This is a genomic window from Mycobacterium sp., assembly GCF_035640695.1.
In the GTDB taxonomy this organism is placed as follows: domain Bacteria; phylum Actinomycetota; class Actinomycetes; order Mycobacteriales; family Mycobacteriaceae; genus Mycobacterium.
In genome coordinates this window covers 1-41,769 of sequence record NZ_DASQVQ010000185.1, presented here as the reverse complement: position 1 = coordinate 41,769, position 41,769 = coordinate 1, and the positions used below count along the sequence as shown (strand labels likewise).

The following is a 41,769-nucleotide window of genomic DNA, read 5'->3' as shown; positions in this document are numbered from 1 at the left end:
AATTTCGACGAGGTCATCGCCACCCGAGACCAACTGGTCGCGGAAACCGGTGTCCGGTTGGTGGTCGCGTCGGTGCAGGACGACATCGACGCCGGCCGTGTCGTCGACAACGGTTCGTCGCGCAACTCGCTGCAGACCGTCACGTTGCTGCGCGGTATTCGTGAGAACAGCTTCGACGCGGCCTTCGGCGGCGCGCGTCGTGACGAGGAGAAGGCCCGAGCCAAGGAGCGGGTGTTCAGCTTCCGCGACGAGTTCGGTCAGTGGGACCCGAAAGCCCAACGGCCAGAACTGTGGAACCTCTATAACGGCCGGCATCGCAAGGGCGAGCATATCCGCGTGTTTCCGCTGTCGAACTGGACCGAGTACGACATCTGGTCCTACATCGGCGCCGAGAACATCACCCTCCCGGCGATCTACTACGCCCACCGCAGGACGGTGTTCGAGCGCGACGGCATGCTGCTGGCGGTGCACCGGTTCATGCAACCGAGGGACGGCGAGAAGGTCTTCGAGACAAGCGTGCGGTTCCGCACGGTCGGCGATGTCACATGCACGGGCTGCGTCGAATCAACGGCGGCCGCGGTCGACGAGATCATCGCCGAGACCGCGTTGTCCCGGCTCACCGAACGGGGGGCCACCCGGGCCGACGACCGCATTTCCGACGCGGGGATGGAAGACCGCAAGCGGGAGGGCTACTTCTGATGGCCACGCTGTTGCGCATCGCTACCGCGGGATCCGTCGATGACGGCAAGTCCACCCTGATCGGTCGATTGCTGTTCGACTCCAAAGCAGTGATGGAGGATCAGTTGGCCGCCGTTGAGCGCACCTCGAAGGAGCGCGGAAACGACTACACCGACCTCGCTTTGGTCACCGACGGCCTGCGATCCGAACGAGAGCAGGGCATCACGATCGACGTCGCCTACCGCTACTTCGCAACGCCGAAGCGAAAATTCATCATCGCCGACACCCCCGGCCACATTCAGTACACCCGCAACATGGTGACCGGCACCTCGACAGCGCAATTGGCGATCGTGCTCGTCGACGCGCGCCACGGTCTGCTGGAACAATCCCGTCGGCACGCGTTCCTCGCGTCACTGCTCGGCGTGCAGCACATCGTCCTGGCGGTCAACAAGATGGACCTGATCGACTGGGATCAGGAAAGATTCGACAACATCCGTGACGACTTCTACGAGTTTGCCGCACGGCTGGATGTCCACGACGTCACGACGATTCCGATGTCGGCGCTCAACGGCGACAATGTCGTCACCAAATCCGACAAGGCCCCGTGGTATGAGGGCCCGGCGCTGCTGTCTCATTTGGAAGAGCTTTACATCGCGGGCGACCGCAACCTGGTCGACGTGCGCTTCCCGGTCCAGTACGTGATCCGGCCACAGACCCGCGAACACCGCGACCACCGCAGTTACGCCGGCACCGTCGCCAGCGGCGTGATGCGGCCCGGCGACGAGGTGATCGTGCTGCCCAGCGGAAAGACCACCCGCGTCGCCGCGATCGCAGGTCCGAACGGTCCCGTGTCGGAAGCCTTTCCGCCGATGGCAGTATCGATACGCCTGGCCGACGCCCTCGACATCTCCCGCGGCGACCTGGTCGCGCGGATCAACAATCAGCCGCGCGTGACTCGAGAATTCGACGCAACGGTGTGCTGGATGGCCGACGATTCGGCGCTGGAGCCGGGTCGCGACTACATCATCAAGCAGACCACCAAGACCACCCGCGCGCGGGTCACTGCACTGGATTATCGGCTCGACGTCAACACCCTGCACCGCGACCAGCGCGCAACGGCGCTGAAACTCAACGAACTTGGGCGCATCACGCTACGCACCCAATCGCCGTTGATGGTCGACGAGTACACCCGCAACGCCAGCACCGGGTCGTTCATTCTCATCGACCCGACCACCAACGGAACCGTCGCGGCCGGGATGGTGTTGCGCGACATGTCGGCGCGCGATGCCGCCGCCCGCGCGTCGAGCCCGAACACCGTCAAGCACCGGTCGCTGGTCGCCGCCGCGGACCGGTTGTCACACGGCGCCACCATCTGGTTCACCGGACTGTCGGGCTCGGGCAAGTCGTCGGTGGCGATGCTCGCCGAGCGCAAGCTGCTGGAGTCGGGCAGACCCGCCTACGTTCTCGACGGCGACAACCTGCGGCACGGACTCAACGCCGACCTCGGATTCAGCATGGCCGACCGCGCCGAAAACCTGCGCAGGCTCGCCCATGTCGCGAAGCTGCTCGCCGACTGCGGACAGATCGTGCTGGTTCCCGCCATCAGCCCGCTCGCCAAGCATCGCGAATTCGCCCGCCAGGTACACGAGGAAGCGGGCGTGCCGTTCTACGAGGTGTTCTGTGACACGCCGCTCGAGGACTGCGAAAAGCGCGACCCGAAAGGGCTGTACGCAAAGGCACGCGCCGGTGACATCAAGGACTTCACCGGTATCGACAGCCCGTATGAGCCGCCGAACCAGCCGGATCTGCGGTTGGACCACTGCCGCACGCAAGAAGAACTCGCCGAGCAGATCGTCGACCTGTTGGCGTCGCGCCGATGACCGACCACGCGTTGGCCGCCACGCTGGCGACGAAGGCCGGCCGGCTTCTGCTCGAAGTGCGCAATGAGGTAGCCGACGCCACCGCCGGCGAACGGAAAGCGGCGGGCGACAAGCGATCACACGACTTCCTGATGAAAGCGTTGGCCGAGCTCCGTCCAGCGGACGCGGTGCTTTCCGAGGAGGGTGTCGACGACCCTGTCCGGCTGTCGGCCGCCCGGGTCTGGATCGTCGACCCGTTGGACGGGACTCGCGAGTTCTCCGAGCCGGGCCGCGACGATTGGGCCGTGCACGTCGCGCTATGGCAATCCGGCGAACTGGCCGCCGGTGCCGTCGCCCTCCCGGCCCAAGGCGTTACACTCGCAACCCCGCGTCTCCCGCCACCGCCGCCCGCTCCACCCTTACCGCGGATCGTGGTGTCCCGCACTAGGCCGCCGGCGATCGCACTCGAAGTTTGCGACCAGCTAAGCGGCACGCTGGTCGAGATGGGTTCGGCAGGCGCGAAGGTGGCGTCGATCGTGCAAGGCATCTCCGACGTCTACCTCCACGCCGGAGGCCAATACGAGTGGGACAACGCGGCGCCGGTCGCGGTGGCCCGGGCGGCGGGCCTGCACGCGTCCCGCATCGACGGCTCGCCGCTGGAGTACAACCGGCCAGACCCGCTGGTGCCAGATCTACTGGTCTGCCGACCCGAACTGGCAGACCCGGTCCTCGCCGTCACCGGCTGACGGTCGCGAATTAGCTCCCCCTCGATGGCAGAATTCGCAGCATGCGGATGTCGGCCAAGGCGGAGTACGCCGTCAGGGCCATGGTCGAGTTGGCGTCCGTCGATGAGGGCAACCTGGTCAAGACCGACGACCTGGCAAAGGCGCAGGGAATTCCGCCGCAGTTTCTCGTCGATATCCTGTCTGACCTGCGCACGGACCGGCTCGTCCGAAGCCGCCGGGGCCGCGAGGGCGGTTACGAGTTGGGCCGGCCGGCGGCCGAGATCAGCATCGCCGACGTGCTGCGGTCCATCGACGGTCCGCTCGCCAGCGTCCACGACACCGGACTAGGCGATTTGCCGTATTCCGGCGCCACCGCCGCCCTGACCGATGTGTGGCGGGCGCTGCGGGCCAGCATGCGCTCGGTTCTCGAGGAGACAACGCTCGCCGACGTTGCGGCCGGTGAGCTGCCGGGTCATGTGGGTCGGCTTTCCGATGACTATCTGGAACAGGAACGCAAGCGCGGCCACCGCCCGGTCCATTAGGCGCGGCGTGATTGGCTCAGGCGGATCTTTCGAACGCGTCCAGTACCGCACGTGGAATTCGTCCCCTTGCCGCCACCTGATATCCGTTGCGATTCGCCCACTCGCGGATGGCGGCGCTCTGGGCGCGATCGGGATGTTCCCGGGTCCGGCTTGCCGAAAGCGGATACCTGGTCTTGCGCCCACCCACGCGGCGGCTCGCCTTTACCCACGGCTGGAGTTGCTCGCGCAACTTCTTCGCATTCTTAGCCGATAGGTCGATTTCGTAGCTGACGCCGTCGAGGGAGAAATTCAGCGTCTCTTCGGCGGGCGAGCTGTCGCCGAGATCGTCGACCAAGGTCACCGTCACTTTTCTCACCATGTGCCTACCGGCCCTTTCGCATTCTCGCCCGTCCGTTCACTGCCTTGCATGGCGGATGGAGGCAAGCCTGGGACAACAAACTAAATTACTCCATCGGGGGCATATTACATACCAATGTGCTGGATTTGAACGGCTTCGACGACTTTGAGTATTGCGTCGATCGCGGAGTCACCAGACCCGAGATACGGCGCCATCCAGCCCGAAAAACCGCTGGTTGATTGCCGCGCAGTGATTTATCCGTCCGAATGCGGGAATGCAGCCGGTATGAACGTGCTCGTGCCGGAAACCGGCGGCGCGGCCCAGCTCGACGCCGCGGTCGCCGCCCGGTCACGCGTTCGCTCCGGCGAGCACACCGGCCCGACGAGCGGCCTGGCACCCGGCTTCGCTCAGGCCAACCTCGTCGTACTCCCGGCCAACGATGCCCTCGACTTCCTGCGCTTCTGCGTGCGCAACCCGAAGCCGTGCCCGGTCTTGGAGGTCACCGACACCGGGTCGGCGGAACCCGCCACGCTTGCGCCGGGCGCCGACCTGCGGACTGATCTGCCGCGGTATCGGGTGTTCCACGACGGCGAGCTGATCGACGAGCCGACGGAAGTATCGGGTTACTGGCGAGATGATCTGGTCGGCATGCTGCTCGGGTGCTCGTTTACATTCGAGTGGGCCCTCGCGTCCGCGGGCCTACCCCTTGCGCACCAGGCCCAGGGCGTCAATGTCCCGATGTACGTGACGAATCACCGATGCGCGAGCGCCGGACGATTTGCGGGCCCGTTGGTCGTGTCCATGCGACCGTTCATGCCGGCCGATGTCCCTCGCACGGTCGCGATCTCGGCCCGTTTTCCGTTGATGCACGGCGCACCGGTGCATGTCGGAGACCCCGCACCGCTTGGCATCGCGGACCTCGACGCACCCGACTTTGGTGAGCCGGTGCAGATCCCGGCGGGACACGTGCCGGTCTTCTGGGCGTGCGGAGTGACACCACAGGCCGTCGCGCTCCAGACACGCCCGGAGCTTGCGATCTTCCACGCGCCCGGGCACATGTTCATCACCGATCGACCACACGCAGATTTCGACATCAAGGAGAGCAATGCGTTCCAATGACGCCGCGGAGCCCGCCGCCATCCGCAAGGCCGTGGCCGGTGCAGCAATCGGAAACGCGGTCGAATGGTTCGATTTCGCGATCTATGGCTTGCTGGCCACATACATCGCCAAGAAGTTCTTTCCGTCCGGCGACGAGACGGCGGCGCTGCTGAACACATTCGCCGTATTCGCCGCCGCGTTTTTCATGCGCCCGTTGGGTGGGCTGTTCTTCGGACCGCTCGGAGACCGGATCGGGCGCCAACGCGTGCTGGCGGTGGTGATCTTGCTGATGTCCGCCTCGACGCTGGCCATCGGCCTGCTGCCGAGCTTCGATGCGATCGGCGTGGCCGCTCCGCTGCTGCTGTTGTTTCTGCGTTGCCTGCAAGGCTTTTCGGCCGGCGGTGAGTACGGAGGCGGGGCATGCTTCTTGGCCGAGTATGCGCCCGACAAGCACCGCGGCTTCATCGTCGCGTTCCTGGTCTGGTCGGTGGTGATCGGCTTCCTGCTGGGGTCGGTGACGGTGACCGTGCTGCACGCGGTGCTTCCCGCGAATGCCATGAACGCCTACGGCTGGCGCGTCCCGTTCTTGATGGCCGGGGCGCTCGGGGTCGTCGGGCTCTACATCCGGCTGCGCTTGGATGACACGCCCGAGTTCAAGCAGTTGCGCGAAACCCACGCCTTGGCCGAATCGCCGCTCAGGGAAGCGATCACGACCGCGTGGCGGCCCATCCTGCAGGTGGCCGGCCTGGTGATCATCCACAACGTCGGCTTCTACGTCGTGTTCACATACCTACCGACCTACTTCACCGAGACCCTGAAGTTCACCAAGACGAACGCGTTCGTCTCGATCACGGTGGCCAGCATCGTGGCGCTGCTTCTGATCCCGCCGCTGGGCGCGCTGTCGGACCGGATCGGCCGACGGCCGTTGCTCATCGCTGGCTCGGTTGGCTTTGCAGTATTCGCCTATCCTCTTTTCCTGCTGCTGAATTCGGGGTCTCTAATCGCGGCGATCGCCGCGCACGCCGGGCTCGCCGCGATCGAGGCGGTGTTTGTCTCGGCGTCACTCGCGGCGGGCGCGGAGCTGTTCGCCACTCGAGTCCGTTCCAGCGGCTTTTCGGTCGGCTACAACGCGTCCGTCGCCATCTTCGGTGGAACCACGCCCTACGTCGCGACATGGCTCGTGCACCGCACCGGCAGCAACCTCTCCCCCGCGTATTACATGATCGCTGCGTCGGTCATGACGCTCATAACGATCCTGACCATGCGCGAGACCGCGGCGCGCCCACTGCCGCAGACCACCCGTCTCACCGACTCTTCTCCGATAGCTGGACCGACTCGATGATCGCCCGCACAGTGCGCCGGCAACGCCCGCACTCGGCGCCGGCACCGCACACCTTCGCGACCTTTTTTGTCGTCGAGGCGCCAGCGGCCACCGCGTCGGCGACTTCTTGACTGGTCACACCTCTGCACAGGCACACGAACATCAGAAGAGCCCCGTCAAAAGTCTTCGTCGATGTGCATCATGTGCCAAAACTTGCCGACAAACGGCGGCGGATAGGCGCCCACCCCTGCACCGGCCATCCATTCGGCGGCCACATCTGGATCCTCAACCCAATGCCGCGCCTCGTCTTCGCTGTCGATGTCCTGGAGGATGAACACCTCACTCGCATCGTCGAACGCCCGGTAGATCCATACGCGCCGAATACCCGCTGCCTTGAATCGGTCGACCGCCTGCCGAACCCGGGCGACGAGGGCGGTCACATCGTTGATCGACGCCATTGCGCCCACGACGATGCCGGGTGGCGCTGCCTCCGAAGACGCTGTCAGATCCAGCTTTTCCACTATCTCACCGGCGAACACACCCGGGATGTCCTGCACGCCAACCGCATCGAACCAGTCGAAGAAGACCCGCGATCGCAGCAGATCAACGATCGGTTCGGGGTTGCGAATGGCCATGGTTACCAGCACCCGCCCGCGGTCCCACGTCGACGCGTACACCAGCACGTGGTGCGCCCCGATGTCGGCGAGCTCCTGCTTGCGGCTCTGCAGTAGCGGCCACACGCTTCGGGGATCGGGCACACGGTAGTCGGAAGCGAGTATGAGCGTGCGCGCGCGGGACTCGGCCATGCCCTAACCGCTGGCCGGCAGCGGTTTGGCTACCACCATCGTCCCTCCGTGTCAGAAAGCGGTGCCAGAGCCCCTCAGCGCCGTGCGGACATGGTCGCGTAGCTCGTCGTGATCCGGCAAGTCCCCGCCGCGAATGATGGTGTCGTCGCGACCCACGATGAACAGAAAGCCATCAGCTCTTCGAGTTGGACGGCATGATGGTCGACATGCCCGTACTGCGGCATGCAGAACAGATCATCGGCGCCAGCGGTCAACCCCAGCAGAAGGCCACATCATGACGGCCACCACGGTTCGGTCGCCACAATGGCAGCGGTTTGCCGCGACCGCGGCCCGAAGCTGTGGTGCGCCGGCCGGCGACTACGCCGAGCTGTGGCAGTGGTCGGTCCGCCAGCCGGCACGGTTCTGGCGCGCGGTGTGGGAGTTCTTCGACGTACAAAGCCGCAGCGGCTCGCTCGCCGGCGGGGACGACGCCGTCCTCGCCGATGCGTCGATGCCTGGGGCGCGATGGTTTCCCGGCGTGCAGCTGAACTACGTCGACCAGGTCCTGCGGCATGCGCACCAAACGGGACCCGCGGTCATCGGCGTCGACGAGTCGGGCGCGCGGACCGAGATCAGTTGGGCGGACCTGCCCGGACAGATAGGCGCGGTCATGGCGGCCCTGCGCCGCTTGGGCGTGCGGCGCGGCGACACCGTCGCCGCATACCTTCCCGACGTCGCGGAGGCGGCGGTGGCGTTCCTGGCCACCGCAGCGCTCGGCGCGGTCTGGTCGGCGTGCGGTCAGGACTACGCGCCGGAAGGTGCGGGCTCACGTCTCTGCCAGCTCAGCCCGAAGGTCTTGTTCACCTCCGACGGCAGTCGGCATAACGGGCGGTGGATCGACAAGCGCGCACACGCGGCCGAGTTGCGGTCGCTGCTGCCTGATGACCCGTCGATCATCCTCATTGGTGGCGGCGAGAGCAGCGCTGCGCTGCGTTTTGAGGATCTGGTTGCCGAGCCGCAAGAGCCCGAAGTCGAGGCAGTTCCGTTCGATCACCCGCTGTGGGTGCTGTTCAGTTCCGGCACCACCGGCCGGCCCAAGGGCATCGTTCACGGCCACGGCGGGGTGGTGCTCGAGCACCTGAAAGCGGCCGGTTTGCACGCGAACTTGGGCACCGATGACGTCTTCTTCTGGCAGACCGCCTTGAGCTGGATGATGTGGAACTTCCGGCTGGCCGGACTCCTCTGCGGATCAACGGTCGTGTGCTACAGCGGCCATCCGCTGTACCCGGATGCAGGCCGTCTCTGGCGACTGCTGGCCGACGAGCAGGTGACATATTTCGGCACCAGCCCGGGGCAATTGCTTGCGTCGCGCAAGGCCGGGCTCACGCCGGGATCCACGCATGATCTGAGCCGACTGCACACAGTCGGCAGCACCGGATCGCCTTTGGCGGCAGATTTATTCACCTGGGTCGGCTCCCACGTTGGCACAGATGTGACCGTGTCGTCGATCAGCGGCGGGACCGACGTCGTCACGGCTTTCGCAGGTGGAACACCCGGGGTGCCGGTTGTCCCCGGCGAACTTGCCACGATCTATCTCGGCGCGGCGGTGGAATGCTGGTCACCCGACCGGCACTCGCTGACCAACGAGGTCGGCGAGTTGGTCATCACGGTGCCGATGCCGTCGATGCCGATCGGGTTCTGGCACGACGAGGACGGATCCCGTTATCGCAGCGCATATTTCGCACACGAATGGACCGACGGCCCGGCGCCGGGGGTGTGGCGCCACGGCGATTGGGTCACGGTTACCGACCGGGGCTCGCTCATCATTCATGGCCGCAGCGACGCCACGCTGAATCGACACGGCATCCGGATGGGCTCAGCCGAGATCTATGAAGTCGTCGAGGCCATGGACGAGATCGGCGAGGCGTTCATCGTCGGCGTCGACGGACCCGATGGCAGCTACTGGATGCCGTTGTTTGTCGCGATGGCCTCGGGCCATCGGTTGAACGATGACCTTATCGACAAGATCCGCAACAAAATTCGCTCGACACTATCGCCCAGGCACGTGCCCGACGAGGTCATCGACGCGCCGGCCATCCCGCACACCCGCACCGGCAAGAAGCTGGAGGTGCCGATTACCGGTATCCTCGCCGGCCGCACCGACGTGGCCATCGACCCGCGCGCGCTCGACAACCCTGACCTGATCGAGTGGTATCGCGAACGAGGCCGACTGCACCGCTGGTGAGGACGCGACCGGCCACCCCGGGTTCGCCATCTCACCCGCGCACCAAAGCCGCGGATTCAAGCAGCTCGTCAAGGGCAACGTTGAAGTCATCGGCCAATCGCCACACGTCGGGCACCAGATCAGGGCAGGAGATGACACCCACGTTCAATTTTCCGTTCAGCGACATCACCGTGATATTCAGACCGCAGCCGTGGAACAACGGGCCGAGGGGATACAACGCGTCCACTTTGCAGCCCATGAAATACAGCGTTGTTTGCGGGCCCGGCACATTCGAGATGATCAAACTGTGCACCGGTTTCCCGGTGAGCGGTGTGCTGGCCACAAGCCGCAAAACGGTGCCGAAGACCGCCCGGGCGGCGACTTGCGTCCAGTCCTGCAGCAGCGTGGGACTGATGGCCGAGCTGTGATTCTTGGCGGCGGCGTTCGCCCGGGCAATCGCCCGTAGTCGTTCCGCGGGGTCGCCGATGTGGGTCTCGAGTCGGCAGAACATGCCCGACAGCTGGTTGTGACCCGGGCGATCGGACTGGTCGTGCACCGACACCGGCACCATCGCCACCAGCGATCTGGCGGGCAGCTCGTCGTGATCGAGCAAGAACCACCGCAGCACCGCGGCGCATAACGCCATCACGACGTCGTTGACCGTGACCTTGAAGCGGTTCTTCACCGTCTTGATGGCGTCGAGGTCCAGCTCGGCCAGCGCGATGTTGCGGTCGGCGGTGATCGATGCGTTGAATCGGGTGGCCGGGGCCGCGAATGGTGCAGCCATCGTCACGCCGCTACCGGCCCGCCGCAGCGTTTTCGCGATCGTTGCGACCGTCGTCGGAAGCACATTGGCCAGTTTCAGCGGGCGGGCGGCGAACCTCACCAGGCCACTCGCCGAGATCTCAAACGGGCCGGCCGTCCCGGGGCCCTCCACACGATCCGGCGGCGGCGGTGCCGGTTCGACGCTGCACAGTTGCGACAGCAGGTTTGCACCGGTGACTCCGTCCACCGCAGCGTGATGAATCTTGGTCATCACCGCCAATAGACCTCCCGCGTGCGGGTCGGTATTGGCAATGCCCTCGATCACCCACATCTCCCACAGCGGCCGGCTGCGGTCGAGCGGCGCGGACGCGATGTGCCCGCAGATGTCGGCCAATTCGGTGCGTCCTCCCGGCGACGGCACGCCGATGCGGTACAGATGCCGATCGAGGTCGAACGCATCGTCTTCGACCCACACCGGATGGTCCAGGTTGAGCTGGCTGTCGGCCAGTTTCGCCCGGAATTGCGGTATGGCCGCGAGCCGCCGCGCCAGCTCGTCGCGAAACCGATCGAAGGTGTAGCCACCGGGCATCGTTGAGGTGTCCAGTTCGATTATCGAGCACACATGCAGGGGCTGGGTGGGGCTCTCGATGTAGAGGAAACTCGCGTCGAGTCCACTGAGCCGTTCCATGCGCCGATGCTAGGCGCGATGACGCCGTGTCAAGCCCAATCGGCCCGAACCGCAACAAGTTGCGTGAATCTTTCACGCTGCGATTATCGGGCTCACCGGGGCACGCGCTTAGTTGGACGCGTATTCGACCATCGGCTCAGTTTCCGCGACCGAACCCCTCGCAATGGTCAAGTTGTCGGGCCGTATCACATACCGGGTGCCGTCGGCCGGGTTGGTCACGTCCCACCCGCCCGGCGAGCGCACCGCGTCGGCCAGTTCGATGCTTGCGCCGTCACTGAGGCGCACGCCTCGGTAGTAGAGATTCCCGGATCCGCCTCGGCAGACCACCAGCACCGACTTGGTGGTGCGAGCGACGGCCGCGGCAGTGCTTGCAGCGTCACAGCGGGCGTTGGGATAGTCCAGGAACCCCCGCGCGTCGGCGCCGGACACGCCGTTGGCGGGCTGTGACGCGGGCGGCGACGACGTTGTCGTCGAGGGTCGCGGCGATGTCCCGGCTGTAGTGGGTTCACTGGTCGTTTGGGTCATACTCGGGCTCGGCGGCACCGCCACGCTCGCCGGCGGCGCGTTAGTTCGGTCTGGCCCGAAGGCCAGCCACAGCGCCGCGGCGAGCGCGAGGATGAGCAACGCCACAGCCGCGCCGGCCAGCACCAACTGTCCGGGCCCGAAACCACGCCGCTGCTGCACAGGTGTTGGGGGCCGACGGGCAGGCCCGAGGTACGGGGTGTAGCCCGTTGCGGTCGGGTTGGGCCACTGCGCCGGAAACTGGCGGGTGCTCGCCGGCTGTGGGTGGTGAGCAGCGGTTGCGGACGTCGACTGGTCCAACGCCGCTGTCGAGCGTGCCGCACCGGCAAGCTCTCCGGCGGAGGAAAAACGGTCTCGGGGTTCTTTAGCCATGCCACGGGCGATGACCCCGTCGAACGCGGGGTTCAGTCCCGGTCGCGCTGCGCTGGGCCGCGGCGGTGCAGCGAGGAGGTGAGCGCTGATCAGCTGGCTCACTTCCCCCGCTGGGAACGGCGGCCGGCCGGTAAGGCATTCGTAGAGCACACACGCCAGGGAGTAGACATCGGCCTGCGGGCCCACCCGTGCGTTGGCGAACCGTTCCGGGGCCATGTAAACGCACGATCCGATCGCCGCACCCGCACTGGTAAGTCCGCTATCCCCACCCAGGTGTGCGATGCCGAAGTCGACGAGGTAGACGAACCCACTCGGAGTAAGCAGCACGTTCTCCGGCTTGACGTCACGGTGCACGAGGCCGTCGGCATGTGCGGCGTCCAGCGCGGCGGCTACCTGTGCGACTATCGAGGCGGCGCGCGCCGGGTCAAGGGGCCCGCTTTCCGCCAACACCGTTTTCAGGTTGGCACCCTCAACTAGCCGCATGTCGATATAGAGGACACCGCCGATGTCGCCCCAGTCATGCACCGGGATGACGTGCGGCTCCTGCAGGCGCGCAGCGACCCGAGACTCGCGTCGAAATCGTTCTTGAAAATCCGCGTCGGCCGCCAGCTCCGTGCGGAGCAGCTTGAGCGCAACCATCCGGTCCCTGACGGTGTCGTAGGCCCGATACACCTCGCCCATCCCGCCGATGCCGATGAGCGAACGCAGTTCGTAGGGGCCGAACATGGTGCCGACGCGCGAACCCGCGCGCGATGAGACCATTCGGATACTCCCAGTCCCCGACCCGATACGTGTGCTACCGCCCATTGTCCGGCGGCGATTCTTCGCGGTGGTTTCCGGTAACGCGCTACCGGAAACCTTCGGTGACGCACCGACCGCACCAATCCACACGGTACAACGTAAGTATTTCGGGCGAATCCCACCGATGGCCGAGAATGCAGCCAATCTGCAAGCGCCGCACAGCCACACCTCGCCGCTTCGTCGCTGCAGTGCCATCGCGGCCGAGGTCGGATACCCGGTCGACACCATGCACCGCCACTACACGTCCAAATAGGCCGGCGCTGTGACATCGGCCGGGCAAATCCGCGGCGCGGGCGTCGACATGACTCGAACGGAGCAGTATCGTTTCGCTATCCCCCCGATACAGGGTGGCTGGCCGACTTCCCGTTCTTGGCAACTAGGTCTTCAGTGTCAATGTCGAGTTGCATGTTAGAGATGGTGACCGATCGGGCACCGTCTGGGCGGAAGTCTATTTGTACGTCGTGGCTCCCCCCGCGCGGCTGTGCGGCACGGGGGCTTCGAGAGAGTGGTTCCACCATGAATGAGCTTGAACAATTGACCCGCGATGTGCGTGGGTTCGCCGCCGAGGTACGAAGGCTGGGTTACTCGTCTGTGGCTAGCGGGCATGAGAACCAGTTCCTTGAGTTGTCCGAGCGTATGGCCCGACACGCCGACGCCGTCGATCGGGCCCAGTAACCGACGTTAACGCCAACCGCGGGCCGCGCTCTCGCGTGGCAATTGCGTGTCACCCGACGCCAGGAAGGTAGCCAGCTAAACATGGTAACCCGTGTTTACCTGGACAGACACCTTCCGGGCACGTGTGCGGGCGGAGGGATTCGAACCCTCACGCTCTCTCGAGCACCGGCACCTAAAGCCGGCGCGTATTCCTGTTTCGCCACGCCCGCCGCGTCGTGATCGTACCGCCTCGCTCGCCCGGCTCGATGCGTTCGTCGGGCCGAAGGACCGCGCGGTACCGTTGAACGGTGTCCACTACGCGGCGTAGGAGGCCAGCGCTCATCGCGCTGGTATTCGTCGCATCGCTTGCCTGCCTAGCCCTGGCCTGGTGGCAGTGGCAACGCTTCGAGTCCGCGACGGGCACCGGCCAGAACCTCGGCTACGCCCTGCAATGGCCGCTTTTCGCGGTGTTCGTGGTTTACGCGTACCGCAAATTCGTCCGCTATGAAGAAGAGCCGCCGCCCATTCACAAGCCCGACGAGGTCACCGAGATTCCCGCCGGCCTGCTGCCCGAGCGCCCCAAGCCGCCCGCTGATCAAGCCGACGACCCGGCGCTCACCGCGTACAACGCCTATCTCGCCAAGCTCGCCGAGGACAACAAACACGATCGAAGGACATCCGCATGAGCTCAGAGACGAGCAGCTCAGAGGCCAGCACGGAGACGACGGACAAGAACAGCATCCGCATCGCACTGCTTGGGTACCGAGTGATGGCCTGGGCGACCGGCATCTGGCTGATCGCATTGTGCTACGAGCTCGTCCTCCACTATGTCGTGCAAGTGGAAAATCCGCCCAGCTGGATCGGCGTCGTCCACGGCTGGGTGTACTTCGTCTACCTGCTGGCCACGTTGCATCTTGCCGTGAAGGCGCGCTGGCCGCTCTTGACTTCGATCGGGACACTGCTCGCCGGCACGATTCCATTGCTCGGCATCATCGTCGAGCACTTCCGCACCAAGGACGTCAAGCAGAAATTCAACCTCTAGCGCCGACTGTGCGGATTCGTACGTCCGCGCGGCGTGTCGCGTACGAAACCGCACAGTCGACGCCTCTAGGCGCACGCCAGCGTTCGCAGCGCCGGCAGCAGCAGAGCCAGCGCGCGACCCCGATGCGACACCGCATCCTTTTCGGCCGGGCCGAGCTGTGCCGCGCTGCGGGTCTCCCCTTCCGGGACGAACACCGGGTCGTAGCCAAACCCGCCGTCGCCGTGGGGTTCCCGCGCAATCCGCCCTGGCCAGCGGCCGCGCACCACCACCTCGCCCGAAGCCGAAACCAATGCGCTTGCCGATACGAACGCCGCGCCGCGCCGCGCGTCGGGCACGTCGCGCAGCTGTTCCAATAGCAGCGCATTGTTCTCCGCGTCGTGGCCGTGCACGCCGGCCCACCGGGCCGACAACACACCGGGCATGCCGTTCAGCGCGTCGACCTCGAGGCCGGAATCGTCCGCCACAGCAGGCAGTCCGGTCGCCGCGAATGCGTCGCGGGCCTTCGCCAGCGCATTCTCCTCGAACGTCGCACCGGTTTCGGGGGCCTCGTCGAAGGGCTCCACCTCATCCAGCGACACCAACTTGATCCCCGAAAGCCCGGCGGCGTCGAGCACCCGACGCATCTCGGCCAACTTCCTGAGGTTACGGCTGGCCACGAGCAGACGCGTCAACTCAGCTTCCGAACGCCTTCTTCGGCGCCGGCCGCTCCGGCAGCACTCCCGGATACGGCAGCTCCAGCGCCGCGCGCTGGATCTCGAACAGCTTCTCCGTCGCGCCCAGCGCCGCGTCGAGCAGTTTGTCCAGCGTCGACCGTGGGAACGTGGCGCCCTCACCCGTGCCCTGAATTTCCACCAGCGTGCCGGTGTCGGTGGCAACCACATTCATATCCACCTCGGCGCGGGCGTCCTCCTCGTACGGCAGGTCGACGCGGACTCGCCCGTCGACCACGCCGACGCTGACCGCGGCGATCATGCACGACAGCGGCCGCGGATCGTTCAACTGACCCGCGGCGGCCAGGTATGTCACCGCGTCGGCCAGCGCGACGTACGCACCGGTGATCGCCGCGGTGCGAGTGCCGCCGTCGGCCTGCAGCACGTCGCAGTCGATGGCGATCGTGTTCTCGCCCAGCGCGGCCAGGTCGACGCAGGCCCGCAGCGAGCGGCCCACCAGCCGGCTGATCTCCTGCGTTCGCCCGCCGAGGCGGCCCTTGACCGATTCTCGGTCCGAGCGCTCATGCGTCGAAGCCGGCAGCATCGCGTACTCGGCGGTGAGCCAGCCCTCCCCGCTTCCCTTGCGCCATCGCGGCACACCCTCGATCACACTGGCCGTGCACATCACCCGGGTCTGACCGAACTCGATCAGCACCGACCCCGCGGGATGCACGGTGAACCCGCGGCTGATCGTCACCGGGCGCAGCTCGTCGTCGAGCCGCCCGTCTTCTCGACTGGACACGCCGACCACCCTACGGGTGCCTACCGACCGACTGTCAGCGTCTCCTGGGCGACCACCGCGCGCACCGGCCCGTGGAACTCGGCCTTGGCCTCGGTGATGACATCCTCGCGCGACGTCCACGGCGGGATGTGGGTCAACAGCAGCTCACGCACACCGGCGCGGGCCGCGATCTGGCCCGCCTCGGTCCCGGACAGGTGCAGGTGCTCGGGACGTTCGGCCGGAGCATGGGTCCACGATGCCTCGCACAGGAACGCGTCGGCGTCGCGCGCCAGCTCCACGAGCGAATCGCAGAGGCCGGTGTCGCCGCTGTAGACCAGCACCGCGCCGGACCGGTCGGTGATCCGCAAGCCGTAAGCCTCCGTCGGGTGCGCCACCAACCGAGGCAGCACCGTCAGCGAGCCGAACCGCACCTCCTGCCCGTCGGCCCAGTGCCGCACGTCGAAGATGTCGGAGAAGTCGTCGATCTCGCCGCCGTACGGCGATGACGCCTGCGCGAGCCGCGACCACGTGTCGCTGGGCCCGTACATCAATGCCTTGCTGGTGGGCGCGGACGGGTGGTAGCGGCGCCAGACGAACAACCCCGGCAAATCGAGGCAATGGTCGGCGTGCAGATGGCTCAGCAACACATGCACCGAGCTGGGATCCGCGTGCCGTTGCAATGCGCCGAGCACGCCTCCGCCGAAGTCGATGACCAACGGCGGAGCGTCAGGAGCCATTACCAGATATCCCGACGCCGGCGAATCCGGTCCGGTAACGCTGCCCGAGCAGCCAAGGACAGTGATCCGCACGCTCACAAGCTTGCCATGCCCTTTGTTCTCTTGACGAAAACATGGCTGCAATAGGCGACCAGTATCATTCCAGCGCGCCAACGTGACGCCGGACAGGTCGCACGCCGTCCAGCGCGGGCCCGAGAAATCGCGCGGCCAGCCGTTTGAATGCGTCCGGGTCGCCGGTCGCTTCAAACAACCGACTAGCCGGCGGGGCGTCATGCGGGCGCAGCAGGTCGAGCTCGGTGAGCACCCTGACCAGCTCCTTGGCCGTCTCCTCGGCGCTCGACACCAGCGCCACCGATTCGCCCATCGCGAGCTGGATCAATCCGGACAACAGTGGATAGTGGGTGCAACCCAGCACCAGCGTGTCGACGCCGGCGCGCTGCAACGGCTCGAGGTAGCCCTCGGCCAGTCCGAGTACCTGACGGCCGCTGGTAATGCCCCGTTCGACGAAGTCGACGAACCGCGGGCACGCGACGCCGATGACCTCGGTATCCCGGGCGGCGGCAAACGCGTCCTGGTAGGCGCCCGACGAAATCGTCGCCTCGGTGCCGATCACGCCGATGCGGCCGTTGCGCGTAGTCGCGACCGCACGGCGCACCGCGGGCAGGATCACCTCCACCACCGGCACCGGGGCATAGCGTTCCCGCGCGTCACGAAGGCACGCCGACGACGCGCTGTTGCAGGCGATGACCAGCGCCTTGACGCCGCGGGTGACGAGGTCGTCGCCGATCGCCAGCGCGTGCGCGCGAATTTCGGGAATGGTCAGCGGCCCGTAGGGGCCGTTGCCGGTGTCGCCGACGTAGACGATGTCCTCGTCCGGCAATTGGTCGATGATCGCGCGCGCGACGGTCAAGCCGCCCACACCGGAATCGAAAATCCCGACCGGCACCAATGGGGACCTCACCGGGTCATCGGTGGCGTTGTCGCCCTGCCACGGCGCAACGCGCGGGCCTTGCGTTCCGGACTGGACAGCAGGTAGGCGGCCAGCACGCCTGCGATACCCCCGCACAAGTGACCCTGCCACGAGATGCCGGTACAGCCCTGTACGGGCACCGCACCCCAGAGGATGCCGCCGTAAATGAACAGCACGATCAGCCCGATGATGATCTCCCACAAGTTGCGGGTGAACCACCCGAACACCAGCAGGAAGGTCAGCCAGCCGAAGATCAGACCCGACGCGCCGATGATGTTGGAGTTGACGCCGCAGGTGGATCCGACCTCGCCGATCAGCCAGGTGCCGAAACCGCCGAGGATCCAGATGATCGCGGTGGCAAAGATGAACCGTGACAGCCCGGCCAACGTCATCAGGAAGCCCAGCACCAGCGCGGGACCGGTGTTGGCGATCAGGTGCTGCCAGCTTGCATGCAGCAAGGGCGCGAAGACGATGCCCCATAACCCGTCGGCCTCCAGCGGCCGGATGCCGTTCTCATCGAGGCGGTCGCCGCTGAGCTGATTGACGACCTCGATGATGTACAGCAGCGCGACGAAGCTGACGATCGTGATGCCGCCGGTGACCCACACCGGCCGCTTCTTTCGCGGCGGCGTGGCCGGATAACCGACCGGCTGAATCATGCGCGACCCGCCTCGGCTTCTCGCCTAGCCGTCATGCCCATAGCTGCCCTTCCAGCGCGTCCTCGGCTTCGTCCAGGCTACCGGCGTAAGCACCGGTCGACAGATACTTCCATCCGGCATCGGCCACCACGAACGCGATGTCGGCCCGCTGCCCCGCCTCGACGGCCTTGGCCGCCACGCCCAGTGCGGCGTGCAGAACCGCGCCGGTCGAGATGCCGGCGAAGATGCCCTCGGCGGCGACCAGTTCGCGGGTGCGTTTGATCGCCTCGAACGACCCGACCGAAAAGCGTGTGGTCAGCACGTCCGGGTCGTAAAGCTCGGGGATGAAGCCCTCATCGATGTTGCGCAGTGCGTAGACCCCTTCGCCGTACCTGGGTTCGGCCGCGACGATCTGTACGTCGGGCACATGCTCGCGCAGGTACCGGCCGGTGCCCATCAGTGTGCCGGTGGTCCCAAGCCCGGCGACGAAGTGGGTGATCTCCGGCAGGTCGGCCAGCAGCTCCGGGCCGGTGCCGTAGTAGTGCGACTCAGTGTTGGCCGGGTTGCCGTATTGGTAGAGCATCACCCACGACGGGTTCTGCTCGGCCAATTCCTTGGCGTGCGCGACCGCAGTGTTGGATCCACCCTCGGCCGGCGAGTAGATGATCCGCGCACCGTAGAGCTCCAGCAGCTGCCGCCGTTCGATCGAGGTGTTCTCCGGCATCACGCAGATCAGCGCGTACCCCTTCAGCAGCGCGGCCATTGCCAGCGAGATGCCGGTGTTGCCGCTCGTCGGCTCGAGGATCGTGTCGCCCGGCTTGAGGACGCCTTTGCGCTCGGCGTCCTCGATCATCCTGATTGCGGGGCGGTCCTTGATCGAGCCGGTCGGGTTGCGGTCCTCGAGCTTGGCCCACAACCGCACGTGCGGCCCGTCATCCCAGCGGGGTGACAGCCGATGCAGCGCGACCAGCGGCGTGTTGCCGAGGGCCTCCAGCAGTGAGTCGTATCGCGTCAATCTCTAGCCGCCCGCGACGGCCGGCAGGATCGTCACCGAGTCGCCGTCGGCGATCTGGGTGGCCAGCCCGCCGGAGAACCGCACGTCCTCGTCGTTGACGTAGATATTGACGAAACGGTGCAGCTTGCCGTTATCGATGAGGCGCTCGGAGATGCCGGAGTAGTTCGAGTCGAGGTCGCTGATGACCGCCTCGAGCGTGTCGCCCGCCGCAGTGACTCGCTTCTCGCCTCCCGTGTGGGTGCGCAGGATCGTCGGTATCGAGACGCTGACCGTCATGGGTTGACCCTTTCTGCAACGTTTTCGTAGGTGTCGACAACGGTCACCGGCTCCTCGGTGACCTCGCCGTCGACGATGCGGTAACTGCGCAGCTCGTGAGTGTCCGCGTCGCGGGTGGACACCAGCACGTAGTGCGCGTCCGGCTCGGACGCATACGAGACGTCGGTGCGGCTCGGATACGCCTCGGTCGCGGTGTGCGAGTGGTAGATGACGACCGGTACCTCGTCGGCCTCGTCCATCTGGCGCCACACCTTGAGCTGCTCCATCGAATCGAAGCGATAGAACGTCGGCGAACGTTCCGCATTGGTCAGTGCGATGTGCCGCTCGGGCCGGTCGGAGCCTTCCGGTCCGGCGATCACCCCGCACGCCTCGTCGGGGTGATCGGCGCGCGCGTGCGCGACCATGGCGTCGACCAAGTCGGCGCGAATCACCAGCACAGCGTCGCCCCCTTCATGTGAATGCCCCGGGCAACACGTCACGATAGGCGGGTATTCCGTGGGCCGCACTGGCCGCCATCACCGCGATGACCACCGCGCGGGCAAGGCAATCGGCGGCCGCCGCGCCGACCATGGCCGCCAGCCCGGCCTCCTCCGACATGGCCGCGGGTAATCGGCTGCTCGGCGGTGCCTCCACCGCGCCGGTGGCCAACGCGAACACGGTGTCGCCGTCCATCGGGCTGTGCGACGGCCGGATCGCGCGGGCCAGTCCGTCGGCCGCCATGATGCCGACGCGCCGGCATGACGACGGGTTGAGCGCGGCGTCGGTGGCCACGACGCCGATCGTGCTGTTGAACGCCTGCGCGAAACGATCTCGTTCGGCCACCAACGCGGCAAACGCGTCGATCTGAGCCCGCGGCGGGCGAGCAAGCCCGAGTTCGGCGGCCACGAAGTTAGTCCAGGGCAGACCCGTGGCCGGGTCGATGACGTCGCCGACGCAGTTGACCACGACCAGCGCCCCGACCGTCACCCCGGAGCCCAGCACCATCGACGTTGTTCCGATGCCGCCCTTCAGCACTCCTGCGCGGGCGCCGGTGCCCGCACCCACGCATCCACTTCCGACGTCCCTGCTCGCGTTATTGCTTGCGGAGTAACCGAATTCGGCATTCGGCCGCAAATCCCATCCTCCGACGGCCAGATCGAAAATCACGGCAGCCGGCACGATCGGCACCACCTGATCGCCGACGTCGTTCATCATCACGCCGCGACGGTGTTCCTCCAGCCAGCGCATCACCCCGTCGGCGGCTGCAAGGCCATACGCGCTACCGCCGGTCAGCAGCACCGCATCGACATAGCGCACGGTGTTGGCCGGGTCGAGAAGATCGGTCTCGCGGGTGCCAGGAGCACCCCCGCGGACTTCGACCGCACCGACCGTACCCGCCGGCGTCAGCACGACCGTGCTGCCGGTGGCCCAGCCCGTGCCGTGCGCGGCGTCAACGTCCAACCGATGGTGGTGCCCGACGAGGATGCCGCCGACGTCGGTAATGGAACCGCTTGAGGTCAACACTCGCCTCGTTCGCGGGGCGGCATCAGCGCCGCCCCATCAATGCGATTACCAGATACTCCTGCAGCACCGTCAGCCACTGGTAAACGTCGAGGTGCCCGGCCATCGGGTGCTCGGCGGGCAGTTGCTCCGGGCCGTCGGGCCCGATACCGAGCATGGTGCCCAGCGCGAGCCGGACGTCGTTGACCGCGGCTATCCAGGCGTTGGCGTCATCTTCGGTCAGCTCGAAGCGTCCGCCGGCGGGCAGGGTGCGCAACAGCCGTTGACCGGCTTGGCGCTTCGCCTCGATGATGTCGGGCTCGTGCAGGCTGCGCAGCGCGCCGTTGAGGCTTTCGGCCACCGCCGAACCGGCTGGGTGGGTGCGCGTCGAACGGTAGAAATCTGGCAACAGCCGCGCCATCGTGGCATCCTCGGGCCGCCGCGGGTTACCAGTTTTGATCCCCGTAATGTCGGTGAGTTCGTCTGCGGGGGCAGATGATTCGCGGTCGTCGAGCATCGCGATCATCGAGGAGACCAGGCTCTGCAGCAGAGATGCCTCATGGGCGGCCAGAGACGACCGAAAACGTAGGCCGTCGGCGGTGTCGACCCGTTTCCATTTACGCACCAGTGCGTCCGTTCCGAATCGCGTCGGTTAGCGGTCCTGCTGCAGCGTGGCCCACAACCCGGCCGCGTGCAGCTTGGATACGTCGGTCTCCATCGACTCACGGGTGCCCGCCGAGACCACGGCCTTGCCGTCGTTGTGCACCTGCAGCATCAGCTTGGTGGCGTGCGGCTCGCTGTACCCGAACAGTTTCTGGAACACATACGTCACGTATGTCATCAGATTGACCGGGTCGTCCCAGACGATGGTGACCCATGGTGCCTGCGCAGAATCAACCGGAGCGACGTCTTGCTGCTGGCGAGTCCCCGGCCGGGTCCGCGCTGGCGTAACCATGGCCCAAGGATAGCCGCGTGGTCCGACACGGTCACCGGCCTATCCCAAAATGGCCGAGCGCACAGCCGAGTTGTGGGCTCAGACGTCACCCCAACTCGATACGGTTGCCTTGTGCACTCCGTCGCGCTGCTGACCGACAAATACGAGCTGACCATGCTCGCCGCGGCACTGCGCGACGGCGCCGCAGAGCGTCGCACCACGTTCGAGGTTTTCGCTCGCCGATTACCCAACGGGCGCCGCTATGGTGTCGTCGGCGGTACCGGCCGGTTGTTCGAAGCGTTGCCGCACTTCATATTCGACGACGGCGCGCTGCAATTGGTGCGCGGCTTCCTCGATGCCAACACGGTGGACTACCTGGCCGACTTCCGGTTCCGCGGGGACATCGACGGCTACCCAGAAGGCGAATTCTACTTCCCCGGCTCGCCGGTGTTGTCGGTGCACGGTACGTTCGCCGAATGCGTGGTGCTCGAAACCCTGGTGTTGTCAATCCTCAACCATGACACCGCGATCGCGTCGGCCGCCGCCCGGATGGTCAGCGTGGCCGACGGGCGCCCGCTGATCGAGATGGGCTCGCGGCGCACTCACGAACAGGCCGCGGTGGCAGCGGCGCGCGCCGCCTACGTCGCGGGTTTCGCCGGCTCGTCGAACCTCGAGGCGCAACGCCGCTACGGCGTGCCCGCACTCGGCACCGCCGCACACGCCTACACGCTGCTGCACACCGGCCCCGACGGCCCCGACGAGCGGGCGGCGTTCCGTGGCCAAATCGAGGCGCTCGGGTCGCAGACCACACTGCTCGTCGACACCTACGACATCACCGAAGGGGTGGCCAACGCGATCGAGGCGGCCGGAACGGGCCTGGGTGCGGTGCGTATCGATTCCGGCGATCTCGGGGTGCTCGCCCGGCAGGTGCGCAGCCAGCTTGACCAGCTCGGCGCGACCGACACCCGCATCGTGGTGTCGGGCGATCTCGACGAGTTCGCGATCGCCGCGCTGCGTGCCGAGCCCGTGGACAGGTACGGCGTCGGCACCTCGGTCGTCACCGGATCCGGCGCCCCAACGGCGAACATGGTGTACAAGCTCGTCGAGGTCGACGGCATGCCGGTTGCAAAACGCAGCAGCCACAAGGAGTCTCACGGTGGCCGCAAGGAAGCGATGCGGTTGGCCAAGCCCTCGGGCACAATGCTCGAGGAGGTCATTTACCCGGCCGGTAAGCCGCCGCACGTCGAAGAGCCCAGCCGCACGGTGACCGTGCCGCTGGTCCGCGAAGGCGAGATCGTTGCCGACGCCGATCTCGACGCCGCCCGCGCGCGGGTGGCCTCGGGATTGAAATCTCTACCGTGGGACGGGCTGAAGCTGTCTCACGGGGAACCCGCCATTCCGACCCGGCTCGTCCCGGTCGACGCAATCGAGGGGGAGCCACGGCGGCCGAGGTGACCGAGTTGCTCGCCACCGCCGTCGAGGCCCTGGGCGGCACCGAACGCGCAGGCCAGATCGAGATGGCGAAGGCGGTCGCGCACGCGTTTGAGTCCGGAGAGCATCTTGCCGTCCAGGCCGGAACCGGCACCGGCAAGTCGTTGGCCTACCTCGTACCGGCGATCGTGCATGCACTCGAATCCGCCTCGCCGGTGGTCGTCTCGACCGCCACCATCGCGCTGCAACGCCAGCTTGTCGAGCGGGACCTGCCGCGGCTGGCCGATTCACTGGCCGGCTCGCTGCCCCGGCGACCACGCTTCGCGATTCTCAAGGGTCGCGGAAACTATCTGTGCCTGAACAAGATCCACAACGGATCGGCTGACGGCCCGGATGACGCGGATCCACCACAGGAGGCACTGTTCGCACCGTCCACCGCGATCGGTCGCGACGTGCAGCGGCTGACCGTGTGGTCGTCGACCACCGACACCGGCGACCGCGACGAGCTCTCCCCCGGCGTGCCGGACCGGTCGTGGTCACAGGTGAGCGTCTCGGCGCGGGAATGCCTCGGCGTGGCGCGCTGCCCGTTCGGCACCGAATGCTTCGCCGAAAAGGCCCGCGCCGAGGCGGGACGCGCCGACGTCATCGTCACCAACCACGCACTGCTGGCCATCGACGCGATCGCGGACGCCGCCGTATTGCCAGAACACGACATGTTGGTGGTCGACGAGGCGCACGAGCTGGTGGACCGGGTGACGCGAGTGGCCACCGGCGAGCTCGCATCGGCGCCGCTGACTGCGGCTATCCGCCGCGTTGGCCGGTTCGTGCAACCCGAACTGTTGCACCGGCTCGACGCGGCCGCCGCCGCTTTTTCCGAGTTGATCCGCGATAGCGCGCCTGGGCGCATCGATCATCTCGACGAGCGGCTCGGGGTGGCGCTGACGACGCTGCGCGACGCCGCCGACGCCGCGCGCAAGGCCATTGGAGCGGCGCCGTCGGACGCCAAGGCCGCTGCTGCGCGGTCCGAGGCACTGGCCGCCCTCGACGAGATCACCGACACATGCGCACGAATCCTTCTGTCGTTCAACGACGTTCTTTCCGACCGGACCGACGTGGTGTGGCTGGACCATGAAGACAACCGCGGCTCGATACGGGCCGTGCTGCGTGTGGCGCCGCTGTCGGTGGCGGACCTGTTGCGCACCCGCGTGTTCGGTCGGGCCACCGCAGTGTTGACATCGGCCACGCTGACCATCGGCGGGTCATTCGACGCAATGGCATCGGCGTGGGGACTGTCTGCGCAACAACACGATTCGCCGCCGCAATGGCGAGGACTAGACGTCGGGTCCCCTTTCCAGCACGCGAAATCGGGCATACTCTACATCGCGAAACACCTGCCGCCACCCGGCCGCGACGGCGTCGGATCGGCGGAGCAACTCACCGAGATCGCCGGCCTGGTCGGCGCCGCACACGGCCGCACACTTGGGTTGTTCTCGTCGATGCGGGCGGCCAAGACAGCCGCCGAGGCGATGCGGGAACGGCTGCGCACGCCGGTGCTGTGCCAGGGCGACGACGCCACCGGTGCCCTCGTCGAGCGGTTCGCCGCCGACCCGGAAACCTCGTTGTTCGGTACGTTGTCGCTCTGGCAGGGCGTCGATGTGCCGGGCCCGTCGCTTTCGCTGGTGATCATTGATCGCATTCCCTTTCCAAGGCCCGACGACCCGCTGCTGACCGCGCGCCAGCGGGCGGTCGCCGCCCGCGGGGGCAACGGCTTCATGGCGGTCGCGGCCAGCCACGCCGCGCTGCTGTTAGCGCAGGGCGCAGGTCGGCTGCTGCGCCGCGTCGACGACAAGGGCGTGGTGGCGGTGCTCGACTCCCGGATGGCGACCGCCCGCTACGGCGGGTACCTGCGGGATTCCCTGCCGCCGTTCTGGGTCACCACCGACCGGCAAACTGTCCGCGCCGCACTGGATCGTCTCACATGTGCGGCGGGCTGACGTCAAACCAGCGGCGCCGACTTCGCGGGATCAACTATTGTGGCAACGATCATTGCGCCGGTCGCGGACCGTCCACGCCCGAGAGGTAATCCGATGAGTCGACTGCTGGGTGTCGCCGTCGTCGCGGCCGGCACGGCGCTGGTGGTCGCTGGATGCACGAATCTCCTTAGTGGCAAACCGATTTCGGTGTTCAACGACCCATTTCAAGTGGCTGGCATTCCTGCCACCGGCGGCCCGACCGGCTTGCGCCCCGACGCCAAGGGCCCCACCCGTGCGGTCGAGGACACCGACGGCGGCAGGGACGACCAGTTGGCCGCGCAGTCCGTCACCGACATTGAAGAGTTCTGGAACGACGCGTTCACCGATCCTTTGCCGGGCAAGTTCATCCCGATCAAGAAGGTCGTCTCCTGGGACGCCAAGGGCTACAGCGGCATTGATTTCTGCCGTGAGGACACCACCGGCCTCGTCAACGCCGCGTTCTGCGTCACCGACGACACGATCGGATGGGATCGCGGCGAGCTGCTGCCCGATCTGCGAAGCCAGTTCGGTGACATGGCCATCACGATGGTTCTGGCGCACGAATACGGCCATGCCATCCAGAAGATGGCCAAGCTCGTCGACGACAACACGCCCACGCTGGTCGCTGAGCAACAGGCCGACTGCTTCGCCGGGGTGTACTTGCGCTGGGTGGCCGAGGGCAATTCACCGCGGTTCACACTCAGCACCGGCGACGGGCTGAACAACTTACTGGCGGCCATGATCTCCTTCCACGACCCGCTGCTGAACGAAAACGATCCGGAGAGGGGTGTAAATGGACATGGTTCGGCGTTCGAACGGGTCTCGGCGTTTCAATTAGGATTCACCGACGGCGTGCACCCGTGTGCAGCGATCGACGAGAAGGAGATCACCCAACGTCGCGGCGACCTGCCCGCGGCGCTGCAGCAGAAACAATCCGGCGAACTGCCCGTCACCGAGACGTCGGTGAAGTCGGTGATCGAAGCGCTCAACATCCTCTTCAAACCAAAGAACTCGCCGAAACTGAGCTTCGACGAGCGGTCCTGCCCGCAGGTCCAGTCGAGCCCAGCGGTGTCGTATTGCCCGGCCAACAATACGATCTCGGTGAACCTGCCCGAGTTGCAGAAGATGGGCGAGCAAGTCGAAACCGACCGCAACACCGGATTGATGTTCGGCGACAACACCGCGTACTCCGTGCTCACGTCACGGTACATGTTGGCCATTCAGAACGAGCACGGTGGCCTGGTCCTCAATGACGCCGAGGCGGCCCTGCGCACGGCGTGCCTGACCGGTGTGGCGACGACGAAGCTGTCCGAGGAGGTCACCACCTCCGACGGCCACCCGATCGCGTTGACCGCCGGAGACCTCGATGAAGCCGTTTCGGGCGTGCTGACCAATGGTCTGGCGGCCAGTGACGTCAACGGTGAGTCGGTCCCTTCGGGCTTTTCACGGATCGACGCATTCCGCACCGGTGTGCTCGGCGATCAGGACCGCTGCATCAAGCGCTACCCATGATCGTCACACCGCTTTCGTCACATCAAGCCAACGTGACCAGGCCCAACTCATTGTCGCCCGACAACAGGGAATGGTGCGGTAACACCCGCACCGTGTAGCCGACCGATCCGGCTACCGGCAGCGGCGTCGTCGCAGCGAACACGTGATTGCCGTCTGTCGATCCGCTGTGCGTCATCGGCACCAAAACCGGGCTGATCAGCCCGTCTGCAGCGTCCACCCGCCCGAGCACCGCCTGCACCGCCACCTCGTCGGGCCGCAGTCCCGCGAGCTGCACGGTGGCGGTCAACGTGAGCTCCGAGCCGAGCAGCGGTGTGTCCGGCAGCCCGGTGCTGTCCACCTCGGTGATCTGCAGCTTCGGCCACGCCTCGACAACGCGCTGTCGATAGGCCGCCAGTTGGTGGGCGGCGCCGAACCGCTCGCCGTCGACGGCGGCAGCGGTACGGCGCAAAGATTGCGCGGCCGGCGCGTAGTACTTCTCGGTGTACTCGCGGACCATCCGCGACGCCAGCACCTTGGGCCCCAGCATGATCAGGGTGTGCCGCACCATCTCGATCCATCGCTGCGGGACACCGCTCTCGTCGCGTTCGTAGAACGTCGGCGCGACAGACTGCTCCAACAGGTCATACAGCGCGCTGGCCTCGAGATCGTCGCGTCGCTGCTCGTCGGCCACACCGTCGGCGGTCGGTATCTCCCAGCCGTTTTCGCGGTCGTACCACTCGTCCCACCAGCCATCCCGAATGGACAGGTTCAGGCCGCCGTTCAGCGCGCTCTTCATTCCTGACGTGCCGCAGGCCTCCAACGGCCGCAGCGGATTGTTCAGCCAAACGTCACAACCCCAATACAGCACGCGGGCCATCGACATGTCGTAGTCGGGCAGAAACGCGATCCGATGCCGCACCTCGGGCTGGTCGGCGAACCGAACCACCTGCTGGATCAGTGCCTTACCGCCGTCGTCAGCAGGATGCGACTTGCCCGCCACGATCATCTGAATCGGCCGGTTCGTGTCGAGCAGCAGCCGCCGCAGACGATCCGGGTCACGCAGCATCAACGTCAGCCGCTTGTACGTCGGCACCCGGCGGGCGAATCCGATCGTCAGCACGTTGGGATCGAATGCCGTTGCGGTCCAGCCTAATTGGGCCTCCGAGGCGCCACGCTCCAGGCAAGACCGGCGCAGCCGGCGCCGCACATCGGCGATGAGCGCTTCGCGCAGCTGGGAGCGGATCCACCACAGGTGTCCGCGATCGACCTGCTTCAGCCGCTCCCACACCGCCGGCTCACTGGGTGAGTCAGCGCCGATCAGTTCACGGCCCAGCTCGAGCCACTCCGGCGCCGCCCACGTCGGCGCATGCACGCCATTGGTGATGGAGCCGATCGGCACCTCGATGGGATCGAATCCCGGCCACAACTCGTTGAACATCGCCCGGCTGACGCGGCCGTGCAGCCGGGATACGCCGTTGGCCCGCTGCGCCAGCCGCAGCCCCATGTGCGCCATGTTGAACTTCGAGGGGTCATCCTCAGCGCCTAGCCCGACAATCCGGTCCACCGGCACGCCCGGAAGCAGCACCGACTTGCGGTCGCGGTCCTTGCCGCCGAAATAGTGTCGCACCATCTCGACCGGGAAGCGGTCGATCCCGGCCGACACCGGCGTGTGGGTGGTGAACACGGTGCTGGATCGGACCACGGTCAGCGCAGTATCGAAATCGAGGCCCTCGTCGGTGCTCAGTTCGCGGATGCGCTCCAGTCCGAGGAAGCCCGCGTGTCCCTCGTTCATGTGGAAGACCTCCGGCGCGGGCAGCCCTTCCCCGGCGGTGAACGCCCGGATCGCGCGCACGCCGCCGACACCGGCAAGGATCTCCTGCTTGATGCGGTGGTCCTGGTCGCCGCCGTAGAGCCGATCCGTCACATTCCGTAGATCGTGTTCGTTCTCCGGAACGTCAGAGTCCAACAGCAACAATGGGACTCGACCAACCTGCGCTATCCAGACCCGCGCATACAGCTCGTATTCCGGCATCGTCAGCGCGACCAGCTTCGGCGTGCCGGTGCCGTCGCAGAGCAGGCGCAGCGGCAGTCCCTGCGGATCAATCGAAGGATAAGTTTCGTGCTGCCAACCGTCGGCGGTCAACGACTGACGGAAGTAGCCCGATCGGTAGTACAGGCCCACCCCGATCAGCGGCAATCCCAGGTCCGAAGCGGACTTCAGGTGGTCGCCGGCCAGAATGCCCAACCCGCCGGAATAGTTCGGCAAGACCTCTGATACGCCGAATTCCATAGAGAAGTAAGCGATTCCGGTCGGCAGCTCGATGCCGGCCCGGGCCCGGTCCTGATACCATCGCGGCTGGGTCAGATAGTTGTTGAGGTCATCGGCGAGCCGGTCTAGCCGCTCCAGAAACCTCTCGTCGACAGCCAGGTCGTCCAGTCGCTTGGGGCTTACCGCGCCGAGCAGCGCCACCGGATCTTCGCCAGTCTGCTGCCAGAGCTCCTGATCGATTGCGGCAAAAAGATCCTGTGTCGGCTTGTCCCACGACCACCGCAGGTTCACCGACAGCTGCTCGAGCGCGGCCAGCCGGTCCGGAAGATGCGCGCGGACTGTGAAACGACGGAGAGCCTTCACGCATGTCTACCTTACGCAGAATCCATGTCGCCGCCCGGCGGGCAAGCGTTTCACTTGAACCCCTCGGTTCGTTCCGGCGGGTGTCGCTTGATGCCCGTCCATTGGCCGCGAAGTGTGCCCGGACACTACGGTGGGTATTGGGCGATGAACGGTCAACGACACGGATCAGGACACCGCGCGGCCCCAGGTGCCGCGCCGTAGAACGGAGTGCAGGGTGCCCGGTCGAATCGCTATCGACGGCGTGCAGCCCGTCGTTTCCGGCGGCAGATACCCTGCCAAGGCCGTGATCGGGGAGATCATCCCGGTGCGCGCCACGGTGTGGCGGGAAGGCCACGACGCCGTCGCCGCGACGCTTGTGGTCCGGTATCTCGGGCCCCACTATCCGCAGCTCAGCACCACGCCACTCACGCAGGACGCACAGGTCGCAACGGCAGCGGCCGCCACGACCCGGATCAAGCCGCTGCTGCTTCCGATGTCGGTGGGCGAAACCCCCGACGTGTTCCACGGTGTGTTCAGCCCCGACAGCGTCGGCCTGTGGACATTTCGCGTGGACGGCTGGGGCGACCCGATCAGCACGTGGCGGCGCGCCATCACCACGAAGCTGGACGCCGGCCAGGGCGAGGCCGAGCTGTCCAACGACTTGGAACTCGGCGCACGGCTGTTTCAGCGTGCCGCGATGGGTGTTCCACGCAAGCTGCGCGACCCACTGCTCGAGGCCGCCGCGGCGTTGCACAGGCGCGGTGATCCGTTCGCGCGGGTCGCCGCCGCCTCGACGAACGAAATCACTGAGTTGCTGTCGCAGTTCCCGCTGCGCGAAATGCTCACCCGCGGCGAGCAGTATGGCGTGTGGGTGGATCGCCCACGCGCCCGCTTCGGCTCTTGGTACGAGATGTTTCCGCGCTCGACCGGCGGCTGGGACGGCAAGGGCAATCCGGTCCACGGCACCTTTGCCACCGCCATCGACGCGTTGCCGCGCATCGCCCGAATGGGGTTCGATGTGGTCTACCTTCCGCCGATCCATCCCATCGGCAAGGTGCACCGCAAGGGCCGCAACAACTCGGTGACCGCAGCACCCGACGACGTCGGGTCGCCGTGGGCCATCGGCAGCGACGAGGGCGGCCACGACGCCGTCCACCCCGCCCTCGGCACGATCGAGGACTTCGACAAGTTCGTCGCCGCGGCCGGCGAGATCGGCCTTGAAGTGGCGCTCGACCTGGCTTTGCAGTGCGCGCCCGACCATCCGTGGGCCCGGCAGCATCGCCACTGGTTCACCGAGTTGCCGGACGGGACCATCGCCTACGCCGAGAATCCACCCAAGAAGTACCAGGACATCTATCCGCTGAACTTCGACAACGATCCCGCCGGGCTGTACCAGGAAGTCCTGCGTGTGGTGCTGCACTGGGTCAACCACGGCGTGAAGATCTTCCGCGTCGACAACCCGCACACCAAGCCACCCAACTTCTGGGAGTGGCTGATCGAGCAGGTGAAGCTCGTCGACGCCGACGTGCTCTTCCTGTCCGAGGCCTTCACCCGGCCGGCCCGGCTGTACGGGCTGGCCAAGCTGGGCTTCACGCAGTCGTATACGTACTTCACCTGGCGCACCGGCAAGTCGGAGCTGATCGAGTTCGGGCAGCAGATCGCCGCGCACGCCGACTACGCGCGGCCGAACCTGTTCGTCAACACCCCGGACATCCTGCACGAGACGTTGCAACGCGGCGGCCCGGGGATGTTCGCGATCCGCGCGGTGCTGGCCTCGACGATGAGCCCGTCGTGGGGTGTGTATTCCGGTTACGAGTTGTTCGAACACTGGCCGGTGCGCGAGGGCAGCGAGGAGTACCTGAACTCCGAGAAGTACGAGCTGAAGCCACGCGACTTCGAGGGCGCGCTGAAGCGGGGTCGGTCTCTGGAGCCGTTCCTCACCCGACTCAACGAAATCCGCCGTGTGCACCCCGCGCTGCGCGAACTGCGCACGATCCGGTTCCATCAGATCTCCAACGAGGCGCTGCTGGCCTACAGCAAGTTCGACCCGGTGACCGGCGACGCGGTGCTGGTCGTCGTGACGCTGAACCCGTTCGGGGCGGAAGAAGCGACGCTTTCCTTGGATCTGCCGGCGCTGGGCAGGGAATGGTACGACCGATTCTGGGTGCGCGATGAGGTCACCGGAGAGGAATACGAGTGGGGTCAGAATAACTATGTGCGACTCGAGCCGGCCAAGGCCGTCGCACATATCCTCAATCTGCCCCTGGTTCCCGAAGAGTCGCGATTAACGCTATTGCGCAGGGAGTGACAAGAAGATGACTCGACCCGATCAGCTGACCAGCAGGAATCTGGCACCAGGGCGCGCCGACCTGGACCGGCTGTTGGCCGGCGAACATCACAATCCGCATGCCGTCCTCGGGGCGCACGAATACGGCGAACACACCGTCATTCGAGCGTATCGCCCGCACGCCGTCGAGGTGGCCGCACTGGTCGGCGACGATCGATACCCGTTCACCCATATTGAGTCCGGACTGTTCGCGGTCGCGCTGCCGTTCACCAACCTCGTCGATTACCGGCTGCGGATCACCTATCAGGGCGCCGGCGGATCGCTGGATGTGCATACCGTCGCCGACGGCTACCGCTTCCTGCCCACACTCGGCGAGATGGATCTGCACCTGTTCGCCGAGGGGCGTCACGAACGGCTTTGGGAAATCATGGGCGCCCATCCGCGCTCGTTCACCACGCCCGATGGCGAGGTGCACGGGGTCTCGTTTGCCGTGTGGGCGCCGAATGCCAAGGGCGTCAGTCTGATTGGTGAGTTCAACCACTGGGACGGCAACGAAGCTCAGCTTCGGGTGCTGGGTTCCTCGGGCGTGTGGGAGTTGTTCTGGCCGGGCTTCCCCGACGACGGGCTGTACAAGTTCCGGGTGCACGGCGCCGACGGCGTGGTGACCGATCGTGCCGACCCGTTCGCGTACGCGACCGAGGTACCCCCGCAGACCGCGTCTCGGGTGACCACAAGCAGCTTCGAGTGGCGCGACGACGAGTGGATGCAGCGGCGAGCGCGGCAGAACCCGGTGTTCGAGCCGATGAGCACCTACGAGGTGCATCTGGGCTCGTGGCGGCCGGGGCTCAGCTATCGTCAACTGGCCAGCGAGCTCACCGAATACGTGGTGTCGCAAGGCTTTACACATGTGGAGCTGCTTCCGGTGGCCGAGCATCCGTTCGGCGGCTCGTGGGGGTATCAGGTGACGTCGTATTACGCGCCGACGTCGCGGTTCGGCACACCCGATGACTTCCGCGCAGTGGTCGACGTGCTGCACCAGGCCGGCGTCGGCATCATCATCGACTGGGTGCCCGCGCACTTCCCCAAGGACGCTTGGGCGCTGGGGCGCTTCGACGGAACGCCGCTCTACGAACATTCCGACCCGCACCGCGGCGAGCAGCTGGACTGGGGCACCTACGTATTCGACTTCGGTCGGCCGGAGGTCCGTAACTTCCTGGTCGCCAACGCGCTGTACTGGCTGGAGGAGTTCCACGTCGACGGGCTGCGCGTGGACGCGGTGGCTTCCATGCTCTACCTGGACTATTCGCGTCCGCAGGGCGGCTGGACGCCGAACATTCACGGTGGCCGCGAGAACCTCGAGGCGGTGCAGTTCCTGCAGGAGATGAACGCGACCGTGCACAAGGTGGCGCCGGGGATCGTGACCGTCGCCGAGGAGTCCACATCATGGCCGGGTGTGACGCGGCCAACTAACCTTGGCGGCCTTGGCTTCTCGATGAAGTGGAACATGGGCTGGATGCACGACACGCTCGACTACATCAGCCACGACCCGGTGCACCGCAGCTACCACCACCACGAGATGACGTTCTCCATGCTGTATGCGTTCAGCGAGAACTTCGTGCTGCCGCTGAGTCACGACGAGGTCGTGCACGGCAAGGGCACGTTGTGGGGCCGCATGCCGGGCAACGACCACATGAAGGCCGCCGGGCTGCGCAGCCTGCTCGCCTACCAGTGGGCTCATCCCGGCAAGCAGCTGTTGTTCATGGGTCAGGAATTCGGCCAACGCGCCGAATGGTCCGAAGAACGCGGGGTGGACTGGTTCCAGCTCGACGAGAACAACTTCTCCAACGGCATCCTGCGAATGGTTCACGACCTCAACGAGGTGTACCGCAGCCGCCCGGCGCTGTGGACCCGCGATACCAGCCCCGAGGGCTACTCGTGGATCGACGCCAACGACTCGGCCAATAACGTGTTGAGCTTCCTGCGCTTCGGCAGCGACGGGTCGATGCTGGCGTGCGTGTTCAACTTCGCCGGCACCGAGCACACCCGCTACCGGCTCGGCCTGCCGCGCTCCGGGCGCTGGCGTGAGCTGCTCAACACCGACGCCGACATCTACAACGGCTCCGGAATCGGCAATTATGGAGCCATCGACGCCACCGACGAACCGTGGCACGGCCGGGCTGCGTCGGCGGTGATGGTGCTACCACCGCTGTCGGCGCTCTGGCTCGAGCCGGAGTAGCTGACGCCGGGGCACTGCACGTCCGCAAGGCGTACTAGTACAACGCGTTGGCAAGATTGCGCCGGCCCGCGATGACTGCCGGATCGGCGGGCTCGAACAGGTCGAAAAGTTCGATTAGCCGAGTGCGAACCCTTGTCCGCTCGTCACCCGACGTGCGGCGGATCAGCGAGATCAGCCGGTCGAAGGCGGCATCCACCTGCTGCTGCAGGATCTGGACATCGGCGGCGGCGAACGCGGCGTCAATGTCGTCGGGCGCCGCGTCGGCGACGCGCGTCGCATCCGGCCGCTGTGAGGTCGCCCGCTGCAAGAACCTGATCTGTCGAACCGCGCCCTTGGCCTCGGGGTGGTCGGGATCGTTGTCGAGGATCGCCTGGTAGGCGCCGAGCGCGGCGTCAAAGTTGCCCGTTTCGAGCAGCTCACGAGCCTTCGCAACGCCGGGGTCGACCTGTGCCGGCTCGGAATCGGCTGCGTCCCCGAGCTTGCCGGCCGTCGCCGACACCAGCGAGTCGAGCCATCGGCGCAACTGCTCGGGCGGCTGCATGCCTTGGAAACTCGAGATCGGCTGCCCGGCGGCCAACGCCACGACGGTGGGCACCGCCTGCACACCGAAGATCTGGGCCACTCTCGGCACGACGTCCACGTTGACGGTGGCCAGCGACCACTTACCGTCGCCGGCCGACGCCATCTCACCCAGGGCGTCGGCCAGCTGGACCGACACGTCGCTGCGCGGCGACCACAGCACCACCACGACGGGTACCTCGTTGGACTTGACGAGTACCTCGGCCTCGAAATTGGCCTCGGTGAGCTCGACGCCGGCCTGCGGCCCACCGGCGTTCTCACCTTGGGCCGCACGCTGCTTGAGCGCGGACAAATCGACGGCGCCCGCCATGGCGGGCGCGATGGGCGGACGCGGACGAGTCACATCGTCAAGTTTGTCACGCGGTGCTGGGTGCGGTGGCGGCCGCCTGGGTCACGGTCCGCGCCGCAGGCGACCCGCTCGATCCGCCGCTATGAGGAAGATCACACTGCACAGCGGCACCATGCTGGCCAGCAAACCCAGCAGCCATTGGCAATCAGCCCGCGCGAAGAATCAGCGCGTCGCCCTGGCCGCCGGCGCCGCACAAGGCCGCAACCCCGTAACCCGAGCGGCGTCGCGCCAGTTCGAGCGCGGCGTGCAGCGTGATTCGCGCACCGGACATGCCGATGGGGTGGCCGACCGCAATCGCGCCGCCGTTCACATTGACGAGCTCCGGGTCGATGCCCAGCTCGCGGGTCGAGGCCAGTGCGACCGCGGCGAACGCTTCGTTGATCTCAACGACGTCGAGCTGGTCGACCGTGATTCCCTGGCGCGCAGCGGCCTTCTTGATCGCGTTGGCGGGCTGACTCTGCAGGGTCGAATCCGGGCCGGCGACCACGCCGTGCGCGCCGATCTCGACCAGCCAGCTAAGACCGAGATCTTTGGCCTTGGCCTTGTTCATCACCACCACGGCGGCGGCGCCGTCGGAAATCTGCGATGACGAGCCCGCGGTGATCGTGCCGTCGGGCCGGAACGCCGGCTTTAGCCCGGCCAACGACTCCGCGGTGGTGTTGGCGCGGATGCCCTCGTCCTCGGTGAACTCGATGGGATCACCCTTGCGCTGCGGGATCTCGACCGGGACCACCTCGTCGGCGAAGATGCCGTCCTTCCAAGCCGCGGCCGCCTTTTGATGCGAGCGCGCGGCAAACTCGTCCTGCTCCTCACGGGTGAACTGGTCGACGGCGTTGCGCTGTTCGGTCAGCGCGCCCATCGGCTGGTCGGTGAACACGTCGTACAGGCCGTCGTAGGCCATGTGGTCGAGAACCGTGACATCGCCGTACTTGTAGCCCGCCCGGCTACCCATCAGTAGGTGCGGCGCGGCCGTCATCGATTCCTGGCCCCCCGCAACCACAACGTCGAACTCTCCCGCGCGAATCAGCTGGTCAGCCAGTGCGATGGCGTCGATGCCGGACAAACACATCTTGTTGACGGTCAGCGCCGGCACGTCCCATCCGATGCCCGCCTTGACCGCCGCCTGGCGGGCGGGCATCTGGCCGGCGCCCGCCGTCAGCACCTGGCCCATGATCACGTACTCCACCAGCGACGCCGGTACCTTGGCCTTCTCCAGCGCCCCCCCGATCGCGATCGCACCCAGGTCGCTGCCCGAAAAATCCTTCAGCGAACCCATCAGTTTGCCGATCGGCGTACGCGCTCCAGCAACGATGACCGAGGTCGTCATGAATACCTCCACACACTGTCCGGATGGGTCTGGCGTTCGACCGGAGAAGCAGAATCTTTCCCATCAGGTTACCGTTGCGTTATGTCTACCGAGCAGGTTGATGCCCGTCGCTCCCTCGCTAGTGCGCTGGTGACGGCCATCGACCACGTCGGCATCGCGGTTCGGGACATGGATGCGGCAATCACCTGGTATCACGATCACCTCGGGATGATCGTGCTGCACGAGGAGGTCAACAAGGACCAGGGCATCCGGGAGGCGATGCTGTCGGTGCGCGGCGCACCGGTGGGCAGTGCCCAGGTTCAGCTGATGGCGCCTATCGATGACTCATCGGTAATCGCGAAGTTCCTCGATAAGCGCGGGCCCGGTATCCAGCAGTTGGCGTACCGCGTGTCCGACCTCGACGAGCTGACCGATCGGCTTGAGCAACAGGGTGTCCGGGTGCTGTACGACGCGCCTCGGCGCGGCACCGCGGATTCCCGCATCAACTTCATCCATCCCAAGGACGCCGGCGGCGTGCTCATCGAGCTTGTCGAGCCGCCGCCCCAACACTGATCCGCTAAGACCAGCGCCGCGTCGGGCTGCGCGTTGCGCGGTGCGTCCAGCATGTGGTGTGCCAGTGCCGTCGGTCGGCCGTGCTCGGATCCGCAGCGTCCGCCGGCCAAACCACGAGATGAGCAGTGCCGGAACGAATTTCATGATCGCAGCCCGGGCAACGATAAGTCTTGACAGCGCGCGACGCTGGCACCGGCCGTACTTCGTACTCGTAACCGTCTGGGCCTGTTTCGATGCGGCGTTGGGTGGGCAACGGGGGTAGCGACGGTCGCCGCCGGGAGGGGGGCTCGCGCCGAGGCATCAGAACAACCTGTATTCGTCGCTGTCCATGCCACGCATCTGGTCATAATCCAGAGTGATGCAACGGATTCCCCGGTCGGCCGCCAGTGTGCGGGCCTGAGGTTTAATCTGCTGGGCGGCGAAAACGCCACTGACCGGAGCCAGCAGGCTGTCGCGGTTGAGCAGCTCCAGATAGCGGGTGAGTTGCTCGACGCCGTCGATCTCGCCGCGGCGCTTGATCTCGACCGCCACCGAGCGGCCCTGCTCGTCGCGGCACAACAGGTCGACGGGCCCGATCGCGGTCATGTACTCGCGGCGAACCAATGTGTAACCGGAACCGAGTAACTCAACGTGCTCGGCAAGCAGCTGTTGCAGATGTGCCTCGACGCCGTCCTTGACCAGACCCGGGTCCACGCCCAAGTCGTGGCTTGAGTCGTGCTCCAGCGCCTCGATCGTGATGCGTAGCTGCTCACCGGCCTTGTTCTGCACGACCCACACCGGGAGCAGGCCGCCGTTTTCCTCGGTGAGCCAACACGGCGGGCTCATCCAGTTCAGCGGCTTGTAGGCACGGTCATCGGCGTGCACGCTGACCGATCCGTCGGCCTTGATCAGCAGCAGCCTGCGCGCCGACGGCAGATGAGCGGTGAGTCGTCCCAGATAGTCCACCGTGCATTGGGCGATCACAAGGCGCACTCGTCCACTTTATGGCGAAGCCCACGATTAGGCTCAACGCCACCATGGTTGCCAGCAAGTCGATCGCACAACGGCTCGGCACGTTCCTCGAGAAGGTGACCCGGCAGAGCGGGAGGTTACCGGAGACGCCGGATTTCGGCTCCTGGCTGCTGGGGCGGGTCGGCGAGAGCCAGCAGCGCCGCCGCGTACGCATCCAGATCATCCTGACCACTTTCGTCCTTACTGCGAACCTGATCGGGATAGCCGTCGCGCTGCTGCTCGTGGGGGTCGCTTTCCCGGTGCCGAGCATCTTCACCGACGCGCCGCGCTGGCTGACGTTCGGTGTCTCGCCCGCCTACATCCTGGTGGCGTTGATAGTCGGCATCTTCTGGGCCACTGGTCGCACCGTCAGGGCACTGCGCTGGGCGATCGAGGAAAGGCCGCCCACTCGCGAGGATCAGCGCAACACGTTTCTGGCGCCGTGGCACATGGCGAAGATCCACCTCGTTCTCTGGGGCATCGGAACCGCATTGCTGACGACGCTGTATGGGTTGGTGAACACCGTTTTCATCCCGCGGTACCTGTTCGCCCTCGGGTTCAGCGGCATTGTCGTCGCTACGATCTGCTATCTGTTCACCGAGTTCGCGCTGCGACCGGTGGCGGCTCAGGCGCTCGAAGCCGGCCGCCCACCACGCCGACTGGCCCACGGAATCATGGGCCGGACGATGATCGTGTGGCTGCTCGGGTTCTTGCCCGTGGTCGGGATCGTGCTCACTGCTCTGTTTGCGTTGTCACTGCGGAATCTGTCCGAAACCCAATTCGCGGTTGCCGTAATCATTTTGGGTGTGGTGGCACTTGTCGTCGGGTTCCTGTTGATGTGGCTGGTGGCATGGCTTACTGCGACGCCGGTGCGGGTGGTGCGCATCGCGTTGAAGCGGGTCGAAGAGGGCGACCTCGACTGCAACCTCGTGGTGTTCGACGGTACCGAATTGGGCGAGCTGCAGCGTGGATTCAACGCGATGGTGAACGGGTTGCGTGAGCGGGAGCGGCTACGCGATCTGTTCGGTCGCCATGTCGGTCGTGAAGTCGCGCAGGCCGCCGAGCGGCAGGAGCTGGATCTTGGTGGCGAAGTGCGCCATGCCGCAATTCTTTTCGTTGACATCATCGGTTCGACGGAGTTGGTGGCCAGCAAGCCGCCCATCGAGGTTGTCGGACTGCTGAACCGGTTCTTCGGAGTGGTCTTCGACGAGGTGGACCGGCACCACGGGCTGCTGAACAAATTCGAAGGCGATGCGACGCTGGCGGTATTTGGCGCACCGGTCAGGCTCGACAGGCCCGAGGATCATGCCCTCGCCGCCGCCCGCGGGATCGCACGTCGAATACGCGAAGAGGTGCCGGAATGTCCTGCCGGTATCGGAGTGGCCGCGGGTGACGTGGTCGCGGGCAACGTCGGGGCGAAGGAACGCTTCGAGTACACGGTCATCGGCGACCCGGTCAACGAGGCGGCCCGGCTCTGCGAACTGGCGAAAGCCAAGCCGCAACGGCTGCTGGCGTCTGCCGCCGCCGTCGAGGACGCAGGTGACCGCGAGCGCCGCTGTTGGGAGTTGGACGGCGAGGTGGTGTTGCGGGGCCGCGATCGGCCAACGCGGCTGGCCGTGCCGAAGTCCGGCTAGCGCACGACGATGTCGATTTTCCGCCAGTCTTGTCGGTGGGCTCGTGTAATCGTCGAAGTGTGCATGAGGACTTCGACCGCTGCTATCGCGCGTTCCAATCCAGGGACGCCAGGTTCGACGGATGGTTTGTCACCGCGGTCCTGACCACGAAGATCTACTGTCGACCCAGCTGCCCGGCGCGGTCGCCTTTTGCCCGCAACATCCGCTTTTATCCCACCGCCGCGGCCGCCCAGCGGGCCGGATTCCGGCCCTGTAAGCGATGCCGCCCGGATGCCTCGCCCGGCTCGCCGGAATGGAACGTGCGTGGTGACCTGGTTGCCCGTGCGATGCGGCTGATTGCCGACGGCGTCGTGGACCGCGAGGGCGTGCCGGGTTTGGCCGCCCGGGTTGGCTACACCACCCGCCAGCTTCAGCGGCTGCTACAGGCGGAGGTCGGCGCCAACCCGCTCGCACTGGCCCGCGCGCAACGAATCCAATCCGCCCGCATCCTCATCGAGACCACCGATGTGCCGTTCGCCGATGTCGCGTTCGCGGCCGGCTTTTCGAGCATTCGTCAGTTCAACGACACCGTTCGCGAGGTCTGTGACACCACACCCAGCGCACTGCGGAGGCGCGCCGCGGCGCATGCCAACCCGCAGGTCGGTGCCGGCACACTTTCACTGCGGCTCGCCGTGCGGGCACCGTTCGCCTATGAGGGCCTGTTCGGCCATCTGGCGGCAGGTGCCGTACCCGGCATTGAGGAAGTGCGTGACGGCGCTTACCGCCGCACCCTTCGGCTGCATTGGGGCAATGCGATCGTCAGCCTGGCGCCTGCACCCGACCACGTGGGTTGTCTGCTGACGCTGGACGACCTTAGGGATCTGTCCACCGCGATCGCGCGCTGTCGGCGGCTGCTGGACCTGGACGCCGATCCGCAGGCGGTGGTCGACGCCCTCGGTGCCGACTCCGATCTGACTGCGCTGGTCGCGAAAGCGCCGGGCCAACGCATTCCGCGCACGGTCGACGAATCCGAGCTCGCGGTGCGGGCCGTGATCGCGCAGCAGGTGTCGATGAAAGCCGCTCGCACACACGTAAATCGGATCGTCACCGCGTATGGCGAGCCGATTGCCGACGCCCGCGGCGGTCTGACCCATGTCTTTCCCGCCGTTGCTCAGCTTGCCGATCTGGACTGGGCGCACCTGGCGATGCCGGCATCGCGACAGCGAACGGTGAGCGCGCTGGTGCGCGCACTCGGCGACGGCAGCGTCGAGCTCGGACCGGGCTGCGATTGGACTCGGGCCCGCCGGCAGCTGTCCGTGCTTCCGGGAATTGGACCGTGGACGGCCGAAGTGGTCGCGATGCGTGGGCTTGGTGACCCGGATGCCTTTCCCGCGACCGACGGCGGCCTTAGCGCGGCGGCCAAGCAGCTGGGCTTGCCGACAGACCCCAAAGCCCTGACCGAACGCAGCGCCCGCTGGCGGCCGTGGCGGTCGTACGCCGCCCAGTACCTGTGGACGGCCCTCGATCATCCAGTGAACCACTGGCCACCGAAGGAGACAGCGTGATCATGATTCGTTATCGAACGACGGACAGCCCCGTCGGCACATTGACGTTAGCCGGGCCGGCTAACACCTTGCGTCACTTGCGGATGGAGGACCAGACCTACGAGCCCGATCGTGCCAATTGGGAACGCGACGACGCCGCTTTCGCGGACGCTGTGGAGCAGCTCAACGCTTACTTCGCCGGCGAGCGAACACGTTTCGACCTCGACATGGAACTGGTCGGCACAACATTCGAACGCCGGGTCTGGGCGGCATTGCAGACAATTCCGTATGGTGAAACAAGGTCCTACGGAGAAATCGCTGAACAGATCGGCGCACCCGGGGCCTTCCGCGCCGTGGGCCGGGCCAATGGGCGAAACCCGATCGGAATAATCGTGCCGTGCCACCGCGTGATCGGAGCCAACGGGGGCCTCACCGGTTACGGCGGCGGTCTGGATAGAAAACGCGCGCTACTCGACTTGGAGAAAAACCGTATTTCAGCGAATTTGACGCTTTTCGACTGAGGCGCTGATAAAAAGCACCCCCGGTGGTGTGCCGGGGGTGTTTTTGTGTGTGTTCGGCGGTGTCCTACTTTTCCACCCGGGTGGGTAGTATCATCGGCGCTGGCCGGCTTAGCTTCCGGGTTCGGGATGGGTCCGGGCGTTTCCCTGCCGCTATGGCCGCCGTAACTTTGTTGGTTGTTCTTTTGTGTTTGTTTTTTGTGTTTCTTTTTTTGTGTTTTGTGGTGGGTGTGTTTGGTGGTGGGGTGTGGGTTGGTGTGGTGTGGTGGCGGCTGGTTGGTGTGTGGGTAAGTTTTCGGCCGGTTAGTGCCAGTTCCCTAAGCGCATTGCTGCGTG

41 protein-coding genes, 1 tRNA gene and 1 rRNA gene are annotated in these 41,769 nt (G+C 66.1%); 20 read left to right on the top strand and 23 right to left on the bottom strand.

Translation table 11 applies throughout. From position 1 onward, the window contains the following. The 4 genes from cysD to VE759_RS21785 all read left to right on the top strand — a co-directional run. Window positions 1–699 (top strand): sulfate adenylyltransferase subunit CysD (cysD, locus tag VE759_RS21800; RefSeq protein ID WP_324936317.1); only part of this gene is annotated, 699 nt, incomplete at its 5' end. Beyond that, window positions 699–2,558 carry an adenylyl-sulfate kinase gene (gene cysC, locus VE759_RS21795; RefSeq protein WP_324936315.1) on the top strand — a complete coding sequence of 620 codons (1,860 nt, stop codon included), beginning with the start codon at window positions 699–701 and terminating at the stop codon, window positions 2,556–2,558. The genes cysD and cysC, both read left to right, overlap by 1 nt. Further along, window positions 2,555–3,283, top strand: a complete 729-nt coding sequence (locus VE759_RS21790; protein WP_324936313.1) for a 3'(2'),5'-bisphosphate nucleotidase CysQ — start codon at window positions 2,555–2,557, stop codon at window positions 3,281–3,283. The genes cysC and VE759_RS21790 overlap by 4 nt, the downstream gene beginning before the upstream one ends. A 41-nt stretch (window positions 3,284–3,324) precedes the next feature. Further along, complete coding sequence (locus VE759_RS21785) at window positions 3,325–3,804, top strand: RrF2 family transcriptional regulator (RefSeq protein WP_324936312.1); 480 nt, start codon at window positions 3,325–3,327, stop codon at window positions 3,802–3,804. A gap of 16 nt (window positions 3,805–3,820) precedes the next feature. Here VE759_RS21785 and VE759_RS21780 read toward each other — a convergent pair whose 3' ends face one another. Next, window positions 3,821–4,162: an Lsr2 family protein gene (locus VE759_RS21780; protein ID WP_324936310.1), complete on the bottom strand. Its 342-nt coding sequence runs from the start codon at window positions 4,160–4,162 to the stop codon at window positions 3,821–3,823. 264 nt (window positions 4,163–4,426) lie between these two features. On the opposite strand from VE759_RS21780, the gene VE759_RS21775 reads away from it, so the two are divergent. Both VE759_RS21775 and VE759_RS21770 read left to right on the top strand, forming a co-directional pair. After that, window positions 4,427–5,260 carry a putative hydro-lyase gene (locus tag VE759_RS21775; protein WP_324936308.1) on the top strand — a complete coding sequence of 278 codons (834 nt, stop codon included), beginning with the start codon at window positions 4,427–4,429 and terminating at the stop codon, window positions 5,258–5,260. Beyond that, window positions 5,247–6,581 (top strand): MFS transporter, encoded by a 1,335-nt coding sequence (locus VE759_RS21770; RefSeq protein ID WP_324936306.1) that lies wholly within the window; start codon window positions 5,247–5,249, stop codon window positions 6,579–6,581. Before VE759_RS21775 ends, VE759_RS21770 begins: the two co-directional genes overlap by 14 nt. Here VE759_RS21770 and VE759_RS21765 read toward each other — a convergent pair. Together VE759_RS21765 and VE759_RS21760 are read right to left on the bottom strand one after the other, a co-directional pair. Further along, window positions 6,544–6,723, bottom strand: a complete 180-nt coding sequence (locus VE759_RS21765; protein ID WP_324936304.1) for a (2Fe-2S)-binding protein — start codon at window positions 6,721–6,723, stop codon at window positions 6,544–6,546. The two genes, VE759_RS21770 and VE759_RS21765, sit on opposite strands and share 38 nt — an antisense overlap. 13 nt (window positions 6,724–6,736) lie before the next feature. Then, window positions 6,737–7,366, bottom strand: a complete 630-nt coding sequence (locus VE759_RS21760) for a fatty-acid--CoA ligase (protein WP_324936302.1) — start codon at window positions 7,364–7,366, stop codon at window positions 6,737–6,739. A 274-nt stretch (window positions 7,367–7,640) separates the two neighbouring features. On the opposite strand from VE759_RS21760, the gene VE759_RS21755 reads away from it, so the two are divergent. Next, window positions 7,641–9,590, top strand: a complete 1,950-nt coding sequence (locus tag VE759_RS21755) for an acetoacetate--CoA ligase (RefSeq protein ID WP_324936300.1) — start codon at window positions 7,641–7,643, stop codon at window positions 9,588–9,590. Between the two features lie 31 nt (window positions 9,591–9,621). On the opposite strand, the gene VE759_RS21750 is transcribed toward VE759_RS21755, so the two are convergent. Both VE759_RS21750 and VE759_RS21745 read right to left on the bottom strand, forming a co-directional pair. Continuing rightward, the gene (locus tag VE759_RS21750) at window positions 9,622–11,022 is read right to left on the bottom strand and encodes a wax ester/triacylglycerol synthase family O-acyltransferase (protein WP_324936298.1); all 1,401 of its coding nucleotides are present in this window, start codon (window positions 11,020–11,022) and stop codon (window positions 9,622–9,624) included. Between the two features lie 108 nt (window positions 11,023–11,130). Continuing rightward, window positions 11,131–12,678, bottom strand: coding sequence for a serine/threonine-protein kinase (locus tag VE759_RS21745; protein ID WP_324936296.1), 1,548 nt, complete (start codon window positions 12,676–12,678; stop codon window positions 11,131–11,133). A 163-nt stretch (window positions 12,679–12,841) separates the two neighbouring features. Between VE759_RS21745 and VE759_RS21740 the strand changes: the two genes are divergently transcribed. Further along, complete coding sequence (locus VE759_RS21740) at window positions 12,842–12,970, top strand: hypothetical protein (protein ID WP_324936294.1); 129 nt, start codon at window positions 12,842–12,844, stop codon at window positions 12,968–12,970. Between the two features lie 547 nt (window positions 12,971–13,517). On the opposite strand, the gene VE759_RS21735 is transcribed toward VE759_RS21740, so the two are convergent. After that, window positions 13,518–13,601, bottom strand: a tRNA-Leu gene (locus VE759_RS21735). Window positions 13,602–13,679: 78 nt separating this feature from the next. Here VE759_RS21735 and VE759_RS21730 point away from each other — a divergent pair. Both VE759_RS21730 and VE759_RS21725 read left to right on the top strand, forming a co-directional pair. Continuing rightward, window positions 13,680–14,057, top strand: a complete 378-nt coding sequence (locus tag VE759_RS21730; RefSeq protein ID WP_324936292.1) for a hypothetical protein — start codon at window positions 13,680–13,682, stop codon at window positions 14,055–14,057. Further along, window positions 14,054–14,413, top strand: a complete 360-nt coding sequence (locus VE759_RS21725) for a DUF3817 domain-containing protein (protein WP_324936290.1) — start codon at window positions 14,054–14,056, stop codon at window positions 14,411–14,413. The genes VE759_RS21730 and VE759_RS21725 overlap by 4 nt, the downstream gene beginning before the upstream one ends. A 65-nt stretch (window positions 14,414–14,478) precedes the next feature. On the opposite strand, the gene VE759_RS21720 is transcribed toward VE759_RS21725, so the two are convergent. Genes VE759_RS21720 through clpS form a run of 11 tightly spaced genes read right to left on the bottom strand, consistent with a single transcriptional unit; the run spans window position 14,479 to window position 21,914 of the window. Continuing rightward, window positions 14,479–15,036: a non-canonical purine NTP pyrophosphatase gene (locus tag VE759_RS21720; RefSeq protein WP_324936321.1), complete on the bottom strand. Its 558-nt coding sequence runs from the start codon at window positions 15,034–15,036 to the stop codon at window positions 14,479–14,481. Window positions 15,037–15,085: 49 nt separating this feature from the next. Further along, window positions 15,086–15,865 (bottom strand): ribonuclease PH, encoded by a 780-nt coding sequence (rph, locus tag VE759_RS21715; RefSeq protein WP_324936288.1) that lies wholly within the window; start codon window positions 15,863–15,865, stop codon window positions 15,086–15,088. A 20-nt stretch (window positions 15,866–15,885) separates the two neighbouring features. Beyond that, complete coding sequence (locus tag VE759_RS21710; protein ID WP_324936286.1) at window positions 15,886–16,659, bottom strand: cyclic nucleotide-degrading phosphodiesterase; 774 nt, start codon at window positions 16,657–16,659, stop codon at window positions 15,886–15,888. A 58-nt stretch (window positions 16,660–16,717) separates the two neighbouring features. Further along, complete coding sequence (gene murI / locus VE759_RS21705; RefSeq protein WP_324936284.1) at window positions 16,718–17,542, bottom strand: glutamate racemase; 825 nt, start codon at window positions 17,540–17,542, stop codon at window positions 16,718–16,720. Then, window positions 17,539–18,210 (bottom strand): rhomboid family intramembrane serine protease, encoded by a 672-nt coding sequence (locus VE759_RS21700; protein ID WP_324936282.1) that lies wholly within the window; start codon window positions 18,208–18,210, stop codon window positions 17,539–17,541. Before VE759_RS21700 ends, murI begins: the two co-directional genes overlap by 4 nt. 31 nt (window positions 18,211–18,241) lie before the next feature. Then, the gene (locus VE759_RS21695; protein WP_324936280.1) at window positions 18,242–19,204 is read right to left on the bottom strand and encodes a cysteine synthase; all 963 of its coding nucleotides are present in this window, start codon (window positions 19,202–19,204) and stop codon (window positions 18,242–18,244) included. Window positions 19,205–19,207: 3 nt separating this feature from the next. Next, on the bottom strand, window positions 19,208–19,480 hold the full coding sequence (locus VE759_RS21690) for a MoaD/ThiS family protein (protein ID WP_324936278.1): 273 nt from the start codon (window positions 19,478–19,480) through the stop codon (window positions 19,208–19,210). Further along, window positions 19,477–19,917, bottom strand: a complete 441-nt coding sequence (locus VE759_RS21685) for a M67 family metallopeptidase (RefSeq protein ID WP_324936276.1) — start codon at window positions 19,915–19,917, stop codon at window positions 19,477–19,479. Before VE759_RS21685 ends, VE759_RS21690 begins: the two co-directional genes overlap by 4 nt. Window positions 19,918–19,930: 13 nt before the next feature. After that, window positions 19,931–20,983, bottom strand: coding sequence for a P1 family peptidase (locus tag VE759_RS21680; RefSeq protein WP_324936274.1), 1,053 nt, complete (start codon window positions 20,981–20,983; stop codon window positions 19,931–19,933). 22 nt (window positions 20,984–21,005) lie between these two features. Further along, window positions 21,006–21,584 carry a DUF2017 domain-containing protein gene (locus tag VE759_RS21675; protein ID WP_324936272.1) on the bottom strand — a complete coding sequence of 193 codons (579 nt, stop codon included), beginning with the start codon at window positions 21,582–21,584 and terminating at the stop codon, window positions 21,006–21,008. Between the two features lie 27 nt (window positions 21,585–21,611). Next, a complete protein-coding gene (clpS, locus tag VE759_RS21670) occupies window positions 21,612–21,914 on the bottom strand; it encodes an ATP-dependent Clp protease adapter ClpS (RefSeq protein WP_324936270.1) in 303 nt (100 codons plus the stop codon). Between the two features lie 111 nt (window positions 21,915–22,025). Between clpS and VE759_RS21665 the strand changes: the two genes are divergently transcribed. The 3 genes from VE759_RS21665 (at window position 22,026) to VE759_RS21655 (ending at window position 26,848) form a co-directional block, all read left to right on the top strand. Continuing rightward, complete coding sequence (locus VE759_RS21665; RefSeq protein ID WP_414687976.1) at window positions 22,026–23,348, top strand: nicotinate phosphoribosyltransferase; 1,323 nt, start codon at window positions 22,026–22,028, stop codon at window positions 23,346–23,348. Then, window positions 23,345–25,318, top strand: a complete 1,974-nt coding sequence (locus VE759_RS21660; protein WP_324936266.1) for an ATP-dependent DNA helicase — start codon at window positions 23,345–23,347, stop codon at window positions 25,316–25,318. The genes VE759_RS21665 and VE759_RS21660 overlap by 4 nt, the downstream gene beginning before the upstream one ends. A 93-nt stretch (window positions 25,319–25,411) precedes the next feature. Continuing rightward, on the top strand, window positions 25,412–26,848 hold the full coding sequence (locus VE759_RS21655; RefSeq protein ID WP_324936264.1) for a neutral zinc metallopeptidase: 1,437 nt from the start codon (window positions 25,412–25,414) through the stop codon (window positions 26,846–26,848). A 22-nt stretch (window positions 26,849–26,870) separates the two neighbouring features. On the opposite strand, the gene glgP is transcribed toward VE759_RS21655, so the two are convergent. Next, a complete protein-coding gene (glgP, locus tag VE759_RS21650; RefSeq protein WP_324936262.1) occupies window positions 26,871–29,459 on the bottom strand; it encodes an alpha-glucan family phosphorylase in 2,589 nt (862 codons plus the stop codon). Window positions 29,460–29,673: 214 nt separating this feature from the next. Here glgP and VE759_RS21645 point away from each other — a divergent pair, with 214 nt between their 5' ends. Both VE759_RS21645 and glgB read left to right on the top strand, forming a co-directional pair. Further along, the gene (locus VE759_RS21645; protein WP_324936260.1) at window positions 29,674–31,746 is read left to right on the top strand and encodes an alpha-1,4-glucan--maltose-1-phosphate maltosyltransferase; all 2,073 of its coding nucleotides are present in this window, start codon (window positions 29,674–29,676) and stop codon (window positions 31,744–31,746) included. 7 nt (window positions 31,747–31,753) lie between these two features. Then, window positions 31,754–33,961 carry a 1,4-alpha-glucan branching protein GlgB gene (gene glgB, locus VE759_RS21640; protein WP_324936258.1) on the top strand — a complete coding sequence of 736 codons (2,208 nt, stop codon included), beginning with the start codon at window positions 31,754–31,756 and terminating at the stop codon, window positions 33,959–33,961. 34 nt (window positions 33,962–33,995) lie between these two features. Here the strand turns inward: glgB and VE759_RS21635 are convergent, their stop codons facing one another. Both VE759_RS21635 and VE759_RS21625 read right to left on the bottom strand, forming a co-directional pair. Further along, a complete protein-coding gene (locus VE759_RS21635) occupies window positions 33,996–34,883 on the bottom strand; it encodes a tetratricopeptide repeat protein (RefSeq protein ID WP_324936256.1) in 888 nt (295 codons plus the stop codon). Between the two features lie 151 nt (window positions 34,884–35,034). Then, window positions 35,035–36,216 (bottom strand): acetyl-CoA C-acetyltransferase, encoded by a 1,182-nt coding sequence (locus VE759_RS21625; protein WP_324936254.1) that lies wholly within the window; start codon window positions 36,214–36,216, stop codon window positions 35,035–35,037. Window positions 36,217–36,297: 81 nt separating this feature from the next. Between VE759_RS21625 and mce the strand changes: the two genes are divergently transcribed. Next, on the top strand, window positions 36,298–36,768 hold the full coding sequence (gene mce, locus VE759_RS21620; protein WP_324936252.1) for a methylmalonyl-CoA epimerase: 471 nt from the start codon (window positions 36,298–36,300) through the stop codon (window positions 36,766–36,768). 4 nt (window positions 36,769–36,772) lie between these two features. Here the strand turns inward: mce and VE759_RS21615 are convergent, their stop codons facing one another. Both VE759_RS21615 and nucS read right to left on the bottom strand, forming a co-directional pair. After that, window positions 36,773–37,069 carry a hypothetical protein gene (locus tag VE759_RS21615; RefSeq protein ID WP_324936250.1) on the bottom strand — a complete coding sequence of 99 codons (297 nt, stop codon included), beginning with the start codon at window positions 37,067–37,069 and terminating at the stop codon, window positions 36,773–36,775. Beyond that, window positions 37,069–37,740, bottom strand: coding sequence for an endonuclease NucS (gene nucS, locus VE759_RS21610; protein ID WP_324936248.1), 672 nt, complete (start codon window positions 37,738–37,740; stop codon window positions 37,069–37,071). The genes VE759_RS21615 and nucS overlap by 1 nt, the downstream gene beginning before the upstream one ends. A 44-nt stretch (window positions 37,741–37,784) precedes the next feature. Between nucS and VE759_RS21605 the strand changes: the two genes are divergently transcribed. From VE759_RS21605 to VE759_RS21595, 3 genes are read left to right on the top strand one after another with little or no spacing between them, the layout of a single operon-like run. Beyond that, window positions 37,785–39,392, top strand: coding sequence for an adenylate/guanylate cyclase domain-containing protein (locus VE759_RS21605; RefSeq protein ID WP_324936319.1), 1,608 nt, complete (start codon window positions 37,785–37,787; stop codon window positions 39,390–39,392). A gap of 59 nt (window positions 39,393–39,451) precedes the next feature. Then, window positions 39,452–40,936, top strand: coding sequence for a DNA-3-methyladenine glycosylase 2 family protein (locus VE759_RS21600; RefSeq protein WP_324936246.1), 1,485 nt, complete (start codon window positions 39,452–39,454; stop codon window positions 40,934–40,936). Window positions 40,937–40,938: 2 nt separating this feature from the next. Further along, window positions 40,939–41,436, top strand: coding sequence for a methylated-DNA--[protein]-cysteine S-methyltransferase (locus VE759_RS21595; protein WP_324936244.1), 498 nt, complete (start codon window positions 40,939–40,941; stop codon window positions 41,434–41,436). 51 nt (window positions 41,437–41,487) lie between these two features. Here VE759_RS21595 and rrf read toward each other — a convergent pair. Continuing rightward, a 5S ribosomal RNA gene (gene rrf, locus VE759_RS21590) occupies window positions 41,488–41,600 on the bottom strand. Between rrf and VE759_RS21585 the strand changes: the two genes are divergently transcribed. Then, a partial coding sequence (locus VE759_RS21585) for a hypothetical protein (protein ID WP_324936242.1) occupies window positions 41,589–41,769 on the top strand: 181 nt, incomplete at its 3' end. The two genes, rrf and VE759_RS21585, sit on opposite strands and share 12 nt — an antisense overlap.

Coding starts and splice junctions, on each gene's coding strand:
- glgB (WP_324936258.1), top strand. CDS start 31,754: ATGACTCGACCCGATCAGCTGACCAGCAGGAATCTGGCACCAGGGCGC.
- VE759_RS21755 (WP_324936300.1), top strand. CDS start 7,641: ATGACGGCCACCACGGTTCGGTCGCCACAATGGCAGCGGTTTGCCGCG.
- VE759_RS21605 (WP_324936319.1), top strand. CDS start 37,785: ATGGTTGCCAGCAAGTCGATCGCACAACGGCTCGGCACGTTCCTCGAG.
- VE759_RS21785 (WP_324936312.1), top strand. CDS start 3,325: ATGCGGATGTCGGCCAAGGCGGAGTACGCCGTCAGGGCCATGGTCGAG.
- VE759_RS21690 (WP_324936278.1), bottom strand. CDS start 19,480: ATGACGGTCAGCGTCTCGATACCGACGATCCTGCGCACCCACACGGGA.
- VE759_RS21615 (WP_324936250.1), bottom strand. CDS start 37,069: ATGCCTCGGCGCGAGCCCCCCTCCCGGCGGCGACCGTCGCTACCCCCG.
- VE759_RS21775 (WP_324936308.1), top strand. CDS start 4,427: ATGAACGTGCTCGTGCCGGAAACCGGCGGCGCGGCCCAGCTCGACGCC.
- VE759_RS21595 (WP_324936244.1), top strand. CDS start 40,939: ATGATTCGTTATCGAACGACGGACAGCCCCGTCGGCACATTGACGTTA.
- VE759_RS21655 (WP_324936264.1), top strand. CDS start 25,412: ATGAGTCGACTGCTGGGTGTCGCCGTCGTCGCGGCCGGCACGGCGCTG.
- VE759_RS21625 (WP_324936254.1), bottom strand. CDS start 36,216: ATGACGACCTCGGTCATCGTTGCTGGAGCGCGTACGCCGATCGGCAAA.
- VE759_RS21780 (WP_324936310.1), bottom strand. CDS start 4,162: ATGGTGAGAAAAGTGACGGTGACCTTGGTCGACGATCTCGGCGACAGC.
- VE759_RS21765 (WP_324936304.1), bottom strand. CDS start 6,723: ATGTTCGTGTGCCTGTGCAGAGGTGTGACCAGTCAAGAAGTCGCCGAC.
- VE759_RS21760 (WP_324936302.1), bottom strand. CDS start 7,366: ATGGCCGAGTCCCGCGCGCGCACGCTCATACTCGCTTCCGACTACCGT.
- VE759_RS21790 (WP_324936313.1), top strand. CDS start 2,555: ATGACCGACCACGCGTTGGCCGCCACGCTGGCGACGAAGGCCGGCCGG.
- VE759_RS21700 (WP_324936282.1), bottom strand. CDS start 18,210: ATGATTCAGCCGGTCGGTTATCCGGCCACGCCGCCGCGAAAGAAGCGG.
- mce (WP_324936252.1), top strand. CDS start 36,298: ATGTCTACCGAGCAGGTTGATGCCCGTCGCTCCCTCGCTAGTGCGCTG.
- VE759_RS21745 (WP_324936296.1), bottom strand. CDS start 12,678: ATGGTCTCATCGCGCGCGGGTTCGCGCGTCGGCACCATGTTCGGCCCC.
- VE759_RS21740 (WP_324936294.1), top strand. CDS start 12,842: ATGGCCGAGAATGCAGCCAATCTGCAAGCGCCGCACAGCCACACCTCG.
- clpS (WP_324936270.1), bottom strand. CDS start 21,914: ATGGTTACGCCAGCGCGGACCCGGCCGGGGACTCGCCAGCAGCAAGAC.
- VE759_RS21725 (WP_324936290.1), top strand. CDS start 14,054: ATGAGCTCAGAGACGAGCAGCTCAGAGGCCAGCACGGAGACGACGGAC.
- cysC (WP_324936315.1), top strand. CDS start 699: ATGGCCACGCTGTTGCGCATCGCTACCGCGGGATCCGTCGATGACGGC.
- VE759_RS21720 (WP_324936321.1), bottom strand. CDS start 15,036: ATGCGTCGGGTGCTCGACGCCGCCGGGCTTTCGGGGATCAAGTTGGTG.
- VE759_RS21750 (WP_324936298.1), bottom strand. CDS start 11,022: ATGGAACGGCTCAGTGGACTCGACGCGAGTTTCCTCTACATCGAGAGC.
- VE759_RS21770 (WP_324936306.1), top strand. CDS start 5,247: ATGCGTTCCAATGACGCCGCGGAGCCCGCCGCCATCCGCAAGGCCGTG.